General features: G+C 66.6%; 46 protein-coding genes and 1 pseudogene (1 of these 47 cut by a window edge). 25 read left to right on the forward strand and 22 right to left on the reverse strand.

All coding sequences use genetic code 11. The annotated features are described in order from the left end of the window. Positions 1-148: 148 nt before the first annotated feature. Entirely contained in the window at positions 149-823 is a 675-nt protein-coding gene (locus tag ACSSV4_RS17490; protein WP_454276372.1) for a CpsD/CapB family tyrosine-protein kinase, read from the forward strand. A gap of 6 nt (positions 824-829) precedes the next feature. Here the strand turns inward: ACSSV4_RS17490 and ACSSV4_RS17495 are convergent, their stop codons facing one another. The 7 genes from ACSSV4_RS17495 to ACSSV4_RS17525 all read right to left on the reverse strand — a co-directional run bounded on the left by ACSSV4_RS17495 (position 830) and on the right by ACSSV4_RS17525 (position 17,350). Continuing rightward, complete coding sequence (locus ACSSV4_RS17495) at positions 830-2,131, reverse strand: Wzz/FepE/Etk N-terminal domain-containing protein (RefSeq protein ID WP_454276373.1); 1,302 nt, start codon at positions 2,129-2,131, stop codon at positions 830-832. Positions 2,132-2,314: 183 nt separating this feature from the next. After that, positions 2,315-2,998 carry a 4'-phosphopantetheinyl transferase family protein gene (locus tag ACSSV4_RS17500; RefSeq protein ID WP_454276374.1) on the reverse strand — a complete coding sequence of 228 codons (684 nt, stop codon included), beginning with the start codon at positions 2,996-2,998 and terminating at the stop codon, positions 2,315-2,317. Further along, a complete protein-coding gene (locus tag ACSSV4_RS17505; RefSeq protein WP_454276375.1) occupies positions 2,995-7,494 on the reverse strand; it encodes a MupA/Atu3671 family FMN-dependent luciferase-like monooxygenase in 4,500 nt (1,499 codons plus the stop codon). The genes ACSSV4_RS17500 and ACSSV4_RS17505 overlap by 4 nt, the downstream gene beginning before the upstream one ends. After that, positions 7,491-8,459: a glycosyltransferase family 2 protein gene (locus tag ACSSV4_RS17510; protein WP_454276376.1), complete on the reverse strand. Its 969-nt coding sequence runs from the start codon at positions 8,457-8,459 to the stop codon at positions 7,491-7,493. Before ACSSV4_RS17510 ends, ACSSV4_RS17505 begins: the two co-directional genes overlap by 4 nt. After that, a complete protein-coding gene (locus ACSSV4_RS17515; protein ID WP_454276377.1) occupies positions 8,456-14,839 on the reverse strand; it encodes a type I polyketide synthase in 6,384 nt (2,127 codons plus the stop codon). The genes ACSSV4_RS17510 and ACSSV4_RS17515 overlap by 4 nt, the downstream gene beginning before the upstream one ends. A 118-nt stretch (positions 14,840-14,957) precedes the next feature. Continuing rightward, entirely contained in the window at positions 14,958-16,325 is a 1,368-nt protein-coding gene (locus ACSSV4_RS17520) for an oligosaccharide flippase family protein (protein ID WP_454276378.1), read from the reverse strand. Positions 16,326-16,504: 179 nt separating this feature from the next. Next, positions 16,505-17,350, reverse strand: a complete 846-nt coding sequence (locus ACSSV4_RS17525; RefSeq protein ID WP_454276380.1) for a glycosyltransferase family 2 protein — start codon at positions 17,348-17,350, stop codon at positions 16,505-16,507. Positions 17,351-17,454: 104 nt separating this feature from the next. Here ACSSV4_RS17525 and epsE point away from each other — a divergent pair, with 104 nt between their 5' ends. Further along, on the forward strand, positions 17,455-18,666 hold the full coding sequence (gene epsE / locus ACSSV4_RS17530; RefSeq protein ID WP_454276381.1) for an exopolysaccharide biosynthesis GT4 family glycosyltransferase EpsE: 1,212 nt from the start codon (positions 17,455-17,457) through the stop codon (positions 18,664-18,666). A 19-nt stretch (positions 18,667-18,685) separates the two neighbouring features. On the opposite strand, the gene ygfZ is transcribed toward epsE, so the two are convergent. Continuing rightward, positions 18,686-19,438: a CAF17-like 4Fe-4S cluster assembly/insertion protein YgfZ gene (ygfZ, locus tag ACSSV4_RS17535; protein WP_454276382.1), complete on the reverse strand. Its 753-nt coding sequence runs from the start codon at positions 19,436-19,438 to the stop codon at positions 18,686-18,688. A gap of 66 nt (positions 19,439-19,504) precedes the next feature. Between ygfZ and ACSSV4_RS17540 the strand changes: the two genes are divergently transcribed. Beyond that, positions 19,505-20,182 (forward strand): TIGR04283 family arsenosugar biosynthesis glycosyltransferase, encoded by a 678-nt coding sequence (locus ACSSV4_RS17540; RefSeq protein ID WP_454276383.1) that lies wholly within the window; start codon positions 19,505-19,507, stop codon positions 20,180-20,182. A 3-nt stretch (positions 20,183-20,185) separates the two neighbouring features. Here ACSSV4_RS17540 and xth read toward each other — a convergent pair whose 3' ends face one another. After that, positions 20,186-20,968, reverse strand: a complete 783-nt coding sequence (gene xth / locus ACSSV4_RS17545) for an exodeoxyribonuclease III (protein ID WP_454276384.1) — start codon at positions 20,966-20,968, stop codon at positions 20,186-20,188. 250 nt (positions 20,969-21,218) lie between these two features. Here xth and ACSSV4_RS17550 point away from each other — a divergent pair. Further along, positions 21,219-21,884: pseudogene (locus ACSSV4_RS17550) on the forward strand (Hint domain-containing protein); the annotation flags it as partial. A gap of 167 nt (positions 21,885-22,051) precedes the next feature. On the opposite strand, the gene ACSSV4_RS17555 reads toward ACSSV4_RS17550, so the two are convergent. Then, the gene (locus ACSSV4_RS17555) at positions 22,052-22,375 is read right to left on the reverse strand and encodes a HesB/IscA family protein (protein WP_454276385.1); all 324 of its coding nucleotides are present in this window, start codon (positions 22,373-22,375) and stop codon (positions 22,052-22,054) included. Positions 22,376-22,478: 103 nt separating this feature from the next. Here ACSSV4_RS17555 and ACSSV4_RS17560 point away from each other — a divergent pair, with 103 nt between their 5' ends. The 8 genes from ACSSV4_RS17560 to ACSSV4_RS17595 all read left to right on the forward strand — a co-directional run bounded on the left by ACSSV4_RS17560 (position 22,479) and on the right by ACSSV4_RS17595 (position 29,944). After that, the gene (locus tag ACSSV4_RS17560) at positions 22,479-23,648 is read left to right on the forward strand and encodes a deoxyguanosinetriphosphate triphosphohydrolase (RefSeq protein WP_454276386.1); all 1,170 of its coding nucleotides are present in this window, start codon (positions 22,479-22,481) and stop codon (positions 23,646-23,648) included. Positions 23,649-23,769: 121 nt separating this feature from the next. Next, complete coding sequence (locus ACSSV4_RS17565; RefSeq protein ID WP_454276387.1) at positions 23,770-24,420, forward strand: hypothetical protein; 651 nt, start codon at positions 23,770-23,772, stop codon at positions 24,418-24,420. A gap of 61 nt (positions 24,421-24,481) precedes the next feature. Further along, positions 24,482-26,227, forward strand: a complete 1,746-nt coding sequence (gene argS, locus ACSSV4_RS17570; protein ID WP_454276388.1) for an arginine--tRNA ligase — start codon at positions 24,482-24,484, stop codon at positions 26,225-26,227. A gap of 81 nt (positions 26,228-26,308) precedes the next feature. Beyond that, the gene (locus ACSSV4_RS17575) at positions 26,309-27,241 is read left to right on the forward strand and encodes an SPOR domain-containing protein (RefSeq protein WP_454276389.1); all 933 of its coding nucleotides are present in this window, start codon (positions 26,309-26,311) and stop codon (positions 27,239-27,241) included. Then, positions 27,238-28,245, forward strand: coding sequence for a beta-N-acetylhexosaminidase (nagZ, locus tag ACSSV4_RS17580; RefSeq protein ID WP_454276390.1), 1,008 nt, complete (start codon positions 27,238-27,240; stop codon positions 28,243-28,245). Before ACSSV4_RS17575 ends, nagZ begins: the two co-directional genes overlap by 4 nt. Continuing rightward, entirely contained in the window at positions 28,238-29,029 is a 792-nt protein-coding gene (locus ACSSV4_RS17585; RefSeq protein ID WP_454276391.1) for a segregation and condensation protein A, read from the forward strand. Before nagZ ends, ACSSV4_RS17585 begins: the two co-directional genes overlap by 8 nt. Then, positions 29,022-29,693, forward strand: coding sequence for an SMC-Scp complex subunit ScpB (gene scpB, locus ACSSV4_RS17590; RefSeq protein WP_454276392.1), 672 nt, complete (start codon positions 29,022-29,024; stop codon positions 29,691-29,693). Before ACSSV4_RS17585 ends, scpB begins: the two co-directional genes overlap by 8 nt. A gap of 104 nt (positions 29,694-29,797) precedes the next feature. Further along, entirely contained in the window at positions 29,798-29,944 is a 147-nt protein-coding gene (locus tag ACSSV4_RS17595) for a hypothetical protein (protein WP_176214376.1), read from the forward strand. 64 nt (positions 29,945-30,008) lie between these two features. Here the strand turns inward: ACSSV4_RS17595 and ACSSV4_RS17600 are convergent, their stop codons facing one another. Next, entirely contained in the window at positions 30,009-30,629 is a 621-nt protein-coding gene (locus ACSSV4_RS17600) for a thiamine phosphate synthase (RefSeq protein ID WP_454276393.1), read from the reverse strand. 187 nt (positions 30,630-30,816) lie between these two features. Here ACSSV4_RS17600 and ACSSV4_RS17605 point away from each other — a divergent pair, with 187 nt between their 5' ends. Genes ACSSV4_RS17605 through ACSSV4_RS17615 form a run of 3 tightly spaced genes read left to right on the forward strand, consistent with a single transcriptional unit; the run spans position 30,817 to position 33,676 of the window. Continuing rightward, positions 30,817-32,250 carry a YcjX family protein gene (locus ACSSV4_RS17605; protein WP_454276394.1) on the forward strand — a complete coding sequence of 478 codons (1,434 nt, stop codon included), beginning with the start codon at positions 30,817-30,819 and terminating at the stop codon, positions 32,248-32,250. Next, the gene (locus ACSSV4_RS17610) at positions 32,247-32,693 is read left to right on the forward strand and encodes an N-acetyltransferase family protein (protein ID WP_454276395.1); all 447 of its coding nucleotides are present in this window, start codon (positions 32,247-32,249) and stop codon (positions 32,691-32,693) included. Before ACSSV4_RS17605 ends, ACSSV4_RS17610 begins: the two co-directional genes overlap by 4 nt. Next, positions 32,690-33,676: a YcjF family protein gene (locus tag ACSSV4_RS17615; protein ID WP_454276397.1), complete on the forward strand. Its 987-nt coding sequence runs from the start codon at positions 32,690-32,692 to the stop codon at positions 33,674-33,676. The genes ACSSV4_RS17610 and ACSSV4_RS17615 overlap by 4 nt, the downstream gene beginning before the upstream one ends. 3 nt (positions 33,677-33,679) lie before the next feature. Here ACSSV4_RS17615 and ACSSV4_RS17620 read toward each other — a convergent pair whose 3' ends face one another. Beyond that, positions 33,680-34,258 carry a retropepsin-like aspartic protease family protein gene (locus ACSSV4_RS17620; RefSeq protein WP_454276398.1) on the reverse strand — a complete coding sequence of 193 codons (579 nt, stop codon included), beginning with the start codon at positions 34,256-34,258 and terminating at the stop codon, positions 33,680-33,682. 17 nt (positions 34,259-34,275) lie between these two features. Then, entirely contained in the window at positions 34,276-34,902 is a 627-nt protein-coding gene (locus tag ACSSV4_RS17625; protein WP_454276399.1) for a MarC family protein, read from the reverse strand. 239 nt (positions 34,903-35,141) lie between these two features. Here ACSSV4_RS17625 and ACSSV4_RS17630 point away from each other — a divergent pair, with 239 nt between their 5' ends. After that, positions 35,142-35,396, forward strand: a complete 255-nt coding sequence (locus ACSSV4_RS17630) for a hypothetical protein (protein ID WP_454276400.1) — start codon at positions 35,142-35,144, stop codon at positions 35,394-35,396. A 75-nt stretch (positions 35,397-35,471) separates the two neighbouring features. Here the strand turns inward: ACSSV4_RS17630 and ACSSV4_RS17635 are convergent, their stop codons facing one another. Then, positions 35,472-37,328 carry an ABC-F family ATP-binding cassette domain-containing protein gene (locus ACSSV4_RS17635; protein ID WP_454276401.1) on the reverse strand — a complete coding sequence of 619 codons (1,857 nt, stop codon included), beginning with the start codon at positions 37,326-37,328 and terminating at the stop codon, positions 35,472-35,474. Positions 37,329-37,464: 136 nt separating this feature from the next. Here ACSSV4_RS17635 and ndk point away from each other — a divergent pair, with 136 nt between their 5' ends. Beyond that, a complete protein-coding gene (gene ndk, locus ACSSV4_RS17640) occupies positions 37,465-37,887 on the forward strand; it encodes a nucleoside-diphosphate kinase (RefSeq protein WP_454276402.1) in 423 nt (140 codons plus the stop codon). A 289-nt stretch (positions 37,888-38,176) separates the two neighbouring features. Here the strand turns inward: ndk and ACSSV4_RS17645 are convergent, their stop codons facing one another. From ACSSV4_RS17645 to ACSSV4_RS17665, 5 genes are all read right to left on the reverse strand, one after another. Next, entirely contained in the window at positions 38,177-39,226 is a 1,050-nt protein-coding gene (locus ACSSV4_RS17645; RefSeq protein ID WP_454276403.1) for a zinc-dependent alcohol dehydrogenase family protein, read from the reverse strand. 110 nt (positions 39,227-39,336) lie between these two features. Then, positions 39,337-40,218, reverse strand: coding sequence for a succinate--CoA ligase subunit alpha (gene sucD / locus ACSSV4_RS17650; RefSeq protein WP_454276404.1), 882 nt, complete (start codon positions 40,216-40,218; stop codon positions 39,337-39,339). Continuing rightward, on the reverse strand, positions 40,218-41,411 hold the full coding sequence (locus tag ACSSV4_RS17655) for a malate--CoA ligase subunit beta (protein ID WP_454276405.1): 1,194 nt from the start codon (positions 41,409-41,411) through the stop codon (positions 40,218-40,220). Before ACSSV4_RS17655 ends, sucD begins: the two co-directional genes overlap by 1 nt. Before the next feature lie 15 nt (positions 41,412-41,426). Continuing rightward, positions 41,427-42,368, reverse strand: a complete 942-nt coding sequence (locus tag ACSSV4_RS17660; RefSeq protein WP_454276407.1) for an HpcH/HpaI aldolase/citrate lyase family protein — start codon at positions 42,366-42,368, stop codon at positions 41,427-41,429. A gap of 13 nt (positions 42,369-42,381) precedes the next feature. Next, positions 42,382-43,590: a pyridoxal-phosphate-dependent aminotransferase family protein gene (locus ACSSV4_RS17665; protein WP_454276408.1), complete on the reverse strand. Its 1,209-nt coding sequence runs from the start codon at positions 43,588-43,590 to the stop codon at positions 42,382-42,384. Between the two features lie 226 nt (positions 43,591-43,816). On the opposite strand from ACSSV4_RS17665, the gene ACSSV4_RS17670 reads away from it, so the two are divergent. The 4 genes from ACSSV4_RS17670 (at position 43,817) to xrtE (ending at position 47,467) form a co-directional block, all read left to right on the forward strand. Next, positions 43,817-44,458 carry a LuxR C-terminal-related transcriptional regulator gene (locus ACSSV4_RS17670; protein ID WP_454276450.1) on the forward strand — a complete coding sequence of 214 codons (642 nt, stop codon included), beginning with the start codon at positions 43,817-43,819 and terminating at the stop codon, positions 44,456-44,458. A 44-nt stretch (positions 44,459-44,502) separates the two neighbouring features. Next, positions 44,503-45,132 carry a DNA-3-methyladenine glycosylase family protein gene (locus tag ACSSV4_RS17675; RefSeq protein ID WP_454276409.1) on the forward strand — a complete coding sequence of 210 codons (630 nt, stop codon included), beginning with the start codon at positions 44,503-44,505 and terminating at the stop codon, positions 45,130-45,132. Then, positions 45,129-45,794: an alpha/beta hydrolase gene (locus ACSSV4_RS17680; protein WP_454276410.1), complete on the forward strand. Its 666-nt coding sequence runs from the start codon at positions 45,129-45,131 to the stop codon at positions 45,792-45,794. The genes ACSSV4_RS17675 and ACSSV4_RS17680 overlap by 4 nt, the downstream gene beginning before the upstream one ends. 65 nt (positions 45,795-45,859) lie before the next feature. Continuing rightward, positions 45,860-47,467: an exosortase E/protease, VPEID-CTERM system gene (gene xrtE / locus ACSSV4_RS17685; protein ID WP_454276411.1), complete on the forward strand. Its 1,608-nt coding sequence runs from the start codon at positions 45,860-45,862 to the stop codon at positions 47,465-47,467. Positions 47,468-47,488: 21 nt separating this feature from the next. Here the strand turns inward: xrtE and ACSSV4_RS17690 are convergent, their stop codons facing one another. The 3 genes from ACSSV4_RS17690 to ACSSV4_RS17700 form a co-directional block, all read right to left on the reverse strand. Further along, on the reverse strand, positions 47,489-47,662 hold the full coding sequence (locus tag ACSSV4_RS17690; protein ID WP_454276412.1) for a VPEID-CTERM sorting domain-containing protein: 174 nt from the start codon (positions 47,660-47,662) through the stop codon (positions 47,489-47,491). Between the two features lie 202 nt (positions 47,663-47,864). Next, positions 47,865-51,656, reverse strand: a complete 3,792-nt coding sequence (locus ACSSV4_RS17695) for an efflux RND transporter permease subunit (RefSeq protein ID WP_454276413.1) — start codon at positions 51,654-51,656, stop codon at positions 47,865-47,867. Continuing rightward, on the reverse strand, positions 51,653-52,891 hold the full coding sequence (locus ACSSV4_RS17700; RefSeq protein ID WP_454276414.1) for an efflux RND transporter periplasmic adaptor subunit: 1,239 nt from the start codon (positions 52,889-52,891) through the stop codon (positions 51,653-51,655). Before ACSSV4_RS17700 ends, ACSSV4_RS17695 begins: the two co-directional genes overlap by 4 nt. 204 nt (positions 52,892-53,095) lie before the next feature. On the opposite strand from ACSSV4_RS17700, the gene ACSSV4_RS17705 reads away from it, so the two are divergent. The 4 genes from ACSSV4_RS17705 to ACSSV4_RS17720 form a co-directional block, all read left to right on the forward strand. Next, positions 53,096-53,785 (forward strand): tetratricopeptide repeat protein, encoded by a 690-nt coding sequence (locus ACSSV4_RS17705; protein ID WP_454276415.1) that lies wholly within the window; start codon positions 53,096-53,098, stop codon positions 53,783-53,785. Positions 53,786-53,833: 48 nt separating this feature from the next. Continuing rightward, complete coding sequence (locus ACSSV4_RS17710; protein ID WP_454276416.1) at positions 53,834-55,162, forward strand: outer membrane protein assembly factor BamB family protein; 1,329 nt, start codon at positions 53,834-53,836, stop codon at positions 55,160-55,162. A gap of 51 nt (positions 55,163-55,213) precedes the next feature. Further along, positions 55,214-56,677, forward strand: coding sequence for a ribosome biogenesis GTPase Der (gene der / locus ACSSV4_RS17715; protein WP_454276417.1), 1,464 nt, complete (start codon positions 55,214-55,216; stop codon positions 56,675-56,677). A gap of 184 nt (positions 56,678-56,861) precedes the next feature. After that, positions 56,862-57,181: the 5' end (the start) of a DMT family transporter gene (locus tag ACSSV4_RS17720; RefSeq protein WP_454276418.1), read on the forward strand. 613 nt of this gene lie beyond the right edge of the window; the window shows 320 of its 933 coding nt (coding positions 1-320); it begins with the start codon at positions 56,862-56,864; its stop codon lies off the right edge, out of view.

Genomic DNA, 57,181 nt, shown 5'->3' on the forward strand with positions numbered 1-57,181 from the left:
GCCTGAGCCTGAGCCTGAGCCTGAGCCTGAGCCTGAGCCTGAGCCTGAGCCTGAGCCTGAGCCTGAGCCTGAGCCTGAGCCTGAGCCTGAGCCTGAGCCTGGCTCATGGGAGGATTTGCGATGCGTCGCGCTCGATCGCCGTCACCTCTTGCGCAACCGCCTCATTTCCGCTGCGCGCGAGGACCCTGCGCATGTGGCCTTCGACGTGCTGCGCACGAAACTCGTGGCAACCCTGCGGGAGAAGGGATGGCGGCGCGTGGCGATCACCTCGCCGACCCCGGATTGCGGCAAATCCTTTGTAGCGGCCAATCTCGGTATCAGCCTGTCCCGGCAATCCGGGCTGCGCACGATTTTGATGGATCTCGACATGCGCCGGCCCTCGCTGGCGCAGAACTTCGGGATCGCTAATCCGGGCAACATGGAGCGATTCCTGATCGGCGACGTGCTGCCGGACCGGCATTTCGTCAGACCGCAGAAGAATGACATGCATATCGGGACCGAGCTTGCGCTCGGGCTGAATGACCGGGCAGAAACCTACGCGGCAGAGCTGCTGCAGGCTCCGAAAACGGCGGAGGTGCTGGCCGATCTCTATGCGCGGCTGCGCCCCGATGTGGTGATTTTCGACATGCCGCCCGCGCTGTTCTACGATGACGTTCTGGGGTTCCGTCCGCAATTCGACGGCGTGCTGCTGGTCATAGGCGGCGGGCGCAGCAAGGCGCAGGAGGTGCGCGATGTCGAGGCGCGCTTTGGCACGGACACGCCGCTACTGGGGGTGGTGATGAACCGCGCCGAAGGCGAGAATATCACGCATTACGGCTATTGATCCGGTTCAGTTGCCGCCCAGCTGGCGCAGCGGCATCAGACGTTCCTGGATCACACGGATCAGGACCGGCACGATCAGCACGATCAGAACCACGGCACCCGCGCGCCTTAGAAGGCGCGCGCGCAGTTCGCCGCGCACGCGGACGACCGGGATTGACACGACCGGGGTGATGTCAAGCTCGTCCTTGACTTGCGCGGATGTGCGCAGCACCGGGTTCATGATTTCCCAGACCAGCGCCAGCACGAGGCCCAGAACGAGGCTGGCGAACCCGCCCGCGAGCGCGAGTTTCTTTCGGCTCATGGAGACAGGAAATTCCGGTGGAATCGCGGTTTCGAGGATCTCGAACCGTTCCTGCTGCTGACGACGTTCCAGAACGCTGGCAATCTCGGCCTCGACCCGGTTGCGAATGATCGTGTCGAGCTGCTCTTGCAACTGACCAAGGGCGCGGATCAACGCGGCCAGTTCCCGTTCGACGCGCGGCGCGGCTTCGACGGCGGTCTCGATCTCGGCGATGCGGCGCGCGACAAGCTCACGCTGTTCGCTCAATTGCCCGATCTGGCGGTCAAACACTTCCTGCCTTTGCCGGACGCTTTCGGTCTCCAGGGCGATGATCTGCTGGTCGATGTCCAGAAGGGTCTCTTGCAACGTCGCGAGTTGGTCTCGCATCGCCCCCATATTGTCGGGCAGGGCATCGGCATTGGCGCGTTTGAATTCGGCGATCTGCTCTTCCAGGGCCACCATGCGCGCCTCGACGCGGGCCTCCTCGGCGCTGTAGAAATCGAGTGTCTCACGTGCGGTGTCGAGGCGGCGTTCACGGTTCTGGGCGATCACCGTATCGACAAAGTCATTGGCGACATCGGCGGCCTTTTGCGGATCACCGAGCCTGACCGTGACGCTAAGCCCGGAGGGGATGCTTGCGGCAGGGCCACCGGCGGGCACGGTGACGGTGATTGGCGTGATCCGGGCCGAGATCCGCAGCTGATAGATCTTCTGGCTGATCGGCATCGCGGTGGCATCTGCAAAGAGCGCATGGCGGTCGATGATCTCGATCAGATGATCGCGCGACATCAGCCGTTGCTCGATCAGTTGGACACGGTGGCGCGCATCGGTGCCGATAATCTGGCCCCGACCGTCACGGTCGACTTGCGGGGTCTCGATCTGGATGACCGCCGTCGCTTCGTATACCTTGGGTTGGCTGAGCGCGACGACCACCGACAGGACAGACCCGATCAACGCCACAAGCAAGATCAACCACAGCCTGCGGCGCAGCATCCGCATGACGTCGGGCAAGGATTTGATTGAACTCATGCTCTACCTATCAGCGTCGCGTTGCATCACATCGACGAAAAACTGATCGGGGGCCAAAACATGCCGACAGGTCAGGCGGGTGATCCCGCGCGCCGTGTCGACCGAATGCCCCCAAACGGTCCTGACAGAATTACGTCTTATCTTTGCCGTAATCTAGCGATCCGGCCACATTTACGCCACAGTTTATTGCCGGCGATCCGGAAACACTGTGTTGATCTCGCGGGGCAGGATTACGACAGCGACGATGATCCGGTCCGCGATCGCGAGATCGCCGGAGAATGCGGTGCCTTGGCGGAATGGCGGGCAATGGCGCGTCAGCGTGGCGGTGAAGCGGGTGGCATCAGGGGCAAGCGTGACCGCCAGATCGTGGAACTCCAGCAGGCAACCGCTTTGGGTATATTGCGCCTTGTAGGTGGCCTCCTTGGCGCAGAAGATCAGCCGGGCTGCGAGCGGCGAGATATGGCGCGCACGCTCTTGCGGGGTGCAGACCGTATCGGTCAGTGCCTCGGGCAAGGGGGTGGCCGGTTCGAGGTCGAGGCCGAGCCCCGCAATATCGGACCTGCGTGCGACGAGGGCGACGCAGGCCCCCGCGCCGTGGCTGATCGTGCCGGTGAGGCCATCTGGCCAGAGCGGGGCGCGGTCGACACCCTGCGGGATCGGGGCCGGGGGCAGGCCGAGTGCCGCCATGGCCGCGCGCGCAGCGCGGCGTCCGGCGGCGAACTCCATTTGCCGCGCGGGAATTGCGCGGCTCATCGCCTCCGCTTCTTCGGGCATCAGGCCACTCGCGGGGGCGGCGGGGTCGGCCTGTCCGAGTGCTGTGCCCGGCGGCAGGAGCGCGCGCAGGGCGGCGGTGAGCGTCTCTGTCATCCCTGGCGCGCGGCGCGCATCGCGCGGCGCCTGGCCATCGCCTCGGTCCGGGCGGTGGCGCGGTTGCCAGTGGCCGGGGCCGGTCCGGGATCATTGGCCGGGGCAGGGGCGTCACCGCGCAACTCGGCCACCCGCGCGGCGAGCGTGGCCAGTTTCGGACAGCGGAAGATGTCGGTGATCCCGAGGCGCTCGACACCCAATGCGCTTCGGATCTCGCGATGCGCCTGCACGGCAAGCAGGGAATGCCCGCCAAGGTCGAAGAAACTGTCCTGCGCGCCGACCCCGGACACGCCGAGGATGCGCGACCAGATCGCCGCAATCTCGCGTTCGAGACTGCTGGTGGGGGTCACTGGGGCCGCGACCTTGGCGGGGCGCGGGGCGCTTGCCTGCAGAGGGGCTGGCAGCGCCTTGCGGTCCACCTTGCGGTTCGGTGTCAACGGGAAGGCGTCGAGCGTCACCAGATGCGCAGGGATCATGTGGGCGGGCAGGTGCTGTGCCAAATGCCCCTTGACCTTGGCCTCGGGCGCGGTGCCGCGCAGATAAGCCACGAGGCTCGGATCATTGGGCGTGTCCTCGCGCAGGATCACGACAGCCTGCTCAACGCCGGCGCAGCCCTCCAAGGCCGCCTCGATCTCGCCCAGTTCGATCCGGTAGCCGCGCAGCTTGACCTGTGTATCGGCCCGCCCGATGAAATCGAGCCGCCCGTCGGCGCGCCAGCGCACCAGGTCGCCGGTGCCGTAGATGCGCCCGGCCGCGCGGAACGGATCGGGGCGGAAACGATCGGCGGTCAGATCCTCACGGCCCAGATAGCCGCGCGTTACGCCATCGCCGCCGATCCACAATTCGCCGGGCTGGCCGACCGGCACAGGCTGCATGTCGCGGTCCAGGACATACGCTTGCGTATTGGCGATTGGCGTGCCGATGGAGCAGGGGCCGGGGGTGTCCTCGGCAGGGCCGGTGGTGGACCAGATCGTCGTCTCGGTGGGCCCGTACATATTGGTGATCTGCGCGCCGGTGAGGCCGCGCAACTCCTGCACCAGACGACCCGGCAGCGCCTCACCGCCGAGCATCAGGTGGTTGATCCGCCCGAGGGATGTGCGCGCCTCGTCATTCATCGCGATCATCCGCGCCATCGAGGGGGTGCATTGCAGATGCGTGACCTTGTGGCGCAGGATCTGCGCGGCGATGGAGAAGTCATCCTGCGCGATGCCGCCCACCGTGTTCGACCGCTCCAGCACCCGCGCGAGGGGGCGCAGCCCTTCGAGCACCTGCCGCACCGGGATGCCGTAGTCGATCAGGCAGGCCACCTCATCGACGCCGATGCGCTTCAACTCCTCGACCCGCGCAACGCAATCCTCGACCGTGCCGAAGAGGCCCGAATCGTTGAAATAGCGCTCGAAGGCGAAATCGAGGATGCCTTCGAGCTCCTCGTCCTCCAGCGAGCCAAGATCGAGCTGAAAGGCGTTGTCCACGCCTTTCGGTTTCTTGAAGGCCGGAAAGGCCCAGGCATATTGCTTGATAAGCCCGGCGGCAGAGCGCAGGTAATCCTTCATCGGCTCGCGCGCGACGCGGGCGGCCTCCTCTCGGCTGTCGGCCACATAGGTGTGCAGCATCAGCGTGACGGTGAAATCGGCCGGATCATGTCCCGCCTCGCGCAGGGCGGCGTGGTAGAGCGCGATCTTGTCGCCCACCTCCTGCACCGATTGGCCGAGCAGGTGGGTCAGCACATTGGCCCCGTTGGCCCCCGCCTCGCGCCAAGTCTCGGGATTGCCTGCCGTGGTCACCCAGACCGGCAGGTTCTTTGACACCGGCCGCGGTTGCGTGACCACCTCATGCAGCGTGCCATCGGCGCGGGCAAAGCCCACGGCCTCACCGCGCCACAGCTTGCGAAGATCGCGGATCGCGTCAAACATGGCGGGCTTGTTGTTGGGCGGCGCATTTTCGGGGCGCAGGACGAAATCGTCGGGTTGCCAGCCGGACGCGATCGCCAGACCCGCGCGGCCATTGGTCAGGTTGTCGATCACCGCCCATTCCTCGGCGATGCGGGCGGTATGGTGCAGCGGGGCCACGCAGCTACCGGCGCGCACGGCGAGATTCTGGGTCACTGCTGCCACGGCGGCGCCGGTGACCGACGGGTTTGGATAGGGGCCGCCGAAGGCGTGGAAATGCCGCTCGGGCGTCCAGACGGCGCAAAATCCATGCGTGTCGGCGAATTGCGCGCCCTCCAGCAGGGATTTGTACTTGTCGCGCCCGGTGCCGTCGTCATTGCCCCAATAGTAGAGGCTGAATTCCATGCCGCGATCCGAGGTGGCGATCTGCCCCGAGGACACGAGCGCGCGGCTCTCCTCGCCGCTGAGCACGAGGGTGTAGCCGCGCGCGAGGCTGTAGAAGAGTTCCAGCACCGAGATATCGAAATTGAGGCTGGTGACGGCGAGCCAGACGGTGTTTGGCGCGGCCTCGATCCGGTCGTCCATCCCGGCGAAGAAATTGGCGACATTGCGATGCGTGACCATCACGCCCTTGGGCCGTCCGGTGGAGCCGGACGTGTAGATCACATAGGCCAGATCGTCAGGGCCTGCGCCACCGTCGAGCGGTGTCTCTGGCGCGGTGGCAAGGCGCGGGTCGCTGTCGATGAGGAGCCGTTGCGCGGTGCCCTGCGGCAGGGTATCGGCCACGTCCGAACGGGTGATCACCACCCGCGCGCCGCTGTCGCCGAGGTAATGCGCCAGCCGGTCGGCAGGATAACCCGGGTCCATCGGCACATAGGCCCCGCCCGCTTTCCAGATGGCGAGGGCCGCGACCACCATATCCGCCGAGCGTGGCAGGCACAGCCCGACCAGCACGCCCGGCCCCACGCCCGACTGTCGCAGCGCATGGGCAAGGCGGTTGGCGTGCGCGTCTAGCGCGGCATGGCTCAGCGTCTCGGCCTCGAAGACCAGCGCGCGGGCCTCGGGGGTCTTTCTCGATTGCGCCTCGATCAGCCGGTGAACTGGGCGTGCGTCATAGGGGGCATCGGTGCGGTTCCATGCCTCGATGACCAGGCGGCGCTCGGCCTCGGGCATTGCGGCGCTCTCGCCGCGCCCGAGCGCCTCGAGCCGTTTGGCCAAGAGATCGGCCATCGCGGGCGACACGCGGTCAGGATCGTAAAGGAGCGCCGGGGCATCTGTCAGATCGACGGTGAGGGGGGTGCCGGGAACGAGCCCCTCGCCCGCCCGGCGCAGCCCCAGATGCGGGCGCTGTGTGGCATCAAGTGCCGCGTCGCGGGCAAAGAGGTCGAGCGCGAAGGCGCCACGCGTGTCGGCCTCGTCAAGGGTCTCGGCCAGGCGATGCGCCTCCACCGGCACCCAGGGACAGGCGAGATCAGGGCCCGCAGCCTGCGTAGGACCGGCATAGGCCAGATGCACGCCGTGCTCTCCGCCAAGCCGTTCGGCCCATCGGGCAATGGCGGCGAGGGCCGTCCCGGCTGACAGGTCGAGCGCGCGACGCTCGATCGCAGCAGCCTCTGCGGCGGAAAATGGTAGCGTGATCGGACGCATTGCCGCGAGCTCTCTGCGCCAATAGCCATCCTGCGCGGCGAGGTCTCCAAGCGTCTGCCGATCTTCGTCAGAGGCGGGCGCAACGACGCGACCCACCGGCGCACGGGCGGCAAGATCGACCGCGCCGCCTTCGGGCCCGGTGACCTTGCTCAGACGCAGCGCGCCCTCGCCGCAGGCCACGGTCAGCCGGGTGCCGTCATTCGCCAGCACGGTGCCGGGCGCGCCCTGTCCAGCCACCGCGGTGGCCTGTCTGGCAAGGAAGAGATCATCGCCGATGCGCAGGCGCGCCATACAGAGCGGGTTGAAATAGCCGCCGTGATCGAGCGCGCGGACCACCCGCACCAGATCGGCGGCGGGCCGGTTGAAATCGAGCCAGGCAGCGGCGGGCCGGTCGTCGCGTGCGTGATAGCTGCGATGCGACGGGTCCTGAGTATGCAGGTCGGGCAGGCCCTTTTCCAACGCGCCGATCACCTCGCCAAAGCTGTCGAGCGCCGCTGCGTAGCATTTGGCGTTGAGGGTGAAGGCGGTTTCATCCTGTGCGATGTCAAACAGGCGCTGCGCGACGATGCGCCCCTCGTCGATGCCGCCTTCGATCAGGTGCCAGGTGATGCCGTGCTGCGCTTCGCCCATCAGAATGGCCCAGACCGGCGCGTTCAGCCCGGCATGGCGCGGCAGGGGCCCGTCGTGGAAATTGACTGCGCCGCGCGTGGCGCGGGCGAGCACATCCTGCGGCAGAAGGTCAAGATTGGCGATGGAAAGCAGCCAGTCGCAGGCAAGATCACCAAGCCGGTCCGCCAGCCCAACACCGGGGGACTCGACGCGCAGGCCCTTGTCCTCGGCCCATCGTGTGACATCGGCATGCCGGGTCACCACCGCCGCGATGCCATGCCCTCGCGCCAGCCACGTCTCGCCGCATTGCAGGGCGAGAGATTCGTTGCCAATCAGAAATGCCTGCATCATGCGTCTGCCTTTCGTTTGTTCGTGCCCCGCGGCGCCAACCCCAGATCGCCCAGCACCAGATCGCGCAGGAAATGCCGCGGGCGCGGCGCGCATTTGCGCCGGATGAGGCGCCACAGACTTCCGAGGCCCGCACCGGTCAGATGCGCGAAGGTGACAAGCGCGAGATAGCCGCGCCCATGATTCTTGATGAAATAATGTCGGCGCGAGGCGAACCAGTAGTCCGGCACCCGGCCCCAGCCCTTCATGCCGGTAGAGACCGAACCGATATGCGCGACGCAGGATTCGGCCACGTAATGCGTCTGCCAGCCTGCTCGCGCGGCGCGCAGGCAGAGGTCGGTTTCCTCGAAATAGAGAAAGAATGTCTCGTCAAAGCTGCCAATGGTATCAAGCACGTCTTGCCGGATCATCAGGCTTGCGCCGGCAAGCCAGTCGACAGACCGCGTGTGCTCAAGGACTGGCAGCGGCACGGCATGGCGGCGCAGAAGGCGCGAGAGCGGGCCGATGCGCGCGGCCCCTTCCAGCTCTCCGAGGATCGAGGGAAAGCGGAACGTGGTGACATGGGGCGCGCCGTCGGGGCCGTGGATATGGCTGCCCGCGAGACCGGCCTCGGGCTTGGCCTCCAGATGCGCGAGCAGCGCGGCGATGGCGTCCGGTGCCGGAAAGGCGTCCGAGTTAAGGATATAGACGTAATCGGGGCGGCGGCCATCCGACAGCCCCGCGCGCATACCCGCATTCATGCCCGCGCCAAAGCCGCCATTGCGGCCCGATTGCACGACGCGCACCCGGTCCATTCCGGCAATTCCCGCCTGCATCGCCTCGAAAGAGCCGTCGCCGGAAGCATTGTCGACGATGACGATCTCGCCCGCGATGCCCGCCATGGCGCGATGTGCGGCGGTTGCGGCCTTGAGGCTCATCTCGGGCGTGCGCCAGTTGAGCACGATGGTCAGGACGCGGGGGCCGGTCATTCGGCGGCCTCCCTGTGGTCCGGGGGGGCGGTTTGGGTGCCCTCTGCGGCCTCGATCATGCGGCGCATCCGGGCGGCGAGGACGCGGACATTCGGTTCCAGCACCATGGAATCATGGGTGCCGGGCACCTCGGTGACGCTGAGGTTCGGGGCAAAACCGGACCAGTCATTGTCGGGCAGCACATAGGCGCGCTCTGAACTCACCCATTGGCCGTTGGAGACCCGCCACTTGCCCGATTGCGGCGGACGGAAAAGGTGGAGCCTGCCGCTCCACGGGCGGACCTGATATCTGGCGATGGCGCGGTAAAAGGCGGCCTCGATCTCGTGATCGTGGAACTGATGCTCTGCGGTCTCGGCCTGTGTTTGCGGGCGTCGCTTGGCGATTTCCCATGCCACGCGCCGCGCCGCCCATCTGAGCGGGTAGAGCGGACCGGAGGATTTCAATTCCTGCCATTGGATCACCGCCCTGTCGCGGCGCGAGAGCGGGCGGCGTCGGGGTAGCGGCGTATCGAGCAGGATCACCAGGGCCACCTTGTCGCCCGCCCCCTCAAGCTGCTGCGCCATCTCGTAGGCGGTGATGCCGCCGCCCGAAAAGCCGCCCAGCAGATAGGGACCATGCGGCTGCACCTGACGGATCTCGGCGATCATGTCGCGGGCGGCCTCGGTCAGGTCGTCATGCGGCGCATCGTCGCCGTAAAGCCCGCGCGCCTGAAGCCCGAAGAACGGCCGGTCATCGCCCAGAAGATGCGCCAGATGCCGCAGGTTCAGCACGTTGCCGAACATGCCCGCGACGAGGAAGAAGGGCGTTTTCGCCCCCCCCTCGCCGCGATGCATGGGCACCAGATGGGTGAAGCGGCGGGCGGTTTGCGTTGGGGCGGCGGTGCTCTCGCCTGCCTCCTGCGGGCCGATACGCGCCTCGATCAACCGCGCACAGGCGCGGATGGTGGGGGCCTCGAAGAGGATCGAGATGGGAAAATCGACGCGGTAGGCCTTGCGGATCATGCCGAAGAGCCGCACGGCAATCAGAGAATGCCCGCCAAGATCAAAAAAGCTGTCCTCGACGCCGACCGCATCGAGGCCGAGAAGGACGGACCAGAAGCCCGCAAGCCGGGTCTCGATCTCGCCCTCGGGGGAGACGTAATCGCCGTCGAGATCGGGCCGCTCGAAGCGTTGGCCGGTCTCGTCGGGGGTTTGCGCGTCCGCCTCGGCCTGACGGATGAGTGCGGGCAGATCGAGCGAGGACACAAGCACTTGCGGCAGACCAAGGGCGAGCGCACGGCGGAACGCCTCGGCCCCCTCGGCGGGCCGGATGCCTTCGCGCAGGTTGTGGCGCAGGCGCTCTTCGGCGGGGCTGTTGGGGGTGGTATCCGCGCTTGCGTCAAAGCGGATCTCGCCCGCGCGGGGCGGGGTGATCGCCAGCCCGCCCACCTGTTTGCGGATGGCGAAATCCTCGATCTCGACCAGCACGCGACCGGCGGGATCGGTGAGCGTGATATCAAAGCGGGCGATGCCGGTTTGCTGCGCCTGATCGGTCGAGAGGCGCACGTTGCTCCAGACATCGTCGCCCAAGGGGGCATGCACCCGCACCGCGCCATAGGACATCGGCACCCAGAGATCGCTGCCGTCATAGCCCCCGATCAGGCCCATCGCCCAGCCAGTGGCAATGTCCATCAGGGCGGGGTGCAAGAGGTGACCGTTGGCCAGATCGCCCTGCGCCTCGGCGGGCAGGCGCAGATGGGCGAGGCCCTCACCCGCACCAAGCCCGCGCGCATGGAGCACACGCCAGCGGGGGCCGAAATCGAGATGCGCCTCTTGCGGGGAGGGGAGCGGCGCGCCTGCCGACTCCTGCCAGTTTTCCATACGCGCGCACATGGTGCCGATGCCGCGCGGGGCAGGGGGCGAGAGCGGCAACAGGCGCAGATCGGCCTCTGCCAGCGTGACCCAGCCTTGACGGCCCGCCTGCATGTGACCCCCTTCGATCCGGGCGGCATATCCCTGATCGCTGCGGCTGAGGGTGAGGCGCATGTCTCGCGCAGCGCCCTTAGCGAGGTCGAAGGGGCGCAGGAACATCAGATCACGGATCTCGAACGCGCCGTCCTCGCCCTGCGCGCGCAGGGCCTGCGCCAGCAGGTCGAGATAGCCTGTGCCGGGCAGAAGCGCCTGACCGCCCTTGGTGCGGTGCTGATCGAAGACCCAATGGGTGGCGGCGCTGTAGGTCGCGTGAAAGACGCGGTTGCCCTCGGCATCGAAACTCGCCTCGTCGATGAGCGGCTGATCGACCGGCAGGCGCGGGGCGACAGGCACCTCACCGCTTTGCCGCGCCACGGCCTCGGCGGCCATGCCGACCTCGGCCCAGATGCCCCAGTCGAGGGCGAGGACGCGCGTGCGCCCGCCCGCCCGCGACCGGGCGTAGGCGTTGAGATAGTCGTTGGCGGCGACGTAGTCGACCTGTCCGGCGGGCGCGGTGGCGGTCGAGCTTGACGAGAACAACACCAGCCAGTCGAGCGTGCCATCGGGAAAGACCGCCTCCAGCACCTGCGTGCCGTGGATCTTGGGTGTGAAGACATCCTCGATCGTGTCCGGCCCCTTGGTCAGCAGCGGCGCGTCGTCGATGACGCCGGCGGCGTGGATCACGCCGCTCAGGCGGCCGAAACGCGTCTCGATCTGCGCTTTCGCGGCCTGCATGTCCTCGATATTGCTGACATCGCCCGCGATCACCATGACCTCGCCGCCGAGCGCCTCGAGCCGGGAGACGGCGGCGATGCGGCGGGCGAGCGGGCCGCCCAAGGCAGTGATTCGGGGCCAGTCGGCGCGGGGTGGCAGGGCGTGGCGGGCCATGAGCACGATATTGGCGTTGTCGCGGGTGATCAGATCCTCGGCCAGCGTGAGGCCGATACCGCCGAAGCCGCCAGTGATCAGCACCGTGTCGCCCTCGGGCATAGGGGTGGTGCCGGGGGTAAGGGCGGTGGCGCGCCACTCCGCCTCGTAGCGCCGTGTGCCGCGCAGGGCGGCGGTATGATTGCGGGGGTCTTGCGCCAGATCTTCGAGCACGCGGGTGACAAACCCCGCATCGGGCGCGCCGCGCGCGGGCAGGGTCAGGTCGAGGCTGGCGGTGGTCACATGCGGCATCTCGCGCGGGACCACGCGCAGAGGCCCCGATATGGTGGATTTGGCGGGGTAGGGCAGCGCCTCGTCGCGGACCTGCGCCGCGCCGGTGGTGAGGGCGGTGATGTGCAAGGGCGTGCTCAGCCCCTCGTCGGCCATCGCCTGTGCGAGAAAGAGCAGGCTGTAAAAGCCCTGTTCCTGCACCCGGTGGAAAAAGCTGGAACCGGGGCGGTGATGCTCGTCCCGCGTGACCAGCCAGAACTGCGCGATGCGGGTGGGGGCGCGGCTGTCGGCGACAAGCGCGTGGATGAGTTGATCATAGCCCTCGCGCCCGCGTTCCGGCGAGAGGGTATAGCGCGAGGCATTCAGCCGCGCGAAGCTGTCGCCGGGGGTGACGGTGGTGACGGTATGGCCTGCGGCGCTGAGGCGCTCGGCCACGGCGCGGGCAAGGCCGAGGTCGTCCTCGAAGATCAGCCATGTTTCTTTTGGCAGTTGCGCAAGATCGGTGTCCGAGGTGATCTCGACCTCCGCCAGCCGGGGCCGCCAATGCGGGGTGTAGCCCCATTTCTCGAGGTCCTCCTCATGGGTGGGCCACGCGTCTTGTGCCGTCTCGCGGGCGGCACCGGGAGCGATGAAATAGGGCTTGTGCTGAAAGGCATAGGTGGGCAGTGGCACGCGGGTGCGCCGTGCCTCGCCCCAGATCTGGGGCCAGTCGATCTCGATCCCCACGGCCCAGAGACGGGCGAGCATGGCCATGAAATATTCATCGTCGGCGATGGTATCCTCGGGGTGGCGCAGGGTGCCGATGACCTGATTGGGGCTGATCGCGCCATGGGCCTGGGCCAGCGAGGTGAGCGCCTTGCCGGGGCCCACCTCGAGAAAGACGCGATTGCGCGTTTCGGCAAGGCGGCTGAGCCCGTCGGCAAAGCGCACCGTGTGGCGCAGGTGGCCCACCCAATAGGCGGGGTCGTTGGCCTCTTCTGCCGTTAGGTAATCGCCAGAACGGTTGGACAGGATGGGGATGTGCGGAGGGTTGAGGGGGATGGAGCGCAGGTAGTCCCCGAAGCGCTCAAGGATCGGCTCCAGCATCCGGCTATGGGCGGCGATGTCGATGGCGATGCGGCTCGCCTCGATCCCGTCGGCGCGCAGGCGGGTGTCGAGCGCGTCAAGCGCGGCTTGCGGGCCGGAGATTGCGGTGAGGTCGGGGGCGTTGAGCGCGGCGATGTCGAGCGCGTCGCCGAGGTAACGTTTCACCGCCTCGGCCGAGAGCGGGACGCTGAGCATTCCGCCCTTGGCGACGGTATCGAAAAGCTGCCCGCGCAGATGCACCAGCCCGATGCAATCCTCGAAGCTCATCACGCCCGCGAGGCAGGCGGCGGTGTTCTCGCCCATGGAATGGCCGATGAGGGCCATGGGCGTGACGCCCCAGCTTTGCCACAGCTGGGCCAGCGCGTATTCGGTGATCATGATGAGCGGCAGTTGCACCGAGGGGCGTTTGAGCCGGTCGTTTGCCGCCTCGAGCGCGCCCGGCTCGGGCAGCCAGAGCGCGCGGATGTCATAGTCGAGCCTGGGCGCGAGGATCTCGAGGCCGCGATCCATCCAGTCGGCAAAGACCGGTTCGGTCTCGTAAAGATCGCGGGCCATGCCCGCATATTGCGCGCCGCCGCCGGGGAACATGAAGACCACATCGGGATTGTCGAGCGCCTGATGGGTGAAGACGCGGCGGGTGTCGCCCTTGTCCAGCCGGTCGGCGGCCTCGGCGTGAGTGCGCGCGACGGTGACGCGGCGACGCTCGAAGGCGCGGCGGCCCTCCTGGAGCGTGAAGGCCACGTCGGCCAGCGGCTGATCGGGGTGGGCGCGCAGATGCGCGGTGAGGCGGGTCGTGGCGTCATCCAGCGCGGATTTCGAGCGCGCGGAAAGCACGATCGGCTGAAACGGCCAGTCGCTCTCTTCCGGCGCGGCGCGGGCGGGCGGCTCTTGCAGAACCACATGCGCGTTGGTGCCGCCGACGCCAAGCGAGTTGACACCGGCGCGGCGCGGGTGGTCGCGCTTGGGCCACGGCGTCAGGCGATCATTGACCGAGAATGGGCTGCCGTCGAAGGCGATGGCGGGGTTGGGGGCCTCGTAGCCCAGAGAAGGCGGCATCTCGCCGTGGTAAAGCGCCAGCGTGGCCTTGATCAGGCTGGCCACGCCCGCCGCCGTGTCGAGATGGCCGATATTGGTTTTTACGCTGCCGATGCGGCAGAAATCCGTGGCTTGGGTGGTCTCTCGGAACGCTTGGCTGAGCGCCGCGACCTCAATGGGATCGCCCAGATAAGTGCCGGTGCCGTGGCATTCGATGTAATCCACAGTATCGGCGGTGACGCCCGCCACCGCCTGCGCCTCGGCCACCGCCGCCGCCTGACCGTCGACCGAGGGCGCGAGATACCCCGCCTTGGCGGCACCATCATTGTTGACCGCAGAGCCCTTGATCACGCCCCAGATGTGATCGCCATCGGCGAGCGCGTCCGAGAGCCGCCGCAGCACCACCATGCCCGCGCCCGAGCCGAAAACGGTGCCTTGGGCGCGATGATCAAAGGCGTGGCATTCCCCGTCGGGCGACAGGATTTCGCCGTCCTTGTAGATATACCCCCGGTTCTGCGGCAATTCGATGGTCACGCCGCCCGCAAGCGCCATGTCGCATTCGCCATTCAAGAGCGATTGCGCGGCGACATGCACCGCGACCAGCGAGGTGGAACAGGCGGTTTGCAGGCCGAGGCTAGGCCCCTTGAGATCGAGGATATGGCTGAGGCGGGTGGTCAGGAAATCCTTGTCATTGCCGGTATGGCGCAGAAGGAACATGCCGACATCATCGACCAGATCGCGGTTGGAGCAGAGGTTGAAATAGAAATAACTGCCCATGCCGCAGCCCGCGAAGACGCCGATGGGGCCGGGGAAACTCTCGGGCATGTGGCCCGAATCCTCGAGCGCCTCCCACGCCACCTCGAGAAAGCGGCGGTGTTGCGGGTCGAGGATCGCGGCCTCCTTGGGGCCGAAGCCGAAGAATTCGGCGTCGAACATCTCGAACCCCTCGAGGGGGGCGGCATAGGGCACGTAATCGGGGCGGCGGATGGTTTGCGGACTCTCACCTGCTGCCAGCAACTCGGCCTCGCTCAGCCGACGGATGGCGCGCTTGCCGTTCCGCAGGTTTGCCCAATACTCGGCCACGGTCCGCGCACCGGGCAGATGCGCGGCCATGCCGACGATGGCGATTTCGGTGCCGCTCGGATCGGTCATGCTCATGTCACTGGCCATTAATGAACATTGATGAAATCATAAGGGTTCCCGTATCTCTCCACAATGCGACGGTTTTGCGGCATCGTCTTGGCAATTCCGGTGTCATGCGGTAACCAGTTTACCAGCCCGAAAGCGCCGCGAGATCGGCAATCGCGGAACCATTGAGCCAGAAGGCCAGTCCGGCCACGCCGAGGCCGAGCGCCGCCATCACCGCGTCATGCAGCGGATCCCAGGCCCGCATGCGCCGCGCCAGCCAGACAACGACCGGATAGGCCACGACCATCGCCGTGCCGTAGCTCAGCAGCGCGCCCAAGAGCCCGCCCCATGCAAGACCGAGCAGGAGCGCTGCTATCATCGCCACCGCCTTGGCCAGCGTCAGCACGAAGAAGCGTCTCGAATCGCCCGCCGCGAGAGAGGCCTGATCATAGGTCATCACGATGATCTGGGGGATCTGCATCGCGGCCATCACCACTACGACGGCCCCCGCCATCGCGTAACGATCATCATACATGATCCCGATGAGCCAGACGCCAAGACAGGCGAACCCGGCGGTGAGCGCGGTGAGCCCGGTGGTCACCGCAAAGCGCATGCGCCGCAGCTTGGCGAAATTCTCCGGGTTCTCGCCGGGCGGCAGTTCGCGGTAGATGGGAATGAGCAGCCGCCAGGTGAAGAGGTTGCCCAGAAGCATCGGGAAGGAGGCGAGAAAGAAGCCGATATTGTAGACGCCGAACACCTCGAAGCTGAGATATTTGCCCAGGATCAGCTTGTCGGCTTGATTGAACAGAAAGCCGCAGATCGTGCTCAGGAAAATCCACTGTCCGAAGGTCACCAACTCGCGCAGGGCCGGGCGTTCCCAGCCCAGGCGGTTACGCGCGCCGGGCAGGGTGAGCCAGTAGAGCGCCAGCGTCACGCCCGCCGCGATCACATTGGAAATGACCAGCGCCCAGACCGATTGCAGCCACCACGCGAGCGCGATGCCGATCACGATGCCTGCGATCTGCGCGCCGAAATCGACGGCGGTGACGCGCCCCCACCGCAGGTGCCGCTTGGCGGTGTCGAGCGCTGTGGGGTAGAATCCGGCCAGCAGCAGCCCGAGGCCCGCGACCGGAAGCAATTGCAGGAGCAGCGGCTCGTCATAAAACCACGCCAGCGGCCAGGCGAGCGCGCAGGCGGTGAGGAAAAGTGCCACGCCGCGCAGAACCTGAATGGTCCAGGCGGTGTCGAGAAAGGCCTGGTCGTCGCCGCGTTTGCTTTGCATGATGGCGGGGCTGACGCCAACGTCGGAGAATTGCATCAGCCCCTGGATGACCACGTTGACAATTGCCATGATGCCGAAGGCCTCGGGGAAGAGCAGCCGGGTGAGGATCAGGTTCGAGGCTAGCCGCAGGATCTGCGAGCCGCCGAATCCGGCCACGGTCAGCACCGAGGAGCGCAGCGCCCGGGCCAGCAGCCCCTCGCCCGAAAATACTCGTGTTGCGGCGCGCATCGGTCCTCTTTCGCGGTTTGTGGATGCTTGCCGCATAATGACGGCGATTTCGCGGCACTTCTATTGGAATCATGTGGTCTTCTGGGGCAGGGGAGATCCTCGGGTCGAGCCCGAGGATGACGGATGAATGGCGGCGACCCGAGATCCTCGGGTCAGGCCCGAGGATGACGGACGGATGGTCAGCGACCGCGCGCCCAGCCCTTGCCCCGGCGCAGGCGCGTGGCGAGGGCAACCGTGACATATGCGGCAAAGCCGAGAGGAGCCCGGAGCGCCGCGCGCAGCACCCAACCGGGCCCCGTGGGGCCCGCATCGTCATTGGCCGGGAGCGTTGGGTAGAGCCGCCGGATCTCGGTCACCCCGGCATCCTGTCTGCGGCGGACACGCACCAGCGCGCCGAACCCTTCGACGATGGGCCAGTCATAGGGGGCGGGCACGGCGATGCGTTCGGCGGGGATGAAATGCAACCGCGCGAAGGTGTCGTCCGAGATGATCGCGGGCCATTGCCCCCACCGGGCGCGCCCGGCGCGATTCATCGCGAAGAGCCCGCAGCCCGGCACGCCATGGTGAAAGAACGGCACCTGTCGGTAGAACCGCGAATAAACGCGGCTGAAGGCGGTTTCGGGCGCGGGGATCACCGCGCGCCCGCTGGCATAGGCGGCGGCGTCTCGGTCAAGCGCCTGCACGAGTTCGGCGCAGAGCCGGGGCGAGACGATCACGTCGGCGTCGAGGTAGGCCAGCACTCGGCCACGCGCCATGGCCTCACCCGCGTTGAGCGCCCCGGGTTTGCCGCCTTGTGCACGCTCCAGCACCGTGAGGCGCCAGCGACGGGTGGCTGCCGCCTCTGTGCAGGCGCGAGCCTCGGCGGCAGTCGCATCGGTACAGCCATTGGCCACCACGATCACCTCGGCCCCGCCAGGCACTGGGCTTGAGGTGAAAAGCGCGCGCAGGCAGGCCCCGATCAGCCCGGCCTCGTTATGGGCGGGCAGGATCACGCTGAGCGTCGGATCTTGCGCGTCGGTTGACACAGGGTTTCCAGTTCTGGTCAGGACCGCCCTACCCGTCGGGCGGGGCGTTGTGCTAAGCCTTAGCCGAGAACCCGGCCCGAGCGGAACCCGAAATGCCCGAAGACATGCCCCAAACCTTGCCGCTTGGCTATCTCGTGCCGCAGTTTCCGGGACAGACGCATATCTTTTTCTGGCGCGAACTGGCGGAGCTGGAGCGGTTGGGCATTTCCCCGCACATCCTGAGCACGCGGCCGCATCCCGAAGGTCTGATTTCGCATGAGTGGTCCGAGGTTGCGATGGCGCGGACGACCTATCTGGGTACGGTGGATGTCGCGGCGGCACTGGCGGGGGCGCTGCGCGCGCCCTGGGGCGAGATCCTGCGCGAGGGCGAGGGACGCGCGTTTCTGCGCGATGTCGCGATCTGCCTGCCCGCCGCGCGGGCGCTGATCGCCACCTGCCGCGCGCGCGGCATCGCCCATGTGCATGCCCATAGCTGCGGGCGTGCGGCGCTCATCTGCGCGCTGGCGCGGCGCATGGGGGGCCCGGGCTACAGCCTGACGCTGCATGGGCCGCTGTCGGATTACGGGCCCGGCCAAGGTTTCAAATGGCGTCATTCAAGTTTCGCCACGATCATCACCCGTAAACTTCTGGCCGAGGCTGAGGCAATGCTGGGGGCCGATATGCCCGGCGATGTGGTGGTGCGGTCGATGGGCGTCGATACCGGGAGTTTCCGGCGCGAGACGCCCTATGTCCCGCCCGCGCCGGGCGCGCCGCTGCGGCTTTTTGCCTGCGGACGGCTCAACGTGGTCAAGGGGCATCAGGATCTGTTGTCGGCGCTGCGGTTGCTGCTCGACCGGGGCGCCGAGGTGCAGCTTGATATCGCGGGTGAGGACGATGCCGGCGGCGGCGGCCATCACCTGGAATTGCAGCGCCATCTGGAGGCATTGAATCTGGCGGGGCATGCCCGCCTCTTGGGGGCGATCAGCGCGGCGGAGGTGCGTCGGCACTTGCTGGCCGCGGATGTCTTCGTGCTGGCCAGCTGGCACGAGCCGTTGGGCGTGGCCTATATGGAGGCGATGGCCTGCGAAGTGCCCACCATCGGCACCGATGCGGGTGGGGTTGAGGAACTGATCACCCATGGCGAGACGGGGATGCTGGTGCCGCCGCAATCGCCCGAGGCTTTGGCCGATGCCATTGCTGCGCTGGCCGCCGACCGGGGCCTCTGCGCGCGGCTGTCAAAGGCGGGGCGCGCCCATGTGGTGGCGCATTTCAGTTCGGGTTTGGGGGCGGAAGCGCTTGCGTCGGGGATACAGCGGGCATTGGATGGCGGGCCGTAGCGCCCAATTCGGGGCTGCGTCACTCCACCCGCTCGTCCACCTTCAAAGGATCGACGCGGGCATCGCCCGCCTGCATGCCGGGGGCCGCGCGATCAAAGCGCAGATAGGCGATGCCGCGTCCGCCCGCCTGGGTGAAGAGCGTGCCCGCCGGTTTCCCCTCGTCGGTGGTGATCGGCGCGCCCACCGGGGCCGTGCCATACACCGCCACGAGGGTAAGCCCCTTGCGCAGTTCCGTCTTGTGTCTCATGCGCGCGGTCACTTCCTGCCCGACATAGCAGCCCTTGCGGAAATCGACGCCGCCCAGCCGGTCGAACCCGGCCTCGAGGATGAAGGTGTCGGGGGTGAGTTCGATGCCGGTCTCGGGGATGCAGTGAGCGACGCGGATCAGATCGAAATCGGTGCCATCGTCGCCGCCCTCACTGCCGTAGAGCCGCCAGCCCAGATCGGGATGACGCGGATCCGCGAGCGCGCCCTCTGGCGTCGGTCCGGTGCCGCGATACACCTTGATATTGGTCTCGGTGAGGGTCACATCGGCGCGCAGCTTGTACATTGAAAGCCGCTGGAGCAGCGACGGTGCGAGGCTCTCGTCGACATCGAGCCAGATCGCCTCGCCCTGCCGCAGCAGGAGGAAATCGGCCAGATACTTGCCCTGTGGGGTGAGCATCGCGGTATAGATCAGCCCTTGGTCGAGGCCAGCGAGGTCGCTGGTGACCAACCCTTGCAGAAAATGCTCGGCGTCGCTGCCGGTGATTTCGATGATCTCTCGCGTCATGCCCGTTCCCCTGCCGTTGAACCTGCAATATAGGATGCGATCATCAGCACGAAAGGGGGGTGCGGCATGCGCGCGGCGGTTTCGGTGGTCATTCCAACGCTTGACGCGGCACAGGGGCTGCAGGGCTGTCTCTCGGCGCTGGTCGAGGGGCTGGAGGCGGGCGTGATCCGCGAGTTGATCCTGAGCGATGGCGGATCGGGCGATGCCACGCTGCGGCTGGCCGATGCGGCGGGCGCGGTGATCGTTCAGGGTGCGCCGTCGCGCGGCGGACAGCTCAGGCGCGGGGCGCAGGTGGCGGGGGGCGAGTGGTTGCTGTTCCTGCATGCCGACACGGTGCTGCCGCGTGGCTGGCCCGAGGCGGTGCGTGCGCGGATCGCGGCAGGCGGGCCTGCGGCATTTCGGCTGGCGTTTGACCGGGCCGGGCTGATGCCCGTGCTGGTGGCGGGCTGGGCCAATTTGCGCAGCCGGGTGTTCGGCCTGCCCTATGGCGATCAGGGCCTGCTGATCTCGCGCGGCGAGTATGAGGCGGCGGGCGGGTTTCGGGATATCCCGCTGATGGAGGATGTGGCGATGGCGCGCGCGCTCAAGGGACGGATCGCGCTGATGCCGGTGGCGGTGACCACCTCGGCGGCACGCTATGTGCACGACGGCTGGCTGCGGCGCGGGGCGCGCAACCTCTGGACGTTGCTGCGCTTTCTTTGCGGCGCGGACCCGGAGCGGCTGGCGGCGCGTTACCGCCGCTAGACTTCACGCGTCGATCTCGACCCAGATGGGCACGTGATCGGAGGGCTTGTCACGCCCGCGCAGCTCTTTCTCGATGTGGCAGTCCAGCATCAGGTCTGCGGCCTGCGGGCTGAGCAGGAAATGGTCGATGCGGATGCCGTCATTGCGGTTCCACGCCCCGGCCTGATAATCCCAGAAGCTGTAATGTCCGGGGCCTTGGGTGCGGGCGCGGAACGCCTCGGTGTAGCCCAGATTCAGGATCCGGCGAAAGGCGGCGCGGCTGTCGGGCAGGGCGAGCGCGTCCTTGGCCCAAGCCTCGGGGCGGGCGGCATCCTCGTCCTGCGGAATGATGTTGTAATCGCCCCCCATCAGCACCGATTCCTCGGATTTCAGAAGCTCCGCCGCATGGGCGCGCAGACGCTCCATCCAGGCAAGTTTGTAGTCGTATTTCGGCCCCGGTGCGGGGTTGCCGTTGGGCAGGTAGAGGCCGCAGAGACGGAGCGCGCGGGCCTCGCCCATCACGGTGGCCTCGATCCAGCGGGCCTGTTCATCATCGTCGTCGCCGGGCAGACCGCGGCGCACATCCTCGAGCGGCCGCTTGGACAGGATCGCCACGCCGTTGAAGCCCTTTTGGCCATGGGTTTCGACGTTATAGCCTCGATCCTCGATCATTTCGCGCGGGAAATTTTCGTCGACGGATTTGATTTCCTGCAAGAGCACCACATCGGGCGACGCGTCGTCGAGCCAATCGGTCAATGCCTGATGGCGCGCCTTGATGCCGTTGATGTTGAAACTGGCGATTTTCATGGTGACGCCCCCTTTTGACGGCAATCTATCGCAAGCGCTCGTAAGCGATTCAAGCGGATTGCGGCGTTTTCAAGAAATCGCCGGATCGCAGGCCAGTTTAAACCGGATTGCAACCTTATCAGGTCAGTCTGTGCGACACGGCAAGCGAGAGTGGGTGTAACCAGTGGCCATTTATACCGATCAGACCATCGCGGGGAATTTTGATCCCGGCGGCAACCCGACCCTGCCGATGACGATCTCGGTGGTGACGATGGAGGTCAACGACGCCAATGACGACGGGTTCATCCGTCCGAATTCCGGCGATCAGATCAATGGCAGCAACGTGAATGCTGTGTGGGTCGGGGACAGGGTGACGATCGACGGCGTGCAGCTCACCGGGGTCACGTTCTATACCACTGACGGATCACGTTATTTCACGCCAGATGACGGCTCGGTCCTTCCCGATGGCGGCACGCTGAGTGCGGTTACCTTCGTGACCCAGAGCACGCAGTTCCCGGTGGGCAGTTTCGGGCCGCCCTGTTTCGTGGCAGGCAGCCGGATCGCGGTGCCCGGCGGGCTGACGCGGGTGGAGGATCTGGCACCCGGCGATCTGGTGATGACCCGCGATCACGGCCCGCGCCCGATCCGCTGGACGGGGCGGCGCAGCGTGCCCGGGATAGGGGCCTTTGCCCCGGTGCGCATCATGGCGGGTGCCCTGGGCGAACATGGAACGCTCTCGGTCTCGCCGCAGCATCGCATCCTGCTTCAGGACTGGCGCGCGCAGCTCTTTTTCGGCGAAGACGAAGTGCTCTGCCCGGCGCATCGGCTGGTCGATGGCGACCGCATCCATCGCGCGCCCTGCGCGCGGGTGACCTATGTGCATGTCATGTTCGATGCCCACGAGATCGTCGAGGCCGAGGGGTTGGCGAGCGAGAGCTTTCTCATCGGCGATTACCTCTGCCACGAGACCAGCGCGTTAAGTGCCGAGATTCTCGCGCTTTTTCCGGATCTGGGGGGCGAAACGCCACGCATGACCGCCGCACGGCGCTTGCTGCGCGGGCATGAGGCGGGGCTGTTATGCGGCGGGCTCGCGCCTGCCGCGTCTCACATCGAGAAGGACGTGCCGCAGCCGCAGGATGCGCTGGCATTGGGATTGTCGATCACGAAACGTGCGCCGATCAACTCTTCGCTGAAATCTATGGTCGCCCCGGCGAGGAAGGGCAGAGAGACGCTGTCGACCACCACCTTCTGCCCCTGACCCTCAAGCACCATGTCGTCCTCGGCGGGCGCATCGAGCTTGATGTCGTACTGGAACCCCGAGCAGCCGCCGCCTTCGACGGCCACGCGCAGGGCCTGATTCTGTTCGCTCGCTCCGATTTCCGCCAGTCGGGCAAAGGCGCGGGGGGTCACCTTGGGGGGCATTTGCATGGCGCGTCTCCGGGGATTGTCGTGTGCTGCATAACGTCGGTTTAACGTCGGTATTCCATCTGTAATATAGAGGCCAAGGCAACAGGCGACAAGGACATGCAGCATGACGGCCCCCTATGCCACCGATCCCGCGCGCAGCCGGGGCCGCCGCGTGCCCGAAGAGGAGAGCGCGTTCCGTTCCGCCTTTCAGCGCGACCGCGACCGGATCATCCATTCCAGTGCCTTTCGACGCCTCAAGCACAAGACGCAGGTCTTTGTCGCCCATGAGGGGGATTACTACCGCACCCGGCTCACGCATTCCATCGAGGTGGCGCAGGTGGCGCGCACGATCTCGGGGGCGCTCGGCCTCAATGCGGAACTGACCGAGGCGGTGGCGCTGGCGCATGATCTGGGTCACACGCCCTTTGGACACGCGGGCGAGGATACGCTGGCGGCCTTGATGGCGCCCTATGGCGGGTTCGATCACAACGCGCAGGCGCTGCGGATCGTCACCTTGCTGGAACGGCATTACGCCGAATTCGACGGGCTCAACCTGACATGGGAGACGCTGGAGGGCATCGCCAAGCATAACGGCCCGGTCACCGGCGCGCTGCCCTATGCGCTGGCCGATTACAACGCGGAGCACGATCTGGAGCTTGCCACCCATGCCGGGGCCGAGGCGCAGGTGGCCGCATTGGCCGATGACATCGCCTATAACAATCACGACCTGCATGACGGGCTGCGCGCGGGGCTATTCACCGACGACGAGATTGCGGCCCTGCCCATCGTGGCCGACTGCTTTGCCGAGGTGGACCGGCTCTATCCTCGGCTCGACGCGAAACGCCGCAGGCATGAGGCGCTGCGCCGGGTGTTCGGGGTGATGGTGGGTGATGTGATCAGCGGTTCGCGCGCCACGCTGGAGGAGATGCGGCCCGAAAGCGTGGAGGAGGTGCGCCATCTGGCTGCGCCGGTGATCCGCTTCTCGCCCGCGCTGTGGCAGGATCTGCAGGCGATCCGGCGATTTCTCTACACCCGCATGTATCGTGCGCCGAAAGTCAACGAGATGCGCGCCATGGTGCATGAGGTGGTCAGCGATCTCTTTCCGTTCTACCTTGATGCGCCCAAGCACCTGCCCGAGGAATGGCGCAGCGACGTGGCACAGGCGGCTGACCGCACCGCGCTGGCGCGGCTGGTCAGCGATTACATCGCCGGGATGACCGACCGTTTCGCGCTGCAGAGCCATGCGCGGCTGATCGGCGGCAATCCCAACCCCGCGACACCCCAGGGCCTGTGAGCGATGGTGATTGTACCGCAGAGAGTTGACCTGCCACCGGCGCGCGCCGGTGGCACGGCAGACGTCTCACCGGGCGCAGGGTCAGCGCGGCGTTGCCCCGCGCGCGGCGGGATGATACCACATGCACGGGGTGCGTAACGATCGTTTGGGTGTGCATGTGGTTTGGGGGCTGTCTGACAAGACGGTGATGATCGCGGCTGCGGGCTGCGATGCGGGCCGGTGCCTTGCGCTTGGCTCTGCGCAGGCGGGCGCGCGTGTCATCGCTCTGGAACGGGAGGCCACCCGGGCGCGGGCGGTGGCGCGGGCGCGACCGGACCGCATCGAGACGCTGGCCCTCGACGCGCTGCGGCCCGAGCATTGTGAGCGGCTCGGCGCGGTCTGGGGCACCACGCCGCTTGACCTTCTGCTGCATCTTCAGCCCTTGCGTGCGCCGCGCCGACCGGGCGCGGCCATCGCGGCGATCCCGGCGCTGAGCCGGGCGCTTCTGCCCGCGCTCGCCGCCGGGGCGGGGCGCGTGATCGTGGTCTTTCGTGCGCCGACAGGGGCGGCGCGGGCGGAGGATCTGGCCTATGATGCCGGGTTGACCGCGCTTGCAGGCCATATGCAGGAGGAAGTCGGCATCCGTGTGATGGTCAATGCCCTGCGGCTGGCACCCGAGGGGGCGGAGCGGTCCTGTGGCGCGCGGCTCTGGCCTGCGGTCGAGGCGCTGGCGGCAGGGAACTGGGCCGGGCCCTGCGGATCGGTCCTGCATCTGGGGGCTGCCGGGGCCTGAGTGATTGACGCGCGGGCTAGCGGTGGTAAACCGGCCCGCATCGCAGCAGGAAAGGCGTGCCATGAATCTCTTTACCGACATCCGCAGTCTCGTGCTGGACACTCTGGCCCGGATGCAGGCGGCGGGGCAATTGCCCGAGGGGCTCGACATGGGCAATGTCACGGTGGAGCCGCCGCGCGATCCGGCGCATGGCGACATGGCCACGAATGCCGCGATGGTGCTGGCCAAGCCTGCCGGGCTGAAGCCGCGCGACATCGCCGCCACGCTGGCCGACATGCTGGCCGAGGACGGTCGCGTCGCCGTGGCCGAGGTGGCAGGGCCGGGGTTTCTCAACCTGCGGTTGGTGCCTGCGCTCTGGCACGGCGTGCTGCGTAACGTGCTGGAGGCGGGGCCGGATTTCGGGCGCTCAAGCATCGGGCAGGGCAAGCGTGTGAATGTCGAATATGTCTCGGCCAACCCCACCGGGCCGCTGCATGTGGGTCATACGCGGGGGGCGGTCTTTGGCGACGCGCTGGCAAGCCTGCTGGATTTCGTGGGTTACGACGTCACGCGCGAATATTACATCAACGATGGCGGCGCGCAGGTCGATGTGCTGGCACGGTCGGTCTACCTGCGGTATCTCGAGGCGCATGGGCAGGAGGTGGCCTTTGCCGACGGCACCTATCCGGGCGATTACCTGATCGAGGTCGGCCGCGCCCTCAAGGACAAGGTGAATGATGCCTATGTCGGTCAGCCGGAAGAGGTCTGGCTGGAGCCGATCCGCGTTTACGCGACCGAGGCGATGATGGACCTCATCCGCGCCGATCTCAAGGCGCTTGGCGTCGAGATGGACGTGTTCTATTCGGAAAAATCCCTCTATGGGACGGGGTTGATCGAGGCCGCAATCGAGGATCTGCGCGGCAAGGGCTTGATCTATCGCGGGGTGCTGGAGCCGCCCAAGGGCAAGATGCCCGAGGATTGGGAGCCGCGCGAGCAGACGCTGTTCAAATCCACCGAACATGGCGACGATGTGGATCGCCCGATCATGAAATCCGATGGCGGCTGGACCTATTTCGCGCCGGATATTGCCTATCATTACGACAAGATCAGCCGGGGTTTTGACCTCTTGATCGACGTCTTTGGCGCGGATCACGGTGGCTACGTCAAGCGGATGAAGGCGGCCGTATCCGCGCTGTCGAATGGCCGGGTGCCGGTCGATATCAAGCTGTGTCAACTGGTCAAGCTCTACAAGAACGGCGAGCCGTTCAAGATGTCGAAGCGCGCGGGCACCTTCGTGACGCTGCGCGACGTGGTCGATCAGGTGGGCGCGGATGTGACCCGCTTTGTCATGCTGACGCGCAAGAACGATGCGCCGCTCGATTTCGATTTCGCGCGGGTGATGGAGCAATCGAAGGACAACCCGGTGTTCTACGTCCAATATGCCAATGCGCGGGTGAACTCGGTGCTGCGCAAGGCGCAGCACGCGGGGATCGCGGTGGACGATGCCACGCTGGCGGCGGCGGATCTGTCGGGGCTGACCCATGAGGCCGAGATCGCGGTCGCCAAGAAGGTCGCCGAATGGCCGCGCCTTGTCGAGATCGCGGGCCGCTCGAACGAGCCGCATCGGGTGGCGTTCTACCTCTACGATCTGGCCTCGGATCTGCACGGGTTGTGGAATCGCGGCCATGACGAGCCGGCGCTGCGCTTTCTGCAAGAGGGCGATCCGGCCACAAGCCGCGCGAAAATCGCCCTTGTGCGCGCCGTAGCCGTTGTTATTTGCGCAGGTCTTGGTATCCTGGGGGTAACTCCGGCGGAAGAGATGCGCTGAGCCATCCGAAAATGGCCGGGGATGTGGCAGTGACATCAATCCCCGGCGGCCATGTATCGCCGGTGAGGCAAGAGGCAGAGCATGGCTGAATGGCACGATGCAGGGAGCGATCCCGCGCAGACCCGCGCGGCGACCCTTGGAACACTTACCAATATCACCGGCGCGGTGCTGTCGCTGGCCCTTGTGGCGGGCGTGGGTGTGTGGGGCTACAAACTCATCATGCGCGACGTGTCCGGCGTGCCGGTGGTGCGCGCGGTCGAGGGGCCGATGCGTGTCGCCCCCGAGGACCCGGGCGGACAGGCCGCCGATCATCAGGGGTTGTCGGTCAACGCGGTGGCGGCCGAAGGCGTGGCTGCCGCGCCCGCAGATCGGCTGATCCTGGCGCCGCCGCCGCTTGATCTGACGCTCGAGGATGTGCCGCGTGCCAAGGCCGCAGTCAAGAAGATGGCCGAGGTGAGCCCGGCGGCCGAGGCCGGGGAGGCCACACCGGATGACGCGCCCGAGGCGTTGCAACAGGCGTCGGTGCAGGCGCTTGCAGATCTGGTGTCGGCGGATGCCGCGCCGCTGAGCCCGCTTGAGGGCGAAACCGCGACCGACGAAGACGTGACGCAAGAGCCGGAACAGACCCGCGTCGAGGGTGCCATAAGCCGCTCGCTGCGGCCGCGGCTTCGGCCCGATGTCTCGCAGGCGGTGGCGGTTGCGGTTGCCACGGCCCGCGACACGGCCTCCGAGGCGGCGGAGGTCGATCCTGCGGCGATCCCCGACGGCACGCGGCTGGCGCAGCTGGGCGCGTATGAATCCGCCGAGATCGCGCGCGAGGAATGGGGGCGGCTCGAGACCCGGTTCGAGGATTTTCTGGACGGCAAGCGGCGCGTGATCCAGAAGGCCGAGAGCGGCGGGCGCACCTTTTACCGGCTGCGCGCCATGGGCTTTGCCGATCTGGGCGAGGCGCGGCGGTTCTGCTCGGCACTGGTGGCGGAACGCGCCGATTGCATCCCGGTGGTCACCCGGTGACACGCTATGGCGCGACGATCCTCGATGCCGAAGGGCTGCGGCTGAGTGTCGAGGAAAAGGCGTTTTTTCGCGATATGCGCCCGTTCGGGTTCATCCTGTTCGCGCGCAATATCGACACCCCCGCGCAGGTGCGCGCGCTTTGCGCGGAGATGCGCGAGGCGGCAGGGCATGATGCGGTCATCACCATAGATCAGGAGGGCGGGCGCGTGCAGCGCCTGCGCGCGCCGCAGTGGCGCGACTGGCCCGCGCCATTGGATCAGGCCGAGGCGGCGGGCGCGCGGGCGGCAGAGGCGATGTATCTGCGCTACCGGATCATCGCGGCGGAACTGCATGCGCTCGGAATCGACAGCAATTGCGCGCCGCTGGTCGATGTGGCCGGGCCGCGCACGCATCCGTTCCTGCGCAATCGCTGTTACGGCGAGGATGTCCATACGGTGGCGACGCTTGGCCGTGCGGTGGCGGATGGGCTGCTGGAGGGGGGCGTCTTGCCGGTGGTCAAGCACATTCCCGGTCATGGCCGCGCCGAGGCCGACAGCCATCATGATCTGCCGGTGGTCGATACCGCTCCGGGGCGTCTTCAGGCGACGGATTTTGCACCGTTTCAGGCTCTCAACGATCTGCCGCTCGGGATGACCGCGCATCTCGTCTATTCGGCCATCGACAGCGCACCTGCCACGCTGTCCTCACCGATGATGCGGGTGATCCGCGAGGAAATCGGCTTTGACGGGCTGATCATGACGGACGATATCTCGATGAAGGCGCTGCACGGCACGCTGGCCGATCTTAGCCGCAAGGCGCTCGCCGCAGGCTGCGACGTGATCCTGCATTGCAACGGCACACTGGCCGAGCGGCAGGCGGTGGCGGAGGCGGCGGGCGAGATGTCGGAGGCCGCGCAGCGCCGCGCGGTGCGGGCGCTGACATGGCGCAAGACACCCCGTCCGGTTGACATTTCGGCCCTCTCGGCGCAGCTTGACGCGCTGATGAGTGGGCGTGGGCATGGCTGAGGACGACTTCGATCAGGGTGAGGCAGTGGTGAATGTGGCCGACCGGATGGCCGCCGAGGCGCTGATCGTCGATGTCGACGGGTTCGAGGGGCCGCTTGATCTTCTCTTGACGCTGAGCCGGACGCAGAAAGTGGATTTGCGCAAGATATCCGTACTGCAACTGGCGCAGCAATACCTGGCCTTTGTGGAGCGCGCCAAGGCGCTGCGCCTGGAACTGGCCGCAGATTACCTGGTGATGGCGGCCTGGCTGGCGTTCTTGAAATCACGGCTGCTGTTGCCGCCCGATCCGGCGGAAGACGGGCCGTCGGGCGAGGAGATGGCGGCGCATCTGGCGTTTCAGCTGGAGCGCTTGCAGGCGATGCGCGATTGCGCGGCGCGGCTCATGGGGCGCGACCGGCTGAGGCGGGATTTCTTCGCGCGCGGCCTACCCGAGGATGTGATGCGGCGGCGCAAGGTGCATTACAGCGCCACGCTGCTCGACCTGATGCAGGGCTATGCCCGGATCCGGACGCGCGACGAATTTCGCCCCTATGTCATGGACCGCGATGCGATCTTTACCATGGAACAGGCGCTCGAGCGGCTGCGCGGGCTCATCGGTTTCGCCGGGACATGGACGGATATTTCCAGCTACCTGCCGGACGGATTCACCACCGATCCCGCGCGGCGGCGCTCGGCCACTGCCTCCACCTTCGCCGCCTCTCTGGAACTGGTCAAGGAAGGCCGGGTGGAGCTTCGGCAGGCTGATATATTTGCCCCGATAGAGCTGCGGCGCAAGGATGACTAAAGTGTCGGAAGATATTGAACATACAGAAGAAAGTCTCTTTGACGCCCCACCCATAGCCGAGCAGGAGCGGATGATCGAGGCGATGCTCTTTGCCAGTGCCACGCCGCTCAGCACCCGCGACATGGCCGAGCGCATGCCGCATGGCAGCGACCCGGCGGAGGCGCTGGTGCATCTGCGCAAGCGTTACGACGGGCGCGGTGTCCGGGTCGTCAAGGTCGGCGATGCCTGGGCCATGCGCACCGCCCCCGATCTGGGCTATCTGATGAGCCGCGAGACCGTCGAGACCCGCAAGCTGAGCCGGGCGGCGATCGAGACATTGGCGATCATCGCCTATCATCAGCCGGTCACGCGGGCCGAGATCGAGGAGATCCGCGGCGTGTCGGTCAGCCGGGGCACGGTCGATCAACTGCTTGAAATGGAATGGATTCGCTTTGGCCGACGCAAGATGACGCCGGGGCGCCCGGTGACTTTCGTGGTGACGCAGGAGTTTCTTGATCATTTCGGGCTGGAAAGCGCGCGCGATCTGCCGGGGCTCAAGGAATTGCGCGCGGCGGGGCTGCTGGAGAACCGCCCGCCGCCCGGCACCATGCCGCAGCCGCGCGAGGGCGAGGAGACCGACGAGAGCGAGACGGCGCCGGGGCAGCACGAACTCTTCGAGGATTGAGGCGGGCGACCTCAACCCCGTCGCGTAAACTTTTCCCCGCGATGCCCTGAAATCTGCACGTTTACGTGTTATGTATCGCCAGAGGCAGCGAGAGGAGAGGCGCAATGAACGCCAATCAGATGATCAACATGGTGATCCGCATGGTCATGCGCCGGTTTCTGAGCCGGGGCATGAATGCGGGGATGGACGCCATGGGCAAACGCATGGGCAAGGGGCGGCGCGGCGCGAAAGACCCGCAGCGCAAGGGCTGAAGCAATTTCAGAAAAAGTTGATAGACTTTTTCGGTTCGAAATTGCGCAAAATCGCTAGCTGCACTTAGCCAATTGCGGAAATGAGCCGCCCGAGGGCTGCGGCGGCATCGTCCTCGCGCCAGATTTCCTCACCGAACGCGAGGAAATCGGTGACCGGGGCGAAAGCGGCCACATGTTCGGCGTCAAGCCCGCCCTCGGCGACGATGGGCACTTCGATCACCTCGGACCACCATTCGAAAATCTCGCGCTCCGCGCGGCGGCCATCGCCGAGCGCGGTGGGCCCGACCGGGCCGAGGCTCACGTAATCGGCGCCCGCCTCGCCCGCGCTCATCCCGTCATGGCGCGAGGTGCCGCAGAACGCGCCGACGATGGCGTCCTCACCCAGTTCCTTGCGCGCGGCGCGCACCGAGCGCGGCCCGTCCAGCAGATGCACCCCGTCGAGCCCCAGCCGCTCGACCATCAGGATATGGCTGTCGATCACCAGGGCGATGTCGCGGGCATGGGTCACTTCGCGGCAGGCATCGGCGGCGCGCGCGATGCGGTCCTCGTCGCGGGTGGCAAGGCTCAGCCGCACGCAGGCCACCTGATGCGTGTCGAGCACCTGCATCAGACGTTCGGGAAATGTGTCGAGCTCGAACTCGGGCGGGGTGATGAGATAGATTTGCGGCTGCTCGATCTCGTCCATCTGGGCGCTCCTTGGCATTTTCGCCCCTCTTAGCCAAGAAACACGGCTTTGACCATTGCTGGCGTGCGGCTTCTTTATGGTGAAAATACTCATATCCCCCGATGCGGCGCGCGCATCATCGCGGCGGGGACGCGCCGGTGCAAATGGCCCCTAGCAAGCCCCCGGCCGGGCCTCTATCTTGGGGGCAATGAGAAAAGGAGCAGGTTTGGCGATTGCAGGGCTGGCCGATGGGCTGACACGCGGGTTCGAGGAGTTCGGGGATCGCGTTTCGGGCGCGTTTTTCGAGCCGGTGGTACGGTTGGGGGTCACGGGCCTTGCCCGCGCGGGCAAGACCGTGTTCATCACCTCGCTAATTGCCAATCTTCTGGACCGCGCGCGCATGCCGGGCCTTCTGGCCGAGGCCGAGGGGCGCATTCTTGCGGCCTATCTGCAACCGCAGCCCGACGTGACCCTGCCGCGTTTCGATTATGAGACGCATCTGGCGGCCCTCACCGGGCCCGACCCGCATTGGCCCGAGAGCACCCGCGCCGTGTCGGAACTGCGCCTGTCGCTGCGGGTGCGGCCGGGCGGATTTCTGTCCGGCATGACCGGCCCGCGTGTGGTGCATCTCGATATCGTGGATTATCCCGGCGAATGGCTGCTCGATCTGGCGCTCCTGGAGAAGAGCTATGATCAGTGGTGCGACGAGGTGCTGGACCGCATCCAGCCACGCCCGCAGGCCGCCGCCTATCTGGAGGCTGCGCGCGCGACGGATGGCGCGGCCCCGCTGGAGGAGGCGACAGCGCAGCGTCTGGCGCAGGGCTTTACCGCCTATCTTCATGCCGCGCGCGACGCGGGCTTTTATGACTGCACGCCGGGGCGGTTTCTCTTGCCCGGCGATCTGGCAGGCTCGCCGGTGGTGACCTTCGCGCCGTTGCCGGGTGAAGGCGCACCGCCGCGCAAAAGCCTGCGCGCCGAGATGGCGCGGCGCTATGAGGCTTACAAGCGCGAGGTGGTGCGGCCCTTCTTCCGCGATCATTTCGCGCGGATCGACCGGCAGGTGGTGCTGGTGGATGCGCTCGATGCGATCCACAAGGGGCCGCGCGCGGTCGAGGACATGCGCGGCGCCATGGCCGATATCCTCGGGGCCTTTCGCCCCGGTAGGAATGCGTTTCTCACGCAGCTTTTGATGGGGCGGCGGGTGGAAAAGATCCTCTTTGCCGCGACCAAGGCCGATCACCTGCATCACACGCAGCACGGGCGCCTGACCGCGATCATGGAGGCGCTGTTGCGCGCAGCACGGGACCGGGCCGATTTCGCCGGGGCCGAGACCCGCGCCATGGCCATCGCCGCGCTGCGTGCCACGGTCGAGGAGCGGATGAGCCATCAGGGCCGCGATCTCGATTGCGTGCGCGGGCGGCTCTTGGAGACCGGACGGCAGGCGGCGTTTCATCCGGGCGAATTGCCCGAGGATCCCGCGCGGCTATTGGCGGCGGCGCGGGGCGGGGCGGAGGCATGGCCCGATGGCGATTATCGGGCGATGCGCTTTGCGCCCGCAGCCCTCAGCCTGCGCCCCGGCGAGGGGCCGCCGCATATCCGGCTGGATCGCGCCGCGCAGTTCCTGATCGGCGACCGGCTATGAGAATCGCGCGCGCCCGGCTCTGGCATCTGCCGCATCTCGCGCGCATCCTGTGGGCGTTTACCCGGGCAACGCCGTGGCTGCCGCAGGTGCGCGGACCGCTTGACGACCTGCGCGCGCTCCTGTGGGTGACGCGGCGGGGCTGGGTCCGCGTTTTGCGCGACGGGTCGGGCATCGCCGGTTTCATCGTGCGCGACGGCTCGCGGGTACATGCGCTTTACGTCGCGCCTGCGCGGCGCGGGCAGGGCCATGGCGGCGCGCTGCTGGCCGAGGCCAAGGGCGCTGCGAGCGTGCTCGACCTGTGGGTGCTGGAGCGCAACCGACCCGCGCGCGCGTTCTATGCGGCGCAGGGCTTTCGCGAGGCCGTACGCGGGCAGGGGGCGGGCAATGACGAGGGCCTGCCCGATATCCTGATGATCTGGAGTGAGGGGGAAGAGCTGGCATGACCAACGGCCCGGTTCTGATCGATCTTGACGAGGACAGGGCGGCGGAGCCTGATCGCGCGCCACCCGTGCCCGACGACCAGCCCCGCCCCGAGGGCCGTGCGATGCAGGCGGCGATGGCGCGTGCGGCGCGGCGGCCGTCGCGCTTGGCGCGGGCGTTCTGGGCATTGGCGCTTGGTCTTATCGGCGCCGCGGTCTCGGTCGCGGCCTGGGATTTCGCGACCGGGTTGATCGAGCGGGTGCCGCTTCTGGGCTATGCGGTGGCGGGGATGGGCGTGGCGCTGCTCTTCGTGGTGGTGCTTATCGCCCTGCGCGAGGTTGCGGCCTTTGCGCGGCTGGGGCGGCTCGACAGTCTCCGGCATTCTGCAAACGCAGCGCTGACGGAAGAAGATCTGAGCGGCGCGCGCGCCACGGTGACGCGGCTCTCGGCGCTTTATGCCGGGCGTGATGCGCTGCAATGGGGGCAGGCGCGGCTGAAAGAGCGCGAGGGGGATCAGTTCGACGCCGAGGCGCTTTTGGGTCTGGCGGAGGCCGAGTTGCTGGCCCCGCTCGATGCGCAGGCCCTGCAGGAGATCGCACTGGCGGCACGGCAGGTGGCGACGGTCACCGCGCTGGTGCCGCTGGCGCTTGCGGATGTGGCGGGGGCGCTGATTGCCAATTTGCGGATGATCCGGCGCATCGCCGAGATCTATGGCGGGCGCGCCGGTGTGCTGGGCAGCTGGCGGCTGACCCGCGCGGTGATGGCGCATCTGGTGGCCACGGGCGCGGTGGCCGTGGGTGACGACATGATCAGCAGCGTCGCGGGCGGCAGCATGCTCTCGAAACTGTCGCGCCGCTTTGGCGAGGGGGTGGTCAATGGCGCGCTGACCGCGCGTGTGGGGGTCGCGACGATGGAGGTCTGTCGCCCGCTGCCCTTCCTGCGAGTGCGCCGCCCGTCCGTCTCGGGACTGGTCAAACGTGCGCTTGTCGGGCTTTTTCCGTCCTGAGCCTTACCGCGTCAGCACCAGCGTGCCGCCGGTAATCTCGATGCTGGAAAACCGTTGCAGATAGCTCATCCCCAGAAGCGAGCCGTTCATCTCGCCCTGGTTCACCACGGCGCGCACATCCTCGTGCCGCACCGGACCGACCGCGACGCTGTCCAGCGTGACGGCGGCGGTGCGCACCTCGCCATTGGCGGTGTAGGCGCGTCCCAGATAGGCGAGGGCCCCGGTGTCGATGCCGATGCGCGCCGCGTCCGCCTGGCCCAGCACCACTTGGCTTGCCCCGGTATCGACGACAAAGCGGACCGGTTCGCCGTTCACCTCTGCGGTCAGGTAGTAATGCCCGTCCGGCGCGCGCGGCAGTTCGATGCGGTCTTCGGAGACCACGCTCTGCATCGGGCGCACGGTCTGGCGGATATCGTTCCAGAGGCCCACCACCGCGACGGCCCCGACGAAGATCAGCCCCCAGATCAGCGCCTGTTGCATCAGCTTGCCCAGCGACTCGCGGTTCTGCACCACGAACCAGAGCAGGATGACCGAGCCGAGGATGACCAGATAGGTGAGATTGAGAAGATCGAAGTTTTCCATGGGTCCGATATAGGCGCTCAGCCCGCCAGACCAAAGCCGCGCAACCCGTCGAGCACGAATTGCACCGCAAGCGCCGCCAGAAGCATGCCCAGCAGGCGTGTGACCACGTTGATCCCGACCTTGCCGAGCGCGCGTTCCAGCAGGCTGCCCATCAGGAACATCACGAAGACCAGCGCGATGACCGACAGCATCACGCCGATCACCAGCGCCAGCCCCTCGACCCCGGGTTTCTGCCCGGCCAGAAGGATCACCGAGGCGATGGAGCCGGGCCCGGCAATCAGCGGGATGGCCAGCGGAAAGATCGACGGGTCGTCGCCCTCGTCCTCTTCGGCGGCATCCGCCTGCCCCTTGCGCCGCTGCCCGCGCCGCTCGAACAGCATGTCGAGTGCGGTCAGGAACAGCAGCAGCCCCCCGGCGATGCGAAAGGCGGGCATGGAAATGCCGATGAAGCCCAGCACCGCCTCGCCGAAGGCCGCAAAGACGATCAGCAAGAGCGCCGAGGTCACGCAGGCGCGGATGCCGATGGCGCGGCGGCGCGCCGTGCTCATGCCCTGCGTCAGCGCCACGAAAAGCGGTGTCATGCCGATCGGGTCGATGATCACGAAGAGCGTGACGAAGGCGGTGATGAGGAATGCGGTGTCCATGTGGGGCAGCCTATCGCGGTTTCGCGCGGCGCGCCATGGCGCGCGATGTGGTCAGACAGGCGACAGAAAAACTTTCCGCAATCTGGTGACTTCCGTTCGATGGTCGCTATGTGATCCTGCGTGGCGGGTCGAGCATCCTGACGCACGCGGCCGGTCTCGGCTGTCTTGCGATGACAGGAGCGGCGGTCGGGCGTTGATTATCGTGAGAAGAGCCGCTTTACGTGCACATTGAAATTCACATGCAGGAACCGATCATGACCACGAATTCCTATATGACCTGGGCCCTCCTCGGGGCGGCCGCTGGCGCGGGTTTTGGCCTCTTTGCCGTTCCGTTGATCTACATCCTGGTCAATCTGTTCGCGGATGGCGTGACATTCGGCGAAACCGCTCGCTTTGCCCTTGCCAATGGCGCCACCTGGGGCGTTCTGGGCCTGTTTGCCGGTGTGTTCTTCTGGGTGATCTACAGGGTCCAGAAGCCGCCCAAGGAGGATTGAGTCCGGACCTAGAGAAAGCTCCGACTCCCGCGGTCTGCGTTTGACATTGACCCCGTGCCTGAGACCGGGCTGAGCCTAGCGTTCCGCCGCCTCGAGCCGCTCCAGCGCTTCCAGCCAGAGGCGTTCGGCGAGGGCCAGACCATCCTCGATCTCGGCATATTTCTTTTGCCATTCGGTCACGCCGTGCACGTCGTCATAGATCGTTGGATCGGCCAGTTTCTTGGCGACCTTGCCCTCCATTTCCGTAAGTTTTTCAACGCGCTGCTCGCATTTCTTCACCTCTTGCCTGAGCCTGAGGATGGCGTCGCGCGAGGGGCGTTTGGGGGTCTCGGGCTTGGGCTTGGGCGCGGGCTTGCCGGTCTTGTCGGTGTCGGTGCCCGAGAGCAGCATGGCGCGGTAGCTTTCCAGATCGCCCTCATAGGGGTGCACCTCGCCCTTGTTCACCAGCCACAGCCGATCCGCCACGAGGCCGAGCAGATGCATGTCGTGGCTGACCAGGATGATCGCGCCGGAATAGGCGGTGAGCGCTTCGACCAGCGCCTCGCGGCTCTCGATGTCGAGGTGGTTGGTGGGTTCGTCGAGGATCAGCATGTGCGGAGCGTCGAGGGTGGCGAGCATCAGGCTGAGCCGGGCCTTTTGTCCGCCCGACAACTGACCCACCAGCGTCTCGGCCTGCTCGGCGCCGATGCCGAAGCCGCCGAGCCGCGCGCGCAGCCGTGCCGGGGGCTCCGTCGGGCGCAGGCGGCGGATATGCTCGATGGGGGTCTCGTCGATGTGCAACTCGTCGACCTGATGCTGCGCGAAATAGCCGACGCGCAGTTTCGATGCCTTGTGCACCTGCCCCTCAATGAGGTGAAGTTTGCCCGACAAGAGCTTGGAAAGTGTGGACTTACCCTCGCCATTGCGCCCCAGTAGCGCGATCCGGTCGTCCTGGTCTATCCGCAGGTTGAGGCGACGCAGGACCGGCACGCCATCATAGCCGACCGAGCCGCTCTCGACCCGCAGGATGGGCGGCGACAGCTCCTCGGGGGTGGGAAAGGTAAAGCGTTTGAGTGCGGCCTCTTGCGGGGTCGTGATCGGCTTGAGCCGGGCAATCATCTTGAGGCGCGATTGCGCCTGCACGGCCTTGCTCGCCTTGGCGCGGAAGCGGTCGACAAAGCTCTGCAGATGCGCGCGCCGCGCGTCCTGCTTCTTGGCCTCGGAGGCGGCGACGGCAAGACGGGCCGCGCGGGTTTCGGCGAATCGGTCGTAAGGGCCTTGATATAACGTGAGTTTCTTGTCCTCGAGATGCAGGATCGAGCCCACGGCACGGTTGAGCAGCCCGCGATCATGGCTGATGATCAGCACGGTATGGGGATAGCGCGCGAGGTAGGTCTCCAACCAGAGCGCGCCTTCGAGGTCGAGATAGTTGGTCGGCTCGTCGAGCAGCAGGAGATCGGGCTGTGAAAAGAGCACGCCGGCGAGGGCTACGCGCATCCGCCAGCCGCCCGAGAAGGCGGAGCAGGGCTGTAGTTGTTCGGCGTCGTCAAAGCCCAGCCCCTTGAGGATGCTCGCGGCGCGCGCCTCGGCACTCCACGCGTCGATATCAGCCAGTCGGGTCTGGATTTCGGCGATCCGCGTGCCGTCACTTGAGTGCTCGGATTCAGCCATGAGTTCAGTACGTTCCGTGTCATAGCTCAACACGGTTTGCAGCAGCGACACCTCATTGCCCGGCACCTCTTGGGCGACGCCGCCGATGCGGGCGCGGGACGGCAGGCTGATGCTCCCGCCTTCGAGCGCCAATTCGCCCCGGATCAGGCGAAAGAGGGTGGTCTTGCCGGTGCCATTGCGCCCGACGATGCCCACCTTGTGACCTTCGGGGATGCTGGCCGAGGCATGCTCGATCAGGGTGCGGCCCGCGACCGCGTAGGTGATATCATCAATGCGCAACATGACCCCCCGCATGCCGCAACCGCGCGCCGCCGTCAATCGCGGCTTTTCAAGGTGCGCCCCCCATGCTATCGGAGCCGCGATCAAACAGGGTCAGGCACAGGGCCGGGCCGGTGATTTTAACTGAAAAGAGGCTGAAATGGCTGTTGAACGCACGCTGAGCATCATCAAACCCGACGCGACCAAGCGCAACCTGACCGGCAAGATCAATGCCAAGTTCGAGGAGGCCGGGCTGCGCATCATCGCGCAAAAGCGCATCCAGCTGACCCCGGCGCAGGCGGGGGTTTTCTACGAGGTGCACAAGGAACGGCCGTTCTATGGCGAGCTGTGCGAGTTCATGGCGTCCGGGCCGGTCGTGGTGCAGGTGCTCGAGGGCGACGGCGCGATTGCCAAGAACCGGGACGTGATGGGCGCGACCAACCCCGCCGATGCCGCACCGGGCACGATCCGCGCGGAATTTGCGGAATCGGTCGGCGAAAACTCGGTCCACGGCTCGGACGCGCCGGAGACGGCGGCCGCCGAGATCGCGTATTTCTTCTCGGGGCTCGAACTGGTCGGCTGAGCCTTGAGACGGACATGAAGAAAAGGCCGCAAACTTTTGGTTTTGCGGCCTTTTCCTTATCTAGATGCTGGCAAAGTCATAAAAGATCTGCTTGCTGACGTTGCGTGCGGGTCGGGGCCGTGCGGGCGCGTCTTTTGCCGCGCCTCTCGGGGGTGTTGCCTGTGGCATTTGCCTGCTCCTTTATGGGACAGGGCCACCGGCGGGACCGGCCCCTGCCTTGGTTAATTTGTTCATACTACCGGCGCACCGGGTCGCGGGCATGACGAAAACATGACGGTATCGCGGCACCTTAGCCGGTCATGTCGTCCACCACCGTGACGCCCGCACCGCTATAGCCGTCCATTGCCGCAAGCGCCCTGTTGAGACCCGAGAGCCCGATGCGGTGGGTGACAAGCTGCGCGGGATCGAGCCTGCCGGCGGCGATCATGTCGAAGAGCGCGGCGAAGCGGTCCGCGCCGATGCCGCGTGTGCCGTGCAGGGTGATCTGCCGGGCATAGACCAGATCGAGCAGCGGCAGATCGGGCGTCGCATGGGGGCCGAGCGGCATGCCGATCTGCACGTGACGCCCCATCTTTCGCAGGCTTTTCAGGGAGTTGTGGAAGGTCGTCGTGATCCCGAGCGCGTCGAGCGAGACATGCGCGCCGCCCTGTGTCATGTCGCGCACGGCGGCCCCCACATCCGGCACGTCGCTCGCGTTCAGGGTGGCGTTGGCGCCGAGGCTGCGGGCGAGGCTCAGCGCCTCGGGGTTGACGTCGACGGCCAGAACCTGGGCGCCGATGGCGGCCCCGATCATGATCGCCGAGAGGCCGACGCCGCCGCAGCCATGGACGACAAGCCATTCACCCGGTTGGGTTTGTGCCCGGTCCACCACGGCGCGGAACGAGGTGGTGACGCGGCAACCCATGCCGGCGGCGGCGGCGTAGTCCATCGCCTCGGGCAGGCGGACGAGGTTGAAATCGGCGCGCGGGATGGCGACGCGTTCGGCGAAGGCCCCCCATTGGCTGAAGCCGATCACCTGTTGGTGGTTGCAGATCGTCGGCTCTCCGCCCCGGCAATCGGGGCAGGTGCCGCAGCCGAGGATGAACGGGGCGGTGACCCGGTCGCCCACGGCGAAGGCGTGACATTCGGGTCCGGTTTCAAGGACATCGCCCGCGAACTCATGGCCCATGACATGCGGCAGTACCACGTCCGGATCGGCGCCTTTCCATGCGTGGTGATCCGAGCGGCAGACGCCGCAGGCGCGCACGGCGATGATCGCGCCGTCGCTGGGGCAGGCGGGATCGGGGACGTCGGTGATGGCGGTGGGGGTGTTGTAGCGGGAGAGGAGGGCTGCGCGCATCGGGCACCTTTGGCTGGAGTTTGGCGGAGCCTAGGATGGGGTGCGCGTGGCGGCAAGGCTTGATGCGGGGCTGCCGTGAGATGCGGACAGCCCCGGTGGCCTTCGAGGGATCAGGCGACCATGCGCTCGACCACCTCGCCAAAGGACGACGGCGTCGGGACGATGGTGACGCCGGCCTCGGAGAGGATCTCGACCTTTTCCTGCGCCGATTCGCCGAAAGCCGAGACGATGGCCCCGGCATGGCCCATACGCCGACCTTTGGGGGCGGAGAGACCGGCGATATAGGCCGCCACCGGTTTGGTCATCTGGTCGCGGATATAGGCGGCGGCTTCGGCCTCTTGCGGGCCGCCGATTTCACCGACCATGACCACGGCGTCGGTCTCGGGGTCATTCTCGAAGAGTTCGAGAATGTCGCGGAAGGAAGAGCCGTTGATCGGATCGCCGCCGATGCCCACGGAGGTGGACACACCGATGCCGCGCTCTTTCATCTGGCTGGCGGCCTCGTAGCCAAGCGTGCCCGACCGCCCGATGATGCCCACGCGCCCCGGTTTGTAGATATGCGGCGGCATGAGACCGGCGAAGGCCTGACCGGGGGTGATGATGCCCGCGCAGTTGGGGCCGATGAGGCGCATGCGGCGCTCGGCCTTGTAGCGGCGCATGTAGCGTTTGACCTTGATCATGTCGCTGGCGGGGATGCCGTCGGCGATGCAGACGCAGGTGCTGATGCCGGCATCTGCGGCCTCCATGATGCTGTCGGCGGCGAAGGGGGGCGGCACGAAGCAGATCACGAGATCGGCGCCGGTTTCGGCGACGGCCCCTTTGACGGTGTTGAAGACGGGCAGGCCGTTATGCGTGGTGCCGCCCTTGCCGGGGGTCACGCCGCCCACCACGTAGGTGCCGTGGTTGATCATGTCCTGCGTATGAAAGCTGCCGATGCGGCCGGTGAGGCCGGTCACGAGAACGCGGGTATTCTGATCTATGAGAATGGCCATCATGCGGCTCCCTTGGCGGAGGTTGTGTTGGTCTCGGACCAGGCGCGGACCACGAGGTCGGCGGCATCGGCCAGGGTTTCGGCGGTCAGGATCGGCAGACCGCTTTCGGCGATCAGGCGCTTGCCCTCTTCGACATTGGTGCCCGAGAGGCGCACCACGAGAGGCATGGTGAGTTCCAGTTCGCGGACGGCGCGGATCACGCCCTCGGCGATCCAGTCGCAGCGGTTGATGCCCGCAAAGATATTGACCAGGATCGCCTCGACATTCGGGTCGTTCAGCACCGCCTGAAACGACATCAGCACGCGCTCGGGGCTGGCGCCGCCGCCCACGTCGAGAAAGTTCGCAGGCTCGCCGCCCGCCATCTTGATCATGTCGAGCGTGGCCATGGCGAGGCCCGCGCCGTTGACGATGCAGCCGATCTCGCCCTCGAGCCCGATATAGTTGAGGCCGCGATCAGAGGCGAAGGTCTCGCGCGGGTCTTCCTGGCTCTTGTCGCGCAGTTCCGACAGCTCGGGGCGGCGAAAGAGCGCGTTGTCGTCAAAGCTGACCTTGGCGTCGAGCGCCATGATCTCGCCCGCGCCGGTGACGACGAGGGGGTTGATCTCGACCATGTTGGCGTCGGTCTCCTCCATCATCTTGTAACAGCCGATGATGGTCTTGACCGCCTGCGGAATGAGGGCGGCGTCGAGCCCCAGCGAAAAGGCGATCTCGCGGGCCTGAAAGCTTTGCATGCCAACCGCCGGATCGACCACCGAGCGGATGATCGAATCGGGTTCCTGCGAGGAGATTTCCTCGATTTCCATGCCGCCCTGACCGGAGGCCACGACGACGACGCGCTCTTCCTTGCGGTCCATCACGAAGCCCAGATAGATCTCCTGCGCGATGTCGGTGGCCTCTTCGATATAGAGACGGCTGACCATCTTGCCTTGCGGGCCGGTCTGGTGGGTGACCAGCGTGCGGCCGAGCATCCAGCCTGCTGCCTCGCTGATTTCCTTTTCGGATTTGCAGATCTTGACGCCGCCCGCCTTGCCGCGTGCGCCGGAATGGATCTGGGCCTTGACCACCCATTTGTCGCCCGACAGTTCCGAGGCGCGATAGACCGCCTGTTCGGGGCTGTAGGCGATGCCGCCGCGCGGCACCTGCACGCCGAAGCGCTTGAGCAGGTCCTTGGCCTGAAACTCGTGGATATCCATTTGATTTCCCTCCCTTTATCCCTTGGCGGCTATGGCGTCGGCGACGCTGAGCACGTTGTTGGCCATCCGCTCTGACGCCGCATCGATCATCTTGCCGTCGAGGCTGGCGGCGCCCTTGCCCTGGGCTGCGGCGGTCTTGAGTTCCTCGATGATGCGGCGGGCGCGGGTCACCTCGGCCTCGGGCGGCGAGAAAACCTCGTTCGCCAGTGCGATCTGGCTGGGGTGGATGGCCCATTTCCCCTCGATGCCCAAGGCGGCAGCGCGTTTGGCGCTGAGCGTGTAGCCGTCGGGATCAGAGAAGTCGCCGAACGGCCCGTCGATGGCGCGCAGGCCGTAGGCGCGGCAGGCGACGGTCATGCGGCTGAGGGCGAAGTGCCATTGGTCGCCGGGGTAATCGGGGTTGAGGCCCCCGATCACCACGGTGCGGGCGCGGTTCGAGGCGGCATAGTCGGCGACGCCGAAATGCAATGCCTCAAGGCGACCGGGGGCGGCGGCGATCGCTTCGACATTGGCCATGCCGAGAGCGGTCTCGATCAGTGCCTCAAGGCCGATCTGGTGGGTGAAGCCCATGGCCTCTTCGATCTGGCTGACCATGGTTTCCACGGTATAGAGATCGGCGGGGACGCCCACCTTGGGCACGAGGATGGTGTCGAGATGCTGGCCTGCCTGTTCCACGATCTCGACCACGTCGCGATACATGTAATGGGTATCGAGCCCGTTGATGCGGATCGAGGTGGTCTTGCCCTTGGCCTTCCAGTCGATGTCATTGAGCGCCTGAATGATATTGGCTCGGGCCTGAACCTTGTCGGGCGGGGCCACGGCATCTTCGAGATCGAAGAAGATGACATCGACGTCCGACTCGGCAGCCTTTTCTATCATCGCGGGGTTGGAGCCGGGCACAGCGAGTTCGGAGCGTTGCAGGCGTTGCTTTTTCAGCGGGTGCAGGGTGTAGCTCATGGGGTCGGTCCTCTCACGCGGCGCGCGCGGCTGCGGTGCGGGTCTGCACCGGGGGGGTGGTCATGCGAAACGCCTCTTGCGCCGCGGCGACACCCTGACCGGGGGTGATGGCCGCGCCTGCGTCGCAGAGCGCCATTTCCGCCGCCGACAGCGCGCCGCAGAGCATCACCGGGTTGAGTGAGCCGAGATGCCCGATGCGGAAGGCGCGACCGGCGAGTTTTGCGAGGCCGGAGCCGAGCGAGGTCTGGTACTTGTGATAGGCGGTCTCGATCACCGTGCGGGCGTCGATGCCGTCGGGGGCATAGATCGCCGACACGGTGTCGGAGTGCCATTCGGGCGCGTCGGCCACGAGGCGGCAGCCCTGCCATTCGGCGACAGCAGCGCGCACGCCCGAGGCGAGGCGGTGGTGCCGGTCCCATCCGCTTTCCATGCCCGCATCGAGCAGCATGTCGAGCGAGACGCGCAGGCCGCGCAGCAGTTGGGTGGGGGGCGTGTAGGGGAAATAGCCGGTGTCGTTGAGGCGGATCATGTCGGCAAAGCTGAAATAGCAGCGCGGCATATTGGCGCGCTCATGGGCGGCGAGGGCCTTTTCGCTGACCGCGAGCAGGCCGAGACCGGCGGGCAGCATCAGGCCCTTTTGGGAGCCTGCGACGGCGAGGTCGACGCCCCAATCCTCCATCTCGAACTCGATTGAGCCGATGGAGCTGACGCCGTCGACGAAGAGGAGGGCCGGGTGATCGGTGGCGTCGAGCGCGGCGCGGATGGCGGCGATGTTGGAGGTGACGCCGGTGGCGGTCTCGTTATGGGTGGCGAAGACGGCCTTGATCGCGTGGCCGGTATCGGCGGCGAGGCGGGCGGCGTAATCCTCGACCGGAACGCCCTTGCCCCAATCGACGTCGATCACGTCGATCTCGAGGCCGAGACGCTCGGCCATATCCACCCAAAGCATTGAAAACTGGCCGAAACGCGACATCAGCACGCGGTCGCCGGGGTTGAGCGTGTTGGAGATTGCAGCCTCCCACGCGCCGGTGCCGGAGCCGGGGAAGATGAAGACGCGGCCGGTTTCGGTGCGGAACACCTTTTTCAGATCGGCGAGCAGCGGCAGGATGAAATCGCCGAAATCCGGCGCGCGCATGTCCTCCATCGGCACGTTCATCGCGCGACGCACCTCTTCGGGGATATTGGTGGGGCCGGGGATGAATAGATGGGTGTTGCCGTTCATGGGGTCCTCCTCTCAGGTTGCCCCCTTATCGGTGCTGCGGGGCCATCCGGTAACGCCCGCGCGCATGGAAATGCGCGGCCATGCGGGGGGTGTCGTGCCCCGGCGGGTAGGGGTGCCCTACCCGGGGAGGTATTCGCGGCATGCGGTTGCATGCTGAAAAATCGTTTGATTTCAGGGTGTTCATTGGTCTTACTTGTTGCCTACGGAGGAGGAGACCGTGCGCGACATGACAGAGGCGACCGCTCAGGACGTGGAACAGGGTCTGCCCGAGGTGATCGTGGCCGACCGGCAATTGATCGTCTGTCAGGGGCTGGGGTCGCTGGTGGCGCAGATGGCGCAGGTGCGGCTAGGCTCATTCGCGACTGATCTGGCGAGCCTGCGAAAAGCCTTGGGCGCGCGGCACGGTCCTGCCATCGTGGTGCTGGGCGTGCGGCTGGCGGATGCTGATCTGGGCCGGGTGCTGGAGACGCTGCGCCGCGATCATCCGCGTGTCATGGTGGTGGTGGTGGCCGAGGAAAGCGAGTTTGCCTTTATCCGCACGGCGGTGAAGGCGGGGGCGCATTCGGTCTGCATGATGGGACAGGTGCTGACCAGTCTGCCGCGCATTCTGGGGAACCTGGTGGAGGGGCACAGCCTGCTGCCGGTGGAGATCCTCAAGCGGTTGATGGGCGAGCAGGGGGATAGCCTGACCCGGCGCGAGCATGAGATCCTGGGGCTGCTGGTCGATGGTCTGACGAATTTCCAGATCTCAGCGCGGCTGGGGCTGTCGGAGAATACGGTGAAATATTACCTCAAGGCGATCTACCAGAAACTCGACGTCAATTCGCGCGGCGGCGCGATTGCGAAATACGTGGCAGGCACCTATTAGGTTGCGCCCTTGGGTTTCACGACAAAGCGGGTATGATCGCCGCCATGGTAGGACGGATCATTCAGACTGAACAGGACGTGGCGGAGGGTGCGGCGCATCTCGTGCGCATCTGCCCAAGCATGGCGCGGGCCTATGAAGAGACCGGCGCACTGCCCCTGCGGCGCAGCGAGGACGGGTTTACCCGGCTGTTGAGCGCGATTGTCAGCCAGCAGGTGAGCGTTGCCTCGGCCAATGCGATCTGGGGTCGGGTCGAGGCGGCGGGCTTTGCCGATGCCGAGACAATACGCCGCGTCGGCGATGACGATCTGCGCGCCGTCGGCCTGAGCCGTCAGAAGGCGCGCTATGCAAGGGCGCTGGCGGAGGCGGAAATCGACTATGCCGCGTTGCGCCATGCCCCTTACGACGAGGTGATCGCCACGCTGACGGACGTGCCCGGCATCGGTGTCTGGACGGCGGAGATCTACGCGATGTTCAGCCTTGGGCGGGCGGATGTGTTCGCGCCGGGCGATCTGGCGCTGCAGGAGGCGGCACGGATTCTCTACGATCTGCCGGAGCGGCCCAAGCCCCGCGCCTTTCGCGAGATGTCGCTTGCGTGGTCGCCGTGGCGGTCGGTTGCGGCGCGGCTGCTCTGGGCCTATTACCGGGTGGCCAAGGACAGGGAAGGGATCAGATGACACGGGTATTGACGGCAGGCCGCAGGGAGCCCGTGTCGGGCGAGACCCGCTCGGCGGTGGTGTTCCTGCACGGCTACGGGGCCAATGGCGCGGATTTGCTGGGGTTGGCGGACCCGTTGGGCGAGCATCTGCCCGATACGCTGTTTGTCGCGCCCGACGCGCCGGAGAGCATTCCGGGCATGCCGATGGGGCTGCAATGGTTTCCGATCCCCTGGATCGACAATTCCAGCGAGGAAGAGGCCGAGCGCGGATTGATTGCGGCGGCGCAGGATCTCGATGCCTTTCTCGATGCGCTGATGGTGGATGAAGATTTGCTGCCCGAACAGGTGGTGCTGTTCGGCTTTTCGCAGGGCACGATGATGGCGCTGCATGTGGCCCCGCGCCGCGAGGATGCAGTGGCGGGGATCGTGGCGTTTTCCGGCCGCCTGATGTCGCCGGACCTGCTGGCCGACGAGACCCGCAGCCGCCCGCCGGTTCTGCTGGTGCATGGCGACGCGGATGACGTGGTGCCGGTGCAATCCTTGCCGCAGGCGGCGGAGGCCTTGCAGGAGGCGGGCTGGAAAGACGTCTATGCCCATATCATGAAGGGCACCGCGCATGGCATTGCACCCGACGGGCTGTCGGTGGCGCTGGCGTTCATGCGCGACAAGCTGGGCCTCTGAGGGCGGGCCGCAAATTGCCCCGCATGTGCCATATTGCGATCATCCGCGCGGGCTAGGCGCGGGGGATGGATCGGATATCGTCAGATAGCGGCTTGTCGCATCGCGCGCTCTGGCTGGGGGCACTCTTCGTGGCTGAGATGGCGGTGATGGTGGCCGCCTTTCAGATGTTCAGCGATATCGAATGCCGCGCCACCGAGATCGAGACCGCCTGTCGCGGGTTGCGCTGGCTGGCGCTCTGGCTGGTTTGCGCGGTCTCGTTGCTCGGGGTCTATCTCTGGGCGCGGCCCGAGGCGCGGGCGGAGTTTCTGCAGATGAGCGTCGCCGCGCCGGGGGCGCGGGGCTGGGCGATGCTGCACGCAGGCGGGCTGTCGCTCTCGCTGGTGCCGCTCGCGCTGGTGCCCGAGAGCGGCATCAATCCGGTGTTCCACCTGATCTTTCCGGTGCTTTGCCTTGGCGCGGGAATGGCGGCGACGGGCGGTCTGTTCTGGCTGGCGCCGCCGGCGGCCTGGGCCGGGTGGCTCAGGGGGCGGGTCGCGTCGATTGGTGCGATCTGCGGGTTTGCCGCGGCCATTCCCGGGGTCGTGGTGCTGGCCGGGCCACTCTGGACGGTGCAGGCGCTGACCGATGTGACCTTCATCGCGGTGTTCGTGATGTTGCGGCTGTTTTCAGATGCGGTCGTGGTCAATCCGGATCGCTACATCATCGGCACGGACGGGTTTCTGGTTGAGGTGGCCGATAGCTGTTCGGGGATCGAGGGGCTGGTGCTGATCAGCGCCTTTCTGGTGCTTTACGTGGTGCTGTTTCGCGATGAGTTGCGGCTGCGGCGGTTCGGGCTGGTGATCTGGCCGCTGGCGCTGCTGGCAAGCTGGGTGTTCAATACCGTGCGGATCACCGCGCTGATCCTGATTGGCGCGCATGTCTCGCCGGAACTGGCGGTCAACGGGTTTCACAGTTTCGCGGGCTGGATCATGTTCACCGGGCTGGCGGTGGGGGTGCTGATCGTGGTCAACCGCAGCCGCTATGCCTTGCAGGATGCGGCGGTGCCACGGGCGCGCGGCGACACGCCGCCGCTGGCACAGGATGACGTGGCGGGGCGGATCGTGCCGTTCATCGTGTTTGCCCTGTCGGGGATGATCGTGCAGGCGTTCTGGGCCGAGCCCGCATTGGGGTATCCGCTTCAGGTGGCGTTGATGCTGGCCGCGCTGTGGTGGGCGCGGGCGACGGTGGTGCGTTATCTGGACCGGCCGTCGCCGCTGGCGGTGCTGGTCGGGCTGGGGGTCGGGTTGGTATGGATCGTCACGGCACCCGCTGCGGAGCCGATGCCCGAGGCGCTGGCGGGGTTGGGCGCGGCGGCCTTTGCGCTGTGGGCCGGGCTGCGTATCTTTGGCACGGTGGCACTGGTGCCGGTGATCGAGGAGATGATCTTTCGCGGTTACGTGCAGGCCCGGATCGACCGGGGCACGCCGCTGAGCCGCTTGGCGGCGATCACGGTTTCGGCGGGATTGTTCGCGCTGGTGCATGGCCGCTGGATCGAGGCGGCACTGGCGGGGGTGGTGTTTTCACTGCTCTCCATGCGCCATGGGCGGCTGGCCGATGCCATTGTCGCCCATGCGAGTGCCAATGCGCTGATTGCTGCTGTCGCCCTTTGGCGTGGCGATTGGGCGCTGATCTGAGGGTCTGAACCCTCTGAACCCTCAGCCGCGCGCGCGACGGCGGCGTTTGATTTCCCATGCCAGAACGAGCGCCGCGAGAACAACAGCGATGGCGAGCGTTCCGCTGGCGGCGTCCATTTCAGGCACAGAGGATGCCGCCCCGCCGTCGTCGTGACCCGAGCCGCTGCCGTATCTGTCAAAGAACCAGTTCCACATCGTTAAAACTCCCCAGTGTCGATGCCTTGTAATCTTCACGCACTATGCGAACACACAATCGCCGCTTTTCTGCCGCATTTCAAGCCCGCTGCGAGATTGGGCTGGTAATGGAAACGAAGCGGAATGCCGTCGCGGGATTGTTTCAGGAAACAAGCCGATTTTCCCGCAGCGGGTCCGCGTGACCGGCCCCGGGGCGCGCGACTCACTCTGCCGCGCGCAGCGGTGGCTTGGGGTTACGCTCGTCCAGGACGCGCCTGAGGTCATCGAGATGCGGGGCTTCGGTGGTCTCTTCCTCGACATAGCCCGCGTGCGGCGCGCTCTCATCCGGCCAGACCAGTTCGGTGCCGGTCGCGCGCCGGGCGGCGCGGTGCAGCGCCCAATCGCGCGCTGCGCGGCTGGAGCGGCCCATCGACAGCATCGCCATCAGCCGCGAGGCCCAGAGCACATAGGTCGTGGCCCAGACCCGGAGTGCCAGCATCGCCGGGGTGAAGATCAGCGTCAGCACCGTTGCGATGCCGAGGCCGAACACCACCGCCGTCGCCAGTTGCTTCCACCAGAGCGCGGTCGGGCTGTCGAAGGCGTAGCCGCCGTTGAAGAAATCGAGGCTGAGGCCGAACATCATCGGCGCAAGCCCGGCCATGGTGGTGATCGTGGTCAGAAGCACCGGGCGAATGCGGTCCTGCGCGGTGCGGGTGATCGCGGAAATCCGCGGCATGTAGCGCGCGTAATCCTGATAGGTGTCGATCAGAACGATGTTGTTGTTCACCACGATCCCCGCGAGCGCGACGATGCCGGTGCCGGTCATGATGATGGAAAACGGCTGATTCATCACCAGCATGCCGATCAGCACGCCGGTGGTGGAGAGGATCACCGCGAGCAGGACCAGAACTGCGTTATAGACGCTGTTGAACTGTGCGAGCAGGATGATGAACATCAAGCCGAGCGCACCCGCGAAGGCCTTTTGCAGGAAAGCACCCGATTCCTCCTGATCTTCGGCGTCGCCGGTCCATTCATAGCTGATGCCCGCAGGCAGCACGCCCGATGTGAGCCATTCGGTCAGTTGCGCGATGCGTTCGTTTGCGGTGATCGGCACGGTGGTTTCTGTTCCGTCGGCGCCGGTCACGCTGTGGGTCAGCCCGTCTTCCACCGCCGCCTTGACGTCGAAGAACCGGGTCTGGTCGATGCGGTCGATCTGCGCCAGTTGCTGCACCGGTTCGCGGGTGATGAAATTCGACAGCGGCACCAGCCCGTCCTCGGTGCGCACCTTGAGGTTGTCGAGGGTCGAGAGCACGCGGTCCTTTTCGGGCAGGCGCACGCGGATCTCGATTTCCTCGTCGCTGCTGTCGACGCGCATGGTGTCGAGCAGGATGCCGCGCGTGACAAGCTGCACCATCGCGCCGACGGTGGCCACATCGGCACCAAAGCGGCCGGCCTTTTCGACATCAACGTCGATCTGCCAGTCGATGCCGGGCAGGGGCAGCGTGTCCTCGATCTGGCGCAGGCCGCGGGTCTCTTCGAATTGCGAGCGGGCCTTGCGGGTAAAGGCTTGCAGCGCCTCCCAGTCATCGCCCTTGAGGCGCAGATGCACCGGCTTGGCCGAGGCCGGGCCGCGCGCCTGCGCGAGGATCTCGATCTTGATGCCGGGGAGCTGTTCGAGTTGGGCGGTGAGATCGTCGATCACCGCGTCGCCGTCATAGGCGGGGGCGACCACGTCGCGCTGGACCGCGACATCCAGGATCGGGATGGTGAACCATGTCTCCTTGGCCTGCGGGCGATCCTCCCACGGGATGGTTTCAAGCTGTACCTGACCGATGGTGTCGCGCGGCGGCTGCGCGCCGCCGGTGTTGTTGTCGAGGCCGCCATCCCCGGCAAAGGCAAAGGCGGTCTGCACCCCGGGATGGGCGCGCACGATGTCCTCGACCTGCTTGACGAGTTGGTCCTTCTGGTCGATCGACAGGTTGCCGCGCCCGCGCACATAGACGATGGCCTGTTCGGGTTCGCTGTCGACGAAGAATTCCGTGCCGTTGTTGTTGTTCATGTAGAACATCAGCACCGAGCCCACGAAGACGAAGATCGCGCCGAAGGCGACAAGTGGCATCACCGGGTTGCCGGTGATCGCGTGGATCAGCCATCCGAAGGCGGAGCGGCGATAGCCCGCGCGCACCCGCGCGCGGCGGCGCGGCAGGAGGGCGCGGGAAATGCGGCGCAGCAGGTTGCCGCAGCGGCGCGGGATCGCCATCAGCCCCAGCAGCGTGGTCAGAACGCTGGCCACGCCAAGGCCGATCAGCGCCACTACCCCCAGAACCAGGCCGAAGACCGTCGCCAGCACCGGCACAACCGAGCCGAGGATGTCGCCCCCGTCCATGCCGGCGAATTGCGCGGTGATCTGATCGAAGAGCAGCGGCGCGGCCTGAGCGGCGAGATAGCCAGCCCCGAGCGCCAGCGGAAAGAGCAGCACATGCCAGAGCCAGAAGCCGCCCGCGATCTGGTCCATCCGGTCGTTGAACCAGCGCTCCAGCCGCCCGGTGACACCACCCAGAACCGGCAGGTACACGAGCGCCACCAGAAGCGAGGCCGAGAGCACGAAGATCAGCGTGACCGGCAGCATGCCCATGAATTCGCCCGGAATACCGGGCCAAAAGAGCATCGGCAGGAAGGCGCAGAGCGTGGTGGCGGTGGAGCTGACCACCGGCCAGAACATCCGCTTGGCGGCCCCCACATAGGCGTGCATCGGGCCTTCGCCCTCGGATATCCGCTTGTCGGCGTATTCAACCACGACGATCGCGCCATCGACCAGCATGCCGACGGCGAGAATGAGCCCGAACATCACGATATTGGAGATCGCCACGCCCATCACGGCCAGCATCGCGAAGGTGAGCAGGAACGAGGTCGGGATCGCGAAGCCGACCAGCAGCGCCGGGCGGATGCCCAGGGCCGCGAGCGTGACGATCATCACCAGCGCGATGGCGGTCAGCACCGAGCCTTCGAGCTGCGTGACCATCGATTCCACCGTGCGCGACTGGTCGTTCGAGGTGCCCATGTTGACGGCGACCTGCAGTTCCTCGGGCCAGCGGCTCTCGGCTTCGGCCACCACCTCGCGCACCAGATCGGCGGTGTCGATGATGTTGAAGCCCTTGCGTTTGACCACCTGTAACGCCACGGTCGTCTCGCCGTTGAAGCGCGCGGTGCCGAGCCGGTCCTCGAAGGTGAGGTTGATCGTGGCCAGATCGCCGAGCGTGACGATGCGGTCGCCATTGGTCTTGATCGGCAATTCGTAGATGTCGCGGGTTTCCTCGAAGGACGATGGGATCTTGACCGCGAAGCTGCCCTGCGCGGTCTCGACCTCGCCCGCCGCGATGAGCTGGTTGTTGTTCCGCACCACGTTGATCAGCTCAAGCGCGGTGACGTTGTAGGCCTCGAGCCGCAGCGGGTCGATCACCACCTCGACCATCTCTTCGCGGTTGCCCGCGATGCCAGCCTCCAGCACCGGTTCCAGCCCTTCGAGCGTGTCCTGAAGATCGCGCGCCAGCCGCGACATGGTGCGTTCCGGCACCGGGCCGGAGAGGTTGACGATGATGATCGGGAATTCGCTGAAATTCACCTCGTTGATGGTGTATTTCTCGAACCCATCAGGAAATTCCGCCTCGGCGGTGTCCATCGCGTCGCGCACATCGGCGAGGGTCTTGGTCTTGTCCCAGCCGAATTCGAATTCGAGCGCCACGCCGCCGAAATTCTCGGCAGCGGTGCCGGTCATGGTCTTGAGCCCGTCGAGATCGCTGAGTTCGGTCTCCATAGGCTTGACAAGCAGTTTCTCGCTGTCTTCGGCGGAGATGCCGGGGAAGGGGACGGTGATGAAGAGCGCGGGCACCTCGATATCGGGCTCGCCCTCCTTGGGCAGGCCCATGTAGGAGAGCGTGCCGGCAAGGATCGACAGCAGGATGAACGCCAGCACCATCCGCGCCCGGGCGGCGGCCCAGTCGACGATTCCGGTCATTGGCCAAGCTCCTGATAGGAGGGCTGCACCGGCACGCCGTCGCTGACGTATTCCTGGCCGATCACGATCACCTCGGCGGTGTCGGGCAGGCCGGTCAGCCAGACGCCGGTGGGCGTGTCGCGCAGCAGCGTGACCGGCACGAAGTGCGCGCGGCTGTCTTCGTCCACGACACGCAGGCCGAGCGTGCCCTCGTCATTGAGCGTGAGCGCCGATTGCGGCAGCAGATGCGCGGCCTTGCCCTCGGCGCTGATGCTGATCTCGGCGGTTTCGCCGTCGCGCAGGCTGAGGTCGGGGTTGGGCACCTCGATCTCGACCCGGAAGGTGCGGGTGGTGTCGTCGGCGGCGCGCGACAGGAAGCTGACCTTGCCCTCCACCTCCTGGCCCGAGGCGGTGCGCGCGGTGGCGGAGGCGCCGCGCTCGACCCGCGCGACCTGCATTTCCGACACGAACCCCACCAGCGTGATCGGGTCGAGTTGCAGCACCGTCGCACAAAGCGCGCCGGGTTGCAGCAGGCTGCCCAACTCGGCGGTGTCGGTTTCCAGCACGCCGGAGAACGGGGCCTCGATGGTGAGCCGTTTGATTTCCTGCTCGGCGCGGGCCACGGCGGCGTGCGCCGAGTCGATGCCCGCGCGGGCGGCCTCGAGCCCGGAGGTGGCCGATTGCACTGCGGCCTGTGCCGAACTGACAGCGGCGCGGGTATTGGCCACGCGGGTCTGCGAGGCAAAGCCCGAGCCGACGAGGTTCTCGGCGGCGTTGTAGTTGATTTCGGCCTCTTCGAGCTGTGCGCGGGCCTCGTCGACGCGCGCCTCGGCCTCGGGCACACGGGTCTTGGCCTCGGCCAGCCGCGCGCGCGCCTCCTGCAGCACGGCTTCGCGCTCGGCGGGGTCGAGACGGCAGAGCAGGTCGCCGCGATCCACGAAGGCCCCCTTGCGCAGCGGTTCGGAAGTCACCAGTCCGGAGGTTTCGGAGCGCAGCTCGACGATGCGGTCGGCCTCGGTGCGGCCGCGCAGGATCACGGCGCTGTCGACCTCGCGTGCCTCGGAGCGTTGCACGACCACGCGCATCGCGGTGTCGTCCGATGGCGCCGATTCGCCCGGCGTGGTTTGCGGGTTGTCCGCCTCTGACGTCTCGGGCGTGGGCTGCGGCAAAAGCGCCAGCAGTCGGTCACGTTCAAAAACAAAGGCATAAATCAGCGCGGAGACCAGCACGGCGATCAGAATGGGAACCAGGCGCATGAGTGAGCTTTCAATACTTCTGACAATGGTCGACACGCCACATTGCGCATCACGCCGTCACGAGCATGATACGCTGAACTGACCGGTTCAGATTAATCTTTTACGCGTCCCGCTGCAAGCCTCGCGGAGGCGGCATGCCGCCGCCCCTTGGCAGGGGGCGGGCTTCGGGTTAAGAGGAGCGAACATTCCGCAAGGGGGCAGGGCGTGAGCGATACCGACAGTTTCATCGAGGAAGTCACCGAAGAGGTGCGGCGCGACCGGCTGTTCCGGCTGATGCGGCGCTATGGCTGGATTGCCGTTCTGGCGATCCTGCTGCTGGTCGGTGGGGCCGCGTGGAACGAGTGGCGCAAGGCGCAGGCGCGCGCAACTGCACAGGCGTTCGGCGACAGCATTCTGTCGGCGCTGTCGGAAGAGGAGCGCGCGGCGCGCGCGGCGGCGCTGGCAGATGTCGAGGCACCCAACCCCGAAGCGGCAGCGGTGGTTGATCTGCTGGCTGCCGCCGAGGGCGCGGAACAGGAGCCGGAGGCCGCGGCGGCGCGACTGCTGGAGATTGCCGATCGCGAGGCCACCTTGCCGGTCTATCGTCAGATTGCCACGCTAAAGGCGGTGACGCTGCCGGGCGCCGGGCTCGAGCCCGAGACCCGCCGCGCGCGGTTGGAGGGGCTGGTGTCAGCGGGCGGCACGGTGCGGCTTCTGGCCGAGGAGCAACTGGCGCTGATCGCGCTTGAGACCGGCGACCGGGCGGCGGCGCTAGAGACGCTGGCGCGCATCGCGCAGGATGCCGAGGCGACAGCGGGCTTGCGTCGGCGCGTGTCACAAGTGATTGTGGCTTTGGGAGAAGAGCCGCCGGACACGCCGATGCGCGCGCCCGACGCGGCCGACGTGCTGCAATAGGCGCCCTGCCGGGGCGGAACGCACGAGGCGACGAATGAGGGCGATGCAGTGACGGCGAAAACGGTTATCCTGGGGGTGGCGACGGCGCTTGCCCTGACGGCCTGTTCCAAGGAAGAGGCGATCCTGAGCGGTGAACGCGAGGGCATTCGCGAGGTTCTGCAGAGCGAGGTGCGGCGGGCGCAGGCGGCGGAAACCCCGGAGAACCAGGTCGTGCCGGTGGATTTGCCGCCCGCGACGATGAATGCGGACTGGACGCAGCGTATCGGCACGCCCGCGACGCGGGCCGCGCATCCGGCGCTCTCGGCCACGCCAGAGCTGGCCTGGTCGGTCAATATCGGCGCGGGCGACAGCCGCCGCAAGCGGATCACCGCTGATCCGGTGGTGGCGGGCGGGCGGATTTTCACCCTGGATGCGCAGGCGCAGGTCACGGCGGTCTCGACCAACGGCGAGGTGCTGTGGAGCGCCGATCTGACCCCGCCCGCCGACAGTTCCAATCAGGCCAGTGGCGGCGGGCTTGCCTATGGCGATGGCAAGCTCTTCGTGTCCTCGGCCTTTGGCTTTCTCGCCGCGCTCGACCCGGAGACCGGCACGCAGATCTGGCAGCAGGATCTGGATGCGCCGACCACGGCGGCCCCCACGGTTTACGATGGCCGGGTCTATGTGGTGGCGGGCGACGATGTGGCCTGGGTGCTCGATACCGCGACCGGGCGGGTCGACTGGCAGTTGAGCGCCACGCCCGACATTCACAATGTGCTTGGCGGCCCCGCCCCCGCGCTGACCGAGAAATACGCCGTCTTCGCCTTTGGCGCGGGCGAGTTGCAGGGGGCGTTCCGTCAGGGCGGACTGCGGCTCTGGGATGCGCAGATTGCCGGGCAGCGGCTCGGCCTGGCGAGTGCGCGGGTTGTGGACATCACCGGCGATCCGGTGGTGGTCGGCGACCAAGTCTTTGCCGGTAGCCATGCCGGTCGCATGGTCGCGCTGCGGCTTGGCAGCGGCAACCGTATCTGGACCGCCAACGAGGGCCCGCTCAACCCGGTCTGGCCAGCGGGCGAGTCGCTTTTCATGGTCACCGACCGCAACGAGCTGGTTCGGCTCTCGGCGCAGGACGGCACGCGGATCTGGGGCCATGAACTGCCGCTCTTCGAGGCGCGCAGACCCAAGCGGCAGGCGGCGATCGTCGGGCATTTCGGGCCCATGATCGCGGGCGGACAGCTGGTCCTTGCCTCGGGTGATGGGCAATTGCGGTTCTTCGAACCGGCCTCGGGTCAGCTGATCCGCAGCGTCGAATTGCCGGGCGGGGCCACCTCCAATCCGGTGGTTGCGGGCGGCACGCTTTATGTCGTGTCGAAAAAGGGTCAGTTGCTGGCTTTCCGTTGACCGCGCGATCCTGTATCAGACCGGCTTGACCCCGGAGCGGAGCCTGATCCCATGTCTTTCACCCTCGCCATCGTGGGACGCCCCAATGTGGGCAAGTCCACGCTCTTCAACCGCCTTGTGGGCAAGCGCCTGGCGCTGGTCGATGACCAGCCCGGCGTGACCCGCGACCTGCGCGAGGGGGCGGCGCGACTGGGCGATCTGCGCTTTACCGTGGTCGACACGGCGGGGCTGGAGGATGCCACCGATGACAGCCTTGAAGGCCGGATGCGGCGGCTGACCGAGCGGGCGGTGGAGATGGCCGATGTCTGCCTCTTCGTGATCGACGCGCGCACCGGGGTGACGCCGGTGGACGAAATCTTTGCCGAGATCCTGCGCAAGCGGTCCGATCACGTGATCCTTGCGGCGAACAAGGCCGAGGGCTCTGCCGCCGATGCCGGGGTGATCGAGGCCTGGGGGCTGGGGCTGGGCGAGCCCATTCGGCTGTCGGCGGAGCATGGCGAGGGGCTGAATGATCTTTATGCGCAGTTGCAGCCGCTGGCCGATGCCTATGAGGAACGCGCCGAGGCTGAGGCCCCGGTCACCGATATCGAGGTGACGGAAGAGGGCGAGACGCCCGCGCAGCCCGACCATACGCCCACCACCGCGCGCCCCTTGCAGGTGGCTGTGGTGGGGCGGCCCAATGCCGGGAAATCCACCCTGATCAACACCATACTGGGCGAAGAGCGGCTGCTGACCGGACCCGAGGCGGGGATCACCCGCGATGCGATCTCGCTTGCGCTCGACTGGGACGGGCTGCCGGTGCGAATCTTCGACACGGCGGGCATGCGCAAGAAGGCGCGGGTGCAGGACAAGCTGGAAAAGCTGTCGGTGTCAGATGGGCTGCGGGCGGTGAAATTCGCCGAGGTTGTGGTGGTTCTGCTCGATGCCGCCATTCCCTTCGAGCAGCAGGATCTGCGCATCGCCGATCTGGCCGAGCGCGAGGGGCGCGCGGTGGTGGTGGCGGTCAACAAGTGGGACGTGGAGCCCGAGAAGCAGCAGAAACTGCGCGATCTGCGCGAGGCGTTCGAGCGGCTTTTGCCGCAGCTGCGCGGCGCGCCACTGGTGACGGTATCGGCCAAGACCGGAAAGGGCCTCGACCGGCTGCGCGCGGCGGTGCAAAAGGCGCATGAGGTGTGGAACCGGCGGATCACCACGGCGCAGCTCAATCGCTGGCTGACGGGCATGCTGGAACAGCACCCGCCCCCCGCGCCGGGCGGGCGCCGGATCAAGCTGCGCTACATGACGCAGGCCAAGACGCGGCCCCCCGGTTTCGTGGTGATGTGCAGCCATCCCGACAAGCTGCCGGAAAGCTATACGCGCTATCTGGTGAACGGGTTGCGCGAGGATTTCGACATGCCGGGCACGCCCATTCGCCTCTATATGCGCAGCCAATCCGACAAGAACCCCTACAAGTCGAAGAAAAAGCCGGGGCCGTCGAGCCTGCGCAAGCATATCTCGGGGCGGTCGTCGAAATAGCGGGCGACATGCGAGGCCTCTGATCGCACCCGGGACGGCTGGCGCCGGGCGACCGCGATGCGTGCGAAAGCGCAGGAAACGGGTCGCTCGGCCGCGTGCGACAATGACAGAACTCTGCCTGAACAGCCCCGAGGGGCGACCTGGAGGATTGTCGATGCCGCCCCCACCTTTTGCCAAAAGATCCATGACCCTGTCGGAATGGACCATGTTGCTGGGTCTTGCCGCCGTGTGGGGCGGGTCGTTCTTTTTCAACGATGTCGCGGTGCGCGAATTGCCGGTGTTCACCGTGGTCGTATCCCGCGTTGCGCTGGCGGCGATCATCCTGCTCGCCATCCTGCGCCTGAGGGGCGAGCGCCTGCCGCGCGCGCCGCGCATCTGGGCGGCGTTCTTCGGTATGGGAGTGCTGAACAATGCCATTCCCTTCTCGCTGATCGTTTGGGGGCAGCAGCATATCGCGTCGGGCGTGGCGTCGATCCTGAACGCATCGACGCCGCTTTTCACCGT

Source organism: Roseovarius sp. MBR-154 (assembly GCF_053628595.1).

What these genes read in the sequence shown, in the direction of transcription:
- ACSSV4_RS17495 (WP_454276373.1), bottom strand. Translation starts at nt 2,131, where the DNA reads ATGAGTTCAATCAAATCCTTGCCCGACGTCATGCGGATGCTGCGCCGC.
- ACSSV4_RS17500 (WP_454276374.1), bottom strand. Translation starts at nt 2,998, where the DNA reads ATGACAGAGACGCTCACCGCCGCCCTGCGCGCGCTCCTGCCGCCGGGC.
- ACSSV4_RS17505 (WP_454276375.1), bottom strand. Translation starts at nt 7,494, where the DNA reads ATGATGCAGGCATTTCTGATTGGCAACGAATCTCTCGCCCTGCAATGC.
- ACSSV4_RS17510 (WP_454276376.1), bottom strand. Translation starts at nt 8,459, where the DNA reads ATGACCGGCCCCCGCGTCCTGACCATCGTGCTCAACTGGCGCACGCCC.
- ACSSV4_RS17515 (WP_454276377.1), bottom strand. Translation starts at nt 14,839, where the DNA reads ATGACCGATCCGAGCGGCACCGAAATCGCCATCGTCGGCATGGCCGCG.
- ACSSV4_RS17520 (WP_454276378.1), bottom strand. Translation starts at nt 16,325, where the DNA reads ATGCGCGCCGCAACACGAGTATTTTCGGGCGAGGGGCTGCTGGCCCGG.
- epsE (WP_454276381.1), top strand. Translation starts at nt 17,455, where the DNA reads ATGCCCCAAACCTTGCCGCTTGGCTATCTCGTGCCGCAGTTTCCGGGA.
- ygfZ (WP_454276382.1), bottom strand. Translation starts at nt 19,438, where the DNA reads ATGACGCGAGAGATCATCGAAATCACCGGCAGCGACGCCGAGCATTTT.
- ACSSV4_RS17540 (WP_454276383.1), top strand. Translation starts at nt 19,505, where the DNA reads ATGCGCGCGGCGGTTTCGGTGGTCATTCCAACGCTTGACGCGGCACAG.
- xth (WP_454276384.1), bottom strand. Translation starts at nt 20,968, where the DNA reads ATGAAAATCGCCAGTTTCAACATCAACGGCATCAAGGCGCGCCATCAG.
- ACSSV4_RS17555 (WP_454276385.1), bottom strand. Translation starts at nt 22,375, where the DNA reads ATGCAAATGCCCCCCAAGGTGACCCCCCGCGCCTTTGCCCGACTGGCG.
- ACSSV4_RS17560 (WP_454276386.1), top strand. Translation starts at nt 22,479, where the DNA reads ATGACGGCCCCCTATGCCACCGATCCCGCGCGCAGCCGGGGCCGCCGC.
- ACSSV4_RS17565 (WP_454276387.1), top strand. Translation starts at nt 23,770, where the DNA reads ATGCACGGGGTGCGTAACGATCGTTTGGGTGTGCATGTGGTTTGGGGG.
- argS (WP_454276388.1), top strand. Translation starts at nt 24,482, where the DNA reads ATGAATCTCTTTACCGACATCCGCAGTCTCGTGCTGGACACTCTGGCC.
- ACSSV4_RS17575 (WP_454276389.1), top strand. Translation starts at nt 26,309, where the DNA reads ATGGCTGAATGGCACGATGCAGGGAGCGATCCCGCGCAGACCCGCGCG.
- ACSSV4_RS17585 (WP_454276391.1), top strand. Translation starts at nt 28,238, where the DNA reads ATGGCTGAGGACGACTTCGATCAGGGTGAGGCAGTGGTGAATGTGGCC.
- scpB (WP_454276392.1), top strand. Translation starts at nt 29,022, where the DNA reads ATGACTAAAGTGTCGGAAGATATTGAACATACAGAAGAAAGTCTCTTT.
- ACSSV4_RS17595 (WP_176214376.1), top strand. Translation starts at nt 29,798, where the DNA reads ATGAACGCCAATCAGATGATCAACATGGTGATCCGCATGGTCATGCGC.
- ACSSV4_RS17600 (WP_454276393.1), bottom strand. Translation starts at nt 30,629, where the DNA reads ATGGACGAGATCGAGCAGCCGCAAATCTATCTCATCACCCCGCCCGAG.
- ACSSV4_RS17605 (WP_454276394.1), top strand. Translation starts at nt 30,817, where the DNA reads ATGAGAAAAGGAGCAGGTTTGGCGATTGCAGGGCTGGCCGATGGGCTG.
- ACSSV4_RS17610 (WP_454276395.1), top strand. Translation starts at nt 32,247, where the DNA reads ATGAGAATCGCGCGCGCCCGGCTCTGGCATCTGCCGCATCTCGCGCGC.
- ACSSV4_RS17615 (WP_454276397.1), top strand. Translation starts at nt 32,690, where the DNA reads ATGACCAACGGCCCGGTTCTGATCGATCTTGACGAGGACAGGGCGGCG.
- ACSSV4_RS17620 (WP_454276398.1), bottom strand. Translation starts at nt 34,258, where the DNA reads ATGGAAAACTTCGATCTTCTCAATCTCACCTATCTGGTCATCCTCGGC.
- ACSSV4_RS17625 (WP_454276399.1), bottom strand. Translation starts at nt 34,902, where the DNA reads ATGGACACCGCATTCCTCATCACCGCCTTCGTCACGCTCTTCGTGATC.
- ACSSV4_RS17630 (WP_454276400.1), top strand. Translation starts at nt 35,142, where the DNA reads ATGCAGGAACCGATCATGACCACGAATTCCTATATGACCTGGGCCCTC.
- ACSSV4_RS17635 (WP_454276401.1), bottom strand. Translation starts at nt 37,328, where the DNA reads ATGTTGCGCATTGATGATATCACCTACGCGGTCGCGGGCCGCACCCTG.
- ndk (WP_454276402.1), top strand. Translation starts at nt 37,465, where the DNA reads ATGGCTGTTGAACGCACGCTGAGCATCATCAAACCCGACGCGACCAAG.
- ACSSV4_RS17645 (WP_454276403.1), bottom strand. Translation starts at nt 39,226, where the DNA reads ATGCGCGCAGCCCTCCTCTCCCGCTACAACACCCCCACCGCCATCACC.
- sucD (WP_454276404.1), bottom strand. Translation starts at nt 40,218, where the DNA reads ATGGCCATTCTCATAGATCAGAATACCCGCGTTCTCGTGACCGGCCTC.
- ACSSV4_RS17655 (WP_454276405.1), bottom strand. Translation starts at nt 41,411, where the DNA reads ATGGATATCCACGAGTTTCAGGCCAAGGACCTGCTCAAGCGCTTCGGC.
- ACSSV4_RS17660 (WP_454276407.1), bottom strand. Translation starts at nt 42,368, where the DNA reads ATGAGCTACACCCTGCACCCGCTGAAAAAGCAACGCCTGCAACGCTCC.
- ACSSV4_RS17665 (WP_454276408.1), bottom strand. Translation starts at nt 43,590, where the DNA reads ATGAACGGCAACACCCATCTATTCATCCCCGGCCCCACCAATATCCCC.
- ACSSV4_RS17670 (WP_454276450.1), top strand. Translation starts at nt 43,817, where the DNA reads ATGACAGAGGCGACCGCTCAGGACGTGGAACAGGGTCTGCCCGAGGTG.
- ACSSV4_RS17675 (WP_454276409.1), top strand. Translation starts at nt 44,503, where the DNA reads ATGGTAGGACGGATCATTCAGACTGAACAGGACGTGGCGGAGGGTGCG.
- ACSSV4_RS17680 (WP_454276410.1), top strand. Translation starts at nt 45,129, where the DNA reads ATGACACGGGTATTGACGGCAGGCCGCAGGGAGCCCGTGTCGGGCGAG.
- xrtE (WP_454276411.1), top strand. Translation starts at nt 45,860, where the DNA reads ATGGATCGGATATCGTCAGATAGCGGCTTGTCGCATCGCGCGCTCTGG.
- ACSSV4_RS17690 (WP_454276412.1), bottom strand. Translation starts at nt 47,662, where the DNA reads ATGTGGAACTGGTTCTTTGACAGATACGGCAGCGGCTCGGGTCACGAC.
- ACSSV4_RS17695 (WP_454276413.1), bottom strand. Translation starts at nt 51,656, where the DNA reads ATGACCGGAATCGTCGACTGGGCCGCCGCCCGGGCGCGGATGGTGCTG.
- ACSSV4_RS17700 (WP_454276414.1), bottom strand. Translation starts at nt 52,891, where the DNA reads ATGCGCCTGGTTCCCATTCTGATCGCCGTGCTGGTCTCCGCGCTGATT.
- der (WP_454276417.1), top strand. Translation starts at nt 55,214, where the DNA reads ATGTCTTTCACCCTCGCCATCGTGGGACGCCCCAATGTGGGCAAGTCC.